This is a genomic window from Mycolicibacterium wolinskyi str. Jessa 2025, assembly GCF_049241375.1.
Taxonomy (GTDB): domain Bacteria; phylum Actinomycetota; class Actinomycetes; order Mycobacteriales; family Mycobacteriaceae; genus Mycobacterium; species Mycobacterium wolinskyi.
The window spans coordinates 4,422,934-4,477,429 of record NZ_CP185960.1 but is presented as its reverse complement, the minus strand read 5'-3'; the positions used below and the strand labels follow the sequence as shown (position 1 = coordinate 4,477,429).

General features: G+C 67.5%; 59 protein-coding genes and 1 pseudogene (2 of these 60 running past the window's edge). 34 read left to right on the top strand and 26 right to left on the bottom strand.

The window, feature by feature from the left end:
- The 4 genes in view from infB to ACOI2T_RS22010 are tightly spaced (at most 2 nt apart) and all read left to right on the top strand, a layout consistent with a single transcriptional unit that may run on beyond the window.
- A protein-coding gene (infB, locus tag ACOI2T_RS22025) for a translation initiation factor IF-2 (RefSeq protein WP_085148120.1) crosses the window boundary here: on the top strand, positions 1–2,726 show its 3' portion. The gene continues 73 nt to the left of window position 1, outside the view; only the last 2,726 of its 2,799 coding nucleotides appear in the window; the start codon falls outside the window, past its left edge; its stop codon occupies positions 2,724–2,726.
- Between the two features lie 2 nt (positions 2,727–2,728).
- Positions 2,729–3,229: a 30S ribosome-binding factor RbfA gene (rbfA, locus tag ACOI2T_RS22020; protein ID WP_409503545.1), complete on the top strand. Its 501-nt coding sequence runs from the start codon at positions 2,729–2,731 to the stop codon at positions 3,227–3,229.
- The gene (locus tag ACOI2T_RS22015; protein ID WP_409503544.1) at positions 3,198–4,199 is read left to right on the top strand and encodes a DHH family phosphoesterase; all 1,002 of its coding nucleotides are present in this window, start codon (positions 3,198–3,200) and stop codon (positions 4,197–4,199) included. Before rbfA ends, ACOI2T_RS22015 begins: the two co-directional genes overlap by 32 nt.
- Positions 4,192–5,526, top strand: coding sequence for an MATE family efflux transporter (locus ACOI2T_RS22010; RefSeq protein WP_409503543.1), 1,335 nt, complete (start codon positions 4,192–4,194; stop codon positions 5,524–5,526). The genes ACOI2T_RS22015 and ACOI2T_RS22010 overlap by 8 nt, the downstream gene beginning before the upstream one ends.
- 80 nt (positions 5,527–5,606) lie before the next feature.
- Here ACOI2T_RS22010 and ACOI2T_RS22005 read toward each other — a convergent pair whose 3' ends face one another.
- Positions 5,607–6,215 carry a class I SAM-dependent methyltransferase gene (locus tag ACOI2T_RS22005; protein ID WP_421874312.1) on the bottom strand — a complete coding sequence of 203 codons (609 nt, stop codon included), beginning with the start codon at positions 6,213–6,215 and terminating at the stop codon, positions 5,607–5,609.
- A gap of 45 nt (positions 6,216–6,260) precedes the next feature.
- Between ACOI2T_RS22005 and ACOI2T_RS22000 the strand changes: the two genes are divergently transcribed.
- The gene (locus tag ACOI2T_RS22000; protein WP_085148128.1) at positions 6,261–6,704 is read left to right on the top strand and encodes a MerR family transcriptional regulator; all 444 of its coding nucleotides are present in this window, start codon (positions 6,261–6,263) and stop codon (positions 6,702–6,704) included.
- An 84-nt stretch (positions 6,705–6,788) separates the two neighbouring features.
- Here ACOI2T_RS22000 and ACOI2T_RS21995 read toward each other — a convergent pair whose 3' ends face one another.
- The 4 genes from ACOI2T_RS21995 to ACOI2T_RS21980 form a co-directional block, all read right to left on the bottom strand.
- Positions 6,789–7,610 (bottom strand): ABC transporter ATP-binding protein, encoded by an 822-nt coding sequence (locus ACOI2T_RS21995; protein WP_409503541.1) that lies wholly within the window; start codon positions 7,608–7,610, stop codon positions 6,789–6,791.
- 15 nt (positions 7,611–7,625) lie between these two features.
- On the bottom strand, positions 7,626–8,657 hold the full coding sequence (locus tag ACOI2T_RS21990) for an ABC transporter substrate-binding protein (protein WP_067852505.1): 1,032 nt from the start codon (positions 8,655–8,657) through the stop codon (positions 7,626–7,628).
- A 20-nt stretch (positions 8,658–8,677) separates the two neighbouring features.
- Positions 8,678–9,559, bottom strand: coding sequence for an ABC transporter permease (locus ACOI2T_RS21985; RefSeq protein WP_409503540.1), 882 nt, complete (start codon positions 9,557–9,559; stop codon positions 8,678–8,680).
- A gap of 134 nt (positions 9,560–9,693) precedes the next feature.
- Positions 9,694–10,725: a LacI family DNA-binding transcriptional regulator gene (locus tag ACOI2T_RS21980; protein WP_409503539.1), complete on the bottom strand. Its 1,032-nt coding sequence runs from the start codon at positions 10,723–10,725 to the stop codon at positions 9,694–9,696.
- 168 nt (positions 10,726–10,893) lie between these two features.
- On the opposite strand from ACOI2T_RS21980, the gene ACOI2T_RS21975 reads away from it, so the two are divergent.
- From ACOI2T_RS21975 to ACOI2T_RS21965, 3 genes are read left to right on the top strand one after another with little or no spacing between them, the layout of a single operon-like run.
- Entirely contained in the window at positions 10,894–12,054 is a 1,161-nt protein-coding gene (locus tag ACOI2T_RS21975) for a Gfo/Idh/MocA family protein (protein WP_067852511.1), read from the top strand.
- Positions 12,051–13,241, top strand: coding sequence for a dihydrodipicolinate synthase family protein (locus ACOI2T_RS21970; RefSeq protein ID WP_409503538.1), 1,191 nt, complete (start codon positions 12,051–12,053; stop codon positions 13,239–13,241). Before ACOI2T_RS21975 ends, ACOI2T_RS21970 begins: the two co-directional genes overlap by 4 nt.
- A complete protein-coding gene (locus tag ACOI2T_RS21965; RefSeq protein ID WP_409503537.1) occupies positions 13,238–14,077 on the top strand; it encodes a sugar phosphate isomerase/epimerase family protein in 840 nt (279 codons plus the stop codon). The genes ACOI2T_RS21970 and ACOI2T_RS21965 overlap by 4 nt, the downstream gene beginning before the upstream one ends.
- On the opposite strand, the gene ACOI2T_RS21960 is transcribed toward ACOI2T_RS21965, so the two are convergent.
- The 3 genes from ACOI2T_RS21960 to ACOI2T_RS21950 all read right to left on the bottom strand — a co-directional run bounded on the left by ACOI2T_RS21960 (position 14,064) and on the right by ACOI2T_RS21950 (position 16,824).
- A complete protein-coding gene (locus tag ACOI2T_RS21960; protein ID WP_409503536.1) occupies positions 14,064–14,903 on the bottom strand; it encodes an EamA family transporter in 840 nt (279 codons plus the stop codon). The two genes, ACOI2T_RS21965 and ACOI2T_RS21960, sit on opposite strands and share 14 nt — an antisense overlap.
- A 187-nt stretch (positions 14,904–15,090) precedes the next feature.
- Positions 15,091–16,008 (bottom strand): GNAT family N-acetyltransferase, encoded by a 918-nt coding sequence (locus ACOI2T_RS21955; RefSeq protein ID WP_409503535.1) that lies wholly within the window; start codon positions 16,006–16,008, stop codon positions 15,091–15,093.
- Between the two features lie 63 nt (positions 16,009–16,071).
- Positions 16,072–16,824, bottom strand: a complete 753-nt coding sequence (locus ACOI2T_RS21950) for an enoyl-CoA hydratase (protein WP_409503534.1) — start codon at positions 16,822–16,824, stop codon at positions 16,072–16,074.
- Positions 16,825–16,846: 22 nt separating this feature from the next.
- On the opposite strand from ACOI2T_RS21950, the gene ACOI2T_RS21945 reads away from it, so the two are divergent.
- Together ACOI2T_RS21945 and ACOI2T_RS21940 are read left to right on the top strand one after the other, a co-directional pair.
- Positions 16,847–17,113, top strand: coding sequence for a DUF2277 domain-containing protein (locus tag ACOI2T_RS21945; RefSeq protein WP_409503694.1), 267 nt, complete (start codon positions 16,847–16,849; stop codon positions 17,111–17,113).
- Positions 17,110–17,673, top strand: a complete 564-nt coding sequence (locus tag ACOI2T_RS21940; RefSeq protein WP_409503533.1) for a DUF1802 family protein — start codon at positions 17,110–17,112, stop codon at positions 17,671–17,673. The genes ACOI2T_RS21945 and ACOI2T_RS21940 overlap by 4 nt, the downstream gene beginning before the upstream one ends.
- Here ACOI2T_RS21940 and ACOI2T_RS21935 read toward each other — a convergent pair.
- Both ACOI2T_RS21935 and ACOI2T_RS21930 read right to left on the bottom strand, forming a co-directional pair.
- Positions 17,662–19,305 (bottom strand): CocE/NonD family hydrolase, encoded by a 1,644-nt coding sequence (locus ACOI2T_RS21935; protein ID WP_409503532.1) that lies wholly within the window; start codon positions 19,303–19,305, stop codon positions 17,662–17,664. The genes ACOI2T_RS21940 and ACOI2T_RS21935 overlap by 12 nt on opposite strands.
- A gap of 16 nt (positions 19,306–19,321) precedes the next feature.
- Positions 19,322–19,906: a DUF3558 domain-containing protein gene (locus ACOI2T_RS21930; RefSeq protein ID WP_067852527.1), complete on the bottom strand. Its 585-nt coding sequence runs from the start codon at positions 19,904–19,906 to the stop codon at positions 19,322–19,324.
- 158 nt (positions 19,907–20,064) lie between these two features.
- On the opposite strand from ACOI2T_RS21930, the gene ACOI2T_RS21925 reads away from it, so the two are divergent.
- The 3 genes from ACOI2T_RS21925 to truB are packed head-to-tail and all read left to right on the top strand — an operon-like array spanning position 20,065 to position 22,585.
- Positions 20,065–21,027 (top strand): ACP phosphodiesterase PptH, encoded by a 963-nt coding sequence (locus ACOI2T_RS21925; protein WP_067852529.1) that lies wholly within the window; start codon positions 20,065–20,067, stop codon positions 21,025–21,027.
- On the top strand, positions 21,024–21,698 hold the full coding sequence (pptT, locus tag ACOI2T_RS21920) for a 4'-phosphopantetheinyl transferase PptT (RefSeq protein ID WP_409503531.1): 675 nt from the start codon (positions 21,024–21,026) through the stop codon (positions 21,696–21,698). The genes ACOI2T_RS21925 and pptT overlap by 4 nt, the downstream gene beginning before the upstream one ends.
- Before the next feature lie 47 nt (positions 21,699–21,745).
- Positions 21,746–22,585 carry a tRNA pseudouridine(55) synthase TruB gene (gene truB / locus ACOI2T_RS21915; protein WP_421877368.1) on the top strand — a complete coding sequence of 280 codons (840 nt, stop codon included), beginning with the start codon at positions 21,746–21,748 and terminating at the stop codon, positions 22,583–22,585.
- Positions 22,586–22,606: 21 nt separating this feature from the next.
- Here truB and ACOI2T_RS21910 read toward each other — a convergent pair whose 3' ends face one another.
- The 3 genes from ACOI2T_RS21910 to mntR all read right to left on the bottom strand — a co-directional run bounded on the left by ACOI2T_RS21910 (position 22,607) and on the right by mntR (position 25,768).
- Positions 22,607–23,824, bottom strand: coding sequence for an SfnB family sulfur acquisition oxidoreductase (locus ACOI2T_RS21910; RefSeq protein ID WP_409503529.1), 1,218 nt, complete (start codon positions 23,822–23,824; stop codon positions 22,607–22,609).
- Positions 23,821–24,990, bottom strand: coding sequence for an LLM class flavin-dependent oxidoreductase (locus tag ACOI2T_RS21905; RefSeq protein ID WP_067852553.1), 1,170 nt, complete (start codon positions 24,988–24,990; stop codon positions 23,821–23,823). Before ACOI2T_RS21905 ends, ACOI2T_RS21910 begins: the two co-directional genes overlap by 4 nt.
- A 73-nt stretch (positions 24,991–25,063) precedes the next feature.
- Positions 25,064–25,768, bottom strand: a complete 705-nt coding sequence (mntR, locus tag ACOI2T_RS21900; RefSeq protein ID WP_409503528.1) for a manganese-binding transcriptional regulator MntR — start codon at positions 25,766–25,768, stop codon at positions 25,064–25,066.
- A gap of 81 nt (positions 25,769–25,849) precedes the next feature.
- Between mntR and ACOI2T_RS21895 the strand changes: the two genes are divergently transcribed.
- From ACOI2T_RS21895 to bla, 6 genes are all read left to right on the top strand, one after another.
- Entirely contained in the window at positions 25,850–26,824 is a 975-nt protein-coding gene (locus ACOI2T_RS21895; protein ID WP_067852556.1) for a bifunctional riboflavin kinase/FAD synthetase, read from the top strand.
- A 119-nt stretch (positions 26,825–26,943) separates the two neighbouring features.
- Positions 26,944–27,213, top strand: a complete 270-nt coding sequence (gene rpsO / locus ACOI2T_RS21890) for a 30S ribosomal protein S15 (RefSeq protein WP_036437013.1) — start codon at positions 26,944–26,946, stop codon at positions 27,211–27,213.
- Between the two features lie 11 nt (positions 27,214–27,224).
- Positions 27,225–27,722: an LppU family putative lipoprotein gene (gene lppU, locus ACOI2T_RS21885; RefSeq protein ID WP_234790937.1), complete on the top strand. Its 498-nt coding sequence runs from the start codon at positions 27,225–27,227 to the stop codon at positions 27,720–27,722.
- Positions 27,723–28,053: 331 nt separating this feature from the next.
- Positions 28,054–30,327 (top strand): polyribonucleotide nucleotidyltransferase, encoded by a 2,274-nt coding sequence (locus ACOI2T_RS21880; RefSeq protein WP_067852560.1) that lies wholly within the window; start codon positions 28,054–28,056, stop codon positions 30,325–30,327.
- A complete protein-coding gene (locus ACOI2T_RS21875) occupies positions 30,305–31,624 on the top strand; it encodes a M16 family metallopeptidase (RefSeq protein WP_409503527.1) in 1,320 nt (439 codons plus the stop codon). The genes ACOI2T_RS21880 and ACOI2T_RS21875 overlap by 23 nt, the downstream gene beginning before the upstream one ends.
- An 18-nt stretch (positions 31,625–31,642) precedes the next feature.
- The gene (gene bla / locus ACOI2T_RS21870) at positions 31,643–32,518 is read left to right on the top strand and encodes a class A beta-lactamase (RefSeq protein ID WP_409503526.1); all 876 of its coding nucleotides are present in this window, start codon (positions 31,643–31,645) and stop codon (positions 32,516–32,518) included.
- A 15-nt stretch (positions 32,519–32,533) separates the two neighbouring features.
- Here the strand turns inward: bla and ACOI2T_RS21865 are convergent, their stop codons facing one another.
- The 3 genes from ACOI2T_RS21865 to ald all read right to left on the bottom strand — a co-directional run bounded on the left by ACOI2T_RS21865 (position 32,534) and on the right by ald (position 34,914).
- Positions 32,534–33,025 carry an Hsp20/alpha crystallin family protein gene (locus tag ACOI2T_RS21865; protein WP_067852566.1) on the bottom strand — a complete coding sequence of 164 codons (492 nt, stop codon included), beginning with the start codon at positions 33,023–33,025 and terminating at the stop codon, positions 32,534–32,536.
- A 123-nt stretch (positions 33,026–33,148) separates the two neighbouring features.
- Complete coding sequence (locus ACOI2T_RS21860) at positions 33,149–33,700, bottom strand: DUF4334 domain-containing protein (protein ID WP_085148189.1); 552 nt, start codon at positions 33,698–33,700, stop codon at positions 33,149–33,151.
- Positions 33,701–33,798: 98 nt separating this feature from the next.
- A complete protein-coding gene (gene ald, locus ACOI2T_RS21855; protein ID WP_067852570.1) occupies positions 33,799–34,914 on the bottom strand; it encodes an alanine dehydrogenase in 1,116 nt (371 codons plus the stop codon).
- Between the two features lie 93 nt (positions 34,915–35,007).
- On the opposite strand from ald, the gene aldR reads away from it, so the two are divergent.
- Entirely contained in the window at positions 35,008–35,523 is a 516-nt protein-coding gene (aldR, locus tag ACOI2T_RS21850) for an HTH-type transcriptional regulator AldR (RefSeq protein ID WP_067852572.1), read from the top strand.
- Between the two features lie 10 nt (positions 35,524–35,533).
- Here aldR and ACOI2T_RS21845 read toward each other — a convergent pair whose 3' ends face one another.
- Positions 35,534–36,295, bottom strand: coding sequence for an META domain-containing protein (locus tag ACOI2T_RS21845; protein ID WP_409503525.1), 762 nt, complete (start codon positions 36,293–36,295; stop codon positions 35,534–35,536).
- A 128-nt stretch (positions 36,296–36,423) separates the two neighbouring features.
- On the opposite strand from ACOI2T_RS21845, the gene ACOI2T_RS21840 reads away from it, so the two are divergent.
- Entirely contained in the window at positions 36,424–36,714 is a 291-nt protein-coding gene (locus tag ACOI2T_RS21840; protein ID WP_421874296.1) for a hypothetical protein, read from the top strand.
- A gap of 8 nt (positions 36,715–36,722) precedes the next feature.
- Here ACOI2T_RS21840 and ACOI2T_RS21835 read toward each other — a convergent pair whose 3' ends face one another.
- Positions 36,723–38,093, bottom strand: a complete 1,371-nt coding sequence (locus ACOI2T_RS21835) for an HNH endonuclease signature motif containing protein (protein WP_409503523.1) — start codon at positions 38,091–38,093, stop codon at positions 36,723–36,725.
- A gap of 125 nt (positions 38,094–38,218) precedes the next feature.
- Here ACOI2T_RS21835 and dapB point away from each other — a divergent pair, with 125 nt between their 5' ends.
- From dapB to ACOI2T_RS21810, 5 genes are all read left to right on the top strand, one after another.
- Complete coding sequence (dapB, locus tag ACOI2T_RS21830; RefSeq protein ID WP_409503522.1) at positions 38,219–38,956, top strand: 4-hydroxy-tetrahydrodipicolinate reductase; 738 nt, start codon at positions 38,219–38,221, stop codon at positions 38,954–38,956.
- Positions 38,953–39,420 (top strand): hypothetical protein, encoded by a 468-nt coding sequence (locus ACOI2T_RS21825; RefSeq protein ID WP_067851039.1) that lies wholly within the window; start codon positions 38,953–38,955, stop codon positions 39,418–39,420. Before dapB ends, ACOI2T_RS21825 begins: the two co-directional genes overlap by 4 nt.
- 50 nt (positions 39,421–39,470) lie before the next feature.
- Positions 39,471–39,872: a flavodoxin family protein gene (locus tag ACOI2T_RS21820; RefSeq protein WP_409503693.1), complete on the top strand. Its 402-nt coding sequence runs from the start codon at positions 39,471–39,473 to the stop codon at positions 39,870–39,872.
- A 301-nt stretch (positions 39,873–40,173) separates the two neighbouring features.
- Positions 40,174–40,722: a hypothetical protein gene (locus ACOI2T_RS21815; protein ID WP_409503521.1), complete on the top strand. Its 549-nt coding sequence runs from the start codon at positions 40,174–40,176 to the stop codon at positions 40,720–40,722.
- Between the two features lie 140 nt (positions 40,723–40,862).
- Complete coding sequence (locus tag ACOI2T_RS21810) at positions 40,863–41,318, top strand: hypothetical protein (protein ID WP_409503520.1); 456 nt, start codon at positions 40,863–40,865, stop codon at positions 41,316–41,318.
- On the opposite strand, the gene ACOI2T_RS21805 is transcribed toward ACOI2T_RS21810, so the two are convergent.
- Both ACOI2T_RS21805 and ACOI2T_RS21800 read right to left on the bottom strand, forming a co-directional pair.
- Positions 41,312–42,232, bottom strand: coding sequence for an HpcH/HpaI aldolase/citrate lyase family protein (locus tag ACOI2T_RS21805; RefSeq protein WP_085148216.1), 921 nt, complete (start codon positions 42,230–42,232; stop codon positions 41,312–41,314). The genes ACOI2T_RS21810 and ACOI2T_RS21805 overlap by 7 nt on opposite strands.
- 45 nt (positions 42,233–42,277) lie before the next feature.
- The gene (locus ACOI2T_RS21800; protein WP_409503519.1) at positions 42,278–43,015 is read right to left on the bottom strand and encodes an alpha/beta fold hydrolase; all 738 of its coding nucleotides are present in this window, start codon (positions 43,013–43,015) and stop codon (positions 42,278–42,280) included.
- A gap of 42 nt (positions 43,016–43,057) precedes the next feature.
- Here ACOI2T_RS21800 and ACOI2T_RS21795 point away from each other — a divergent pair, with 42 nt between their 5' ends.
- The 5 genes from ACOI2T_RS21795 to ACOI2T_RS21775 all read left to right on the top strand — a co-directional run bounded on the left by ACOI2T_RS21795 (position 43,058) and on the right by ACOI2T_RS21775 (position 46,966).
- Positions 43,058–43,858, top strand: a complete 801-nt coding sequence (locus tag ACOI2T_RS21795; protein WP_409503518.1) for a thymidylate synthase — start codon at positions 43,058–43,060, stop codon at positions 43,856–43,858.
- Positions 43,855–44,331 (top strand): dihydrofolate reductase, encoded by a 477-nt coding sequence (locus tag ACOI2T_RS21790; protein WP_409503517.1) that lies wholly within the window; start codon positions 43,855–43,857, stop codon positions 44,329–44,331. Before ACOI2T_RS21795 ends, ACOI2T_RS21790 begins: the two co-directional genes overlap by 4 nt.
- Before the next feature lie 90 nt (positions 44,332–44,421).
- Positions 44,422–45,144, top strand: coding sequence for a hypothetical protein (locus ACOI2T_RS21785; protein ID WP_409503516.1), 723 nt, complete (start codon positions 44,422–44,424; stop codon positions 45,142–45,144).
- A gap of 8 nt (positions 45,145–45,152) precedes the next feature.
- The gene (locus tag ACOI2T_RS21780) at positions 45,153–45,752 is read left to right on the top strand and encodes a TetR family transcriptional regulator C-terminal domain-containing protein (RefSeq protein WP_067851056.1); all 600 of its coding nucleotides are present in this window, start codon (positions 45,153–45,155) and stop codon (positions 45,750–45,752) included.
- Between the two features lie 14 nt (positions 45,753–45,766).
- A complete protein-coding gene (locus ACOI2T_RS21775; protein ID WP_409503515.1) occupies positions 45,767–46,966 on the top strand; it encodes a winged helix-turn-helix domain-containing protein in 1,200 nt (399 codons plus the stop codon).
- Here the strand turns inward: ACOI2T_RS21775 and ACOI2T_RS21770 are convergent.
- Both ACOI2T_RS21770 and ACOI2T_RS21765 read right to left on the bottom strand, forming a co-directional pair.
- Positions 46,946–48,355 carry an APC family permease gene (locus tag ACOI2T_RS21770; RefSeq protein WP_409503514.1) on the bottom strand — a complete coding sequence of 470 codons (1,410 nt, stop codon included), beginning with the start codon at positions 48,353–48,355 and terminating at the stop codon, positions 46,946–46,948. The genes ACOI2T_RS21775 and ACOI2T_RS21770 overlap by 21 nt on opposite strands.
- A 32-nt stretch (positions 48,356–48,387) precedes the next feature.
- Positions 48,388–49,314, bottom strand: a complete 927-nt coding sequence (locus tag ACOI2T_RS21765; RefSeq protein ID WP_409503692.1) for a proline iminopeptidase-family hydrolase — start codon at positions 49,312–49,314, stop codon at positions 48,388–48,390.
- Between the two features lie 128 nt (positions 49,315–49,442).
- On the opposite strand from ACOI2T_RS21765, the gene ACOI2T_RS21760 reads away from it, so the two are divergent.
- Positions 49,443–50,171 carry a FadR/GntR family transcriptional regulator gene (locus ACOI2T_RS21760; protein ID WP_421874288.1) on the top strand — a complete coding sequence of 243 codons (729 nt, stop codon included), beginning with the start codon at positions 49,443–49,445 and terminating at the stop codon, positions 50,169–50,171.
- A gap of 27 nt (positions 50,172–50,198) precedes the next feature.
- Here the strand turns inward: ACOI2T_RS21760 and ACOI2T_RS21755 are convergent, their stop codons facing one another.
- Positions 50,199–50,693 (bottom strand): nitroreductase/quinone reductase family protein, encoded by a 495-nt coding sequence (locus ACOI2T_RS21755; protein ID WP_085148236.1) that lies wholly within the window; start codon positions 50,691–50,693, stop codon positions 50,199–50,201.
- A gap of 119 nt (positions 50,694–50,812) precedes the next feature.
- Here ACOI2T_RS21755 and ACOI2T_RS21750 point away from each other — a divergent pair, with 119 nt between their 5' ends.
- The gene (locus tag ACOI2T_RS21750) at positions 50,813–51,637 is read left to right on the top strand and encodes a helix-turn-helix transcriptional regulator (protein ID WP_409503512.1); all 825 of its coding nucleotides are present in this window, start codon (positions 50,813–50,815) and stop codon (positions 51,635–51,637) included.
- A 9-nt stretch (positions 51,638–51,646) separates the two neighbouring features.
- Here ACOI2T_RS21750 and ACOI2T_RS21745 read toward each other — a convergent pair whose 3' ends face one another.
- From ACOI2T_RS21745 to ACOI2T_RS21735, 3 genes and pseudogenes are all read right to left on the bottom strand, one after another.
- Entirely contained in the window at positions 51,647–52,222 is a 576-nt protein-coding gene (locus ACOI2T_RS21745) for an acyl-CoA-like ligand-binding transcription factor (RefSeq protein WP_409503511.1), read from the bottom strand.
- Complete coding sequence (locus ACOI2T_RS21740; RefSeq protein ID WP_421874284.1) at positions 52,219–53,013, bottom strand: FAD-dependent monooxygenase; 795 nt, start codon at positions 53,011–53,013, stop codon at positions 52,219–52,221. The genes ACOI2T_RS21745 and ACOI2T_RS21740 overlap by 4 nt, the downstream gene beginning before the upstream one ends.
- A gap of 172 nt (positions 53,014–53,185) precedes the next feature.
- Positions 53,186–53,686 (bottom strand): annotated as a pseudogene (locus ACOI2T_RS21735) (FAD-dependent oxidoreductase); the annotation flags it as partial.
- 89 nt (positions 53,687–53,775) lie between these two features.
- On the opposite strand from ACOI2T_RS21735, the gene thyX reads away from it, so the two are divergent.
- Positions 53,776–54,496, top strand: the 5' portion of a protein-coding gene (thyX, locus tag ACOI2T_RS21730; RefSeq protein ID WP_409503509.1) for an FAD-dependent thymidylate synthase. The gene runs 32 nt beyond the window's last position; the window shows 721 of its 753 coding nt (coding positions 1–721); it begins with the start codon at positions 53,776–53,778; the stop codon falls past the right edge of the window.

Sequence of the window (54,496 nt, the reverse complement as noted above, 5' to 3'; positions counted from 1 at the left end):
TCAAAGAGCAGGGCGAGTTCGTCAAGTCGGCGTCCTCCACGGTGGAGGCGCCGGTCGCGCGTCGGCTGCGCGAAACGTTCGGCACGAAATCTGATTCGAAGGCCGGCAAGAAAGCCGATGACAAACCCCGTAGCCAGCCGGCCGCCGGTAACGGTGCTGCCGCGGCTCCCAAGCCGTCCGGCCCGACGCCGTCCACGGCAGCGCGGCCGGGCCCGCCGGCCAAGCCCGCACCCGCGGCCGCCGCACCGACGCCGTCCGCGCCGGTGAAGCCGTCGGCACCCAAGCCCGCTGCGCCGCAGCCCCCGGCCGCGCCGAGCGCGCCTGCGCCTGCCGCGCCCGCGCCCGCCGCGAGCGCTCCGGCCGCGACGCCCACCCCGGCGCCGCGCCCGACTCCGGGTGCCACGCCCGGCCCGAGGCCAGGTCCGGCGCCCAAGCCCGCGCCGCGTGCCCCGCGTGTCGGTAACAACCCGTTCTCCACGCAGCAGCCCGCGGAGCGTCCGATCCCGCGGCCGCAGCCCCGTCCCGGCGCTCCGCGTCCGGGCGGCGGCCCGCGGCCGTCTCCCGGCAACATGCCGCCGCGTCCCGCAGGTGCGGGTGCGCCCGGTCGTGGCGGACCCCGTCCCGGACCGCGTCCCGGCGGCGGACCCCGCCCCGGTGCAGGTCAAGGCGGTCGTCCCGGTGGCGGTGGCGGCGGTAACTACCGCGGCGGCGGTGCCGGTGGCGGCGGTGGCGCAGCTGCCGGTGGCGGCGGTTTCCGTGGTCGTCCCGGTGGCGGTGGCGGCGGTGGCCGTCCCGGCCAGCGCGGCGGTGCCGCCGGTGCGTTCGGTCGTCCCGGCGGTGCGCCGAAGCGTGGCCGCAAGTCGAAGCGGGCGAAGAGGGCCGAATACGAGAACATGCAGGCGCCGGTCGTCGGTGGCGTGCGGTTGCCGCACGGCAACGGCGAGACCATCCGGCTGGCCCGCGGTGCGTCGCTGTCCGACTTCGCCGACAAGATCAACGCCAACCCGGCGTCGCTCGTGCAGGCGCTGTTCAACCTCGGTGAGATGGTCACCGCGACGCAGTCGGTCGGTGACGAGACGCTCGAGCTGCTCGGCAGTGAGATGAACTACGTCGTGCAGGTCGTCTCGCCCGAGGACGAGGACCGTGAGCTGCTGGAATCCTTCGACCTCACCTATGGCGAGGACGAAGGCGGCGAGGAGGACCTGGAGGTCCGCCCGCCGGTGGTCACCGTCATGGGCCACGTCGACCACGGCAAGACCCGACTGCTGGACACCATCCGGAACGCCAGTGTCCGCGAGGGCGAGGCCGGCGGCATCACCCAGCACATCGGTGCCTACCAGGTCGAGGTCGACCTCGACGGCACCGTCCGGCCGATCACCTTCATCGACACCCCGGGTCACGAGGCGTTCACCGCCATGCGTGCCCGCGGTGCGAAGGCCACCGACATCGCGATCCTCGTGGTCGCGGCCGACGACGGTGTCATGCCGCAGACGGTGGAAGCCATCAACCACGCGCAGGCCGCCGACGTGCCGATCGTGGTCGCGGTCAACAAGATCGACAAGGAAGGTGCCGACCCGCAGAAGATCCGCGGTCAGCTCACCGAATACGGGTTGATCCCCGAGGATTACGGCGGCGACACCATGTTCGTCGACATCTCGGCCAAGCAGGGCACCAACATCGAGGCCTTGCTGGAAGCGGTCGTGCTGACCGCCGACGCCGCACTGGACCTGCGGGCCAACCCCGACATGGAGGCCCAGGGCGTGGCGATCGAGGCGCACCTCGACCGTGGCCGCGGACCGGTCGCGACCGTGCTCATCCAGCGCGGCACGCTGCGGGTCGGCGACTCGGTGGTGGCAGGCGATGCCTACGGCCGCGTCCGCCGCATGGTCGACGAGCACGGCGAGGACGTCGAAGAGGCACTGCCGTCGCGTCCCGTCCAGGTCGTCGGCTTCACGTCGGTGCCCGGCGCCGGTGACAACTTCCTGGTCGTCGACGAGGACCGCATCGCCCGCCAGATCGCCGACCGGCGCAGCGCGCGCAAGCGCAACGCGCTGGCCGCACGCAGCCGCAAGCGCATCAGCCTCGAGGACCTGGATTCGGCGCTGAAGGAAACCAGCCAGCTGAACCTCATCCTCAAGGGCGACAACGCCGGTACGGTCGAGGCGCTCGAGGAGGCCCTGCTGGGCATCCAGGTCGACGACGAGGTCGAGCTGCGGGTCATCGACCGTGGCGTCGGTGGCGTCACCGAGACCAACGTCAACCTGGCGTCGGCCTCGGACGCGATCATCATCGGCTTCAACGTCCGTGCCGAGGGCAAGGCGACTGAACTGGCCAACCGCGAAGGTGTGGAGATCCGGTACTACTCGGTGATCTACCAGGCCATCGACGAGATCGAGAGCGCGCTCAAGGGCATGCTCAAGCCGGTCTACGAGGAGAAGGAGCTCGGCCGCGCCGAGATCCGCGCCATCTTCCGGTCGTCGAAGGTCGGCAACATCGCCGGCTGCCTGGTCACCTCGGGCATCATGCGGCGTAACGCCAAGGCGCGTTTGCTCCGCGACAACGTGGTGGTCGCCCAGAACCTCACGGTGTCCTCGCTGCGCCGCGAGAAGGACGACGTCACCGAGGTGCGCGACGGTTACGAATGCGGTCTCACGCTGACGTACTCGGACATCAAGGAAGGCGATGTCATCGAGACGTACGAGCTCGTCGAGAAAGCACGTACCTAGAAGTGGCTGATCCTGCACGTGCGAAACGACTCGCCAAGCGGATCTCCACGATCGTGGCCTCGGCCATCGAGTACGAGATCAAGGATCCTCGTCTCGCCGGGGTCACGATCACCGATGCGAAGGTATCGGGGGATCTGCACGACGCCACGCTGTACTACACGGTGATGGGTGCGACGCTCGACGACGCCCCGGACTACGAGGGTGCCGCGGCGGCGCTGGAGAAGGCCAAGGGCGTACTGCGCTCGAAGGCCGGGGCCAGCCTCGGTGTCCGGTTCACCCCGACTCTGGCGTTCGTCCGCGACACCGTGCCCGACGCGGCCCACCGGATGGAGGAGCTGCTGGCCCGGGCGCGGGCCGCCGACGAGGAAGTCGCCAGAGTTCGGGAGGGTGCCACGCACGCCGGCGACGCCGACCCGTACCGTGTGAACGGGGCGGAGGATAACGGGCCAGCAGACGGGGCAAACGCTGAGGATGCCGGTGACGACGACCGATCGGACGACTGACATAGTTCCTGGCGTGCGCGTCAACGCACACCAGGCCGCCGACCTGCTGTCGGAAGCGTCGAGCGTCAGTGTGGTCTGTCACGTCTATCCCGACGCCGACACGATCGGCGCCGGGCTGGCCCTCGCCCAGGTCCTGGAGGGTGCCGGCAAGCAGGTCGAAGTCGCGTTCGCGGCTCCCGCCGAGCTTCCCGAGTCACTGCAGACGCTGCCGGGCGGTCATCTGCTGGTCGCACCCGAGACGATGCGCGACAACGCCGAACTGGTTGTCACGGTGGACATTCCGAGTGTCAACCGGCTCGGCGCGCTGCGTGATCTCGCCGAGGACGGTCGCCGGGTGCTCGTGATCGACCATCACGCGTCCAACCAATTGTTCGGCAGCGCCAACTACGTCGATCCGACCGCGGATTCCACCACGATGCTGGTGGCGGAATTGCTCGACGCCTGGGGCAAGCCGATCGACGAGCAGGTCGCCCACTGCCTCTACGCGGGGCTGACCACCGACACCGGTTCGTTCCGGTGGGCCACCGCACGTGCGCATCGGCTCGCGGCCCGGCTCGTCGAACTCGGCGTGGACAACGCCGCCATCAGTCGCACCCTGCTGGACACCCACCCGTTCGCGTGGCTGCCGATGTTGTCGCGGGTGCTGGCGTCGGCCCGGCTGCTGCCCGACGCCGTCGACGGCCGCGGTTTCGTCTACGCCGTCGTCGCGCACTCCGAGTGGGCCAGCGCCCGCCCCGAGGAAGTCGAGAGCATCGTCGACATCGTCCGCACCACACAGCAGGCCGAGGTCGCCGCGGTGTTCAAGGAGATCGAACCGATGCACTGGTCGGTGTCCATGCGGGCCAAGTCGGTCAACCTGGCCCAGATCGCCAGTTCGTTCGGCGGCGGCGGACACCCGCATGCGGCGGGGTACTCGGCCACGGGCCGGGCCGACGACGTCGTGCAGGCACTCACGCAAGCTCTTGGCTGAGCCGGAGGGCGACCTGCCCGTCGCCCCGGCCACGAGCCGTCGCATCGCGGGTCTGGCCCTGCCCGCACTCGGGGTGCTGGCCGCCGAACCCGTCTATCTGCTGTTCGACATCGCGATCATCGGGCGTCTCGGCGCGGTCAGCCTGGCCGGTTTGGCCATCGGTGGGTTGATCCTGAGCCTGGTCAGTTCACAACTGACATTCCTGTCCTACGGCACCACGGCCCGCTCCGCCCGGTTCTATGGTGCGGGCGACCGGCCCGCTGCGGTCGGTGAAGGCGTGCAGGCCACCTGGCTCGCGCTGGCCCTCGGCTTGGCGATCGTGATCGTCGTGCAGGCGGTGGCCGGGCCGCTCGTCTCGGCGCTCGCGGCCGGTGGCGACATCGCCGAAGCGGCGCTGCCGTGGTTGCGCATCGCGATCCTGGCCGCCCCGGCCATTCTGGTGTCGCTGGCAGGAAACGGGTGGATGCGCGGCGTGCAGGACACCGTACGCCCGCTGCGCTACGTGGTGTTCGGCTTCGCGGTGTCGGCGGTGTTGTGCCCGCTGCTGGTCTACGGCTGGCTCGGCCTGCCCCGGATGGGCTTGCCCGGGTCCGCGGTGGCCAACCTCGTCGGCCAGTGGCTGGCCGCGGTGCTCTTCATGTGGGCACTGCTCGCCGAGAAGGTGAACCTGCGAATCCAGCCCGCAGTGCTACGGGCTCAGCTCGTGATGGGCCGCGATCTGCTGTTGCGCACCATGGCCTTTCAGGCGTGTTTCGTGTCCGCGGGTGCGGTGGCGGCCCGGTTCGGCGCGGCCGCGGTGGCCGCGCACCAGGTGGTCCTGCAGCTGTGGAGTTTCCTTGCCCTGGTCCTGGATTCGTTGGCCATCGCCGCGCAGTCGCTGGTGGGGGCGGCGCTGGGCGCGGGCCAGCTCGCCCACGCCAAGTCGGTGGCCTGGCGCGTCACGGTGTTCTCGGCGTTGGCCGGTGTCGTGCTCGCGGTGGTGTTCGCGGTCGGTGCGTCGATCCTGCCGCCGGTGTTCACGAACGACGAATCGGTGCTCGCGGCGATCGGCGTGCCATGGTGGTTCCTCGTCGCGCAACTGCCCGTCGCCGGAATCGTTTTCGCACTCGACGGGGTTCTGCTGGGCGCCGGTGACGCGAAGTTCATGCGCAATGCCACGCTGATCAGTGCACTGATCGGCTTTCTACCGTTGATCTGGCTGTCACTCGCGTTCGGGTGGGGTCTGCTCGGCATCTGGTCGGGCTTGAGCACTTTCATGGTCCTGCGACTGGTCTTCGTCGGCTGGCGCGCATTCTCCGGCCGCTGGCTCGTGCCGGGCACTGCATAGTTCCCACCGCGAGCGACCGTGTTTGTACGCAACACGCCGTGGCTTTCCGTACAGCAGTGGTCGCTCGCGCGGTGGATTCGTCAGCGCCGCGTCCCACTGACAATCCACACGGCGCCTCGGCCGCTTCCATGCGTGCCCACACACACGTTGTCGAAACCGGTGTCGCGGCACAGCGCGGCGAAAGACTCGGCCTGTTGCTGCGTCCAGCCGTGACTGGCCAGGCCCGTCGCGCCCACCGGTGACTGCCGCTCGATCGCGATCAGCCGTCCGCCGGGGGACAGCACCCGATGTGCCTCGCCGACCGCCTTGTCGACGTCCTGCCAGTGATGCACGGTGGCCAGCGCCCAGACAACGGTCGCGGTGCCGTCCTCGACGGGCACGTCCTCTGCCGTGCCCTCCCTCCACGCGATGTCGCCCTTTCGGGTGACGAAGCCCGCTACGCGCAGCATCGCGGCGGACGGGTCGACGCCTGTCACGCGCGCACCGCTGCGAGCCGCGACGCGGGCCGCGGTGCCCGGCCCGCATCCCACGTCGACGACGTGATCGGCGGGGGAGACGTCGGCGACGCGGGCGGCAAGCTTGGCTTTGGCGCGGCCGACGAGCATGAACATGACCCCGAACAGCACGCCGGTCACCCCGGAGAAGCCGGGATGGTCGGCGTGGTGGTTGATCGCAAGCGCGGCATTCATGCTTCGACCTTGCCGGTTCAAGCTGGGTTGAAGTCAAATGGCGGGATGGACGTGATTTCGATCGGCGAGGCGGCGGCGCGGTTGCAGATGAGCGCGTCGGCGTTGCGGTATTACGACGAGCGCGGGCTCGTGTGCCCGCGGATGCGTCGGGGCGGCAAGCGGATGTATGGCCCCGACGAACTGCGCCGGCTCGCGTTTCTCAAGATCGTGCACCGGTTGGGGCTGCCGCTCGACACCGCGGCCGCGGTACTCGACGCGCCGAGCGAACAGTGGCGACAGACCGTACGTGAGCAGATCGCCGAACTGGACCGGGTGATCGCCCAAGCGCAAGGCGCACAACAGTTCCTGACGCACGCCTTGCATTGCCCGACCGATCACCCCGCCCGCGACTGCACCACCATGACCGGTGCCTTGGACCGGCTGGTCGACGGCATGAGCGTCGAGGACCTCGCCGCTGAACAGACCGGGACGCGGTGGACCGCCGACTGACCCGTTGCCCCCCGCGAGCGACCGCATTTGTACGCAGAAGTGCGGCGTGTCGCGTACAAACACGGTCGCTCGCGGTGTGAAGGATCAGTCGGCGGCGCTGGAACTGCCCAGCAGATCACGCACGCGGTTGGCGACGCGGATGAACTCCGGGCGTTCCATGGTCTCGGCGTAGTCCCGCTCGGCGGGCAGGTTGACGTCGAGCATCTCGACGATCCGGCCGGGCCGCGGGCTCATGACCACGACCCGGTTGGCCAGGTACACGGCCTCGGCGACCGAGTGCGTCACCAGCACCACGGTCGTGCCGGTTTCGCGCCAGATGCGGTGCAGTTCGACGTTCATCTTCTCGCGGGTCAGTGCGTCCAACGCGCCGAACGGCTCGTCCATCAGGAGCACGTCAGGTTCGTGGAGCAAGGCCCGGCACAGCGAAACTCGTTGCTGCATACCGCCGGACAGCTCGTGCGGCAGTGCGTTCTCGAAGCCGGTGAGGCCGGTCATCTCGATGAGATAGTCGCAGCGCCGCGCGGCGGCCTGGCGTGGCATCCCGCGCATCTCGGCCTGCAGGAGGATGTTTCGGCGCACCGAGCGCCACTCCAGCAGTGCCGCCCGCTGGAACACGTAGCCGATCTCGCGTTGCGGACCGCGGACGCGGTTGCCGCGCAGCCGGACCTCGCCGGAGGTGGCGTCGGTCAGCCCGGCGATCACCTTGAGCAACGTGGACTTGCCGCAGCCCGACGGGCCGGCGATGGAGACGAATTCACCGTCGGCCACCCGCAGGTCGATGTCTTCGAGTGCAGTCACCGTGGCTCGCTTGGAAGCGAACCGGACGGACAGGTTGTCGACTGTGATGGCTTCAGCGGCTTCGGCGGTCACCGTGGTCCCAGGTGCGGTGATGGTGGCAGTGGTCATGTCGATCGGCTCCTACTACTGTGCCGGCTTCGGGGCGAACGACGATTCCCAGTATTCCGCAGGAGCTTTCGCGGTCTTGAGCAATCCGGCGTCGGTCAGCGTGGTGATCGTGGTGGTCCAGTCTTCCTCGGCGTTGGTGCCCGGCGGCTGGTTGGTGGTCGCCGCGGTGCTCAACAGCGGGATGGTCTGCTGCCACTGGTTGAGCAGCACTTCCTGGGGCGGCATCTGCGGGTCCTTACCGGCCATCGCCTGCACGGCGGCCTCTGGATTGGCGGCGGCCGCGGTGAACGCCTCACTGGTGGCGTCGACCATCGACTGCACGAGATCGGCCTTGTCGCCGATGGTTTCGGTGTTGGCGATCAGGCCGTTGCTGTAGAAGTTCAGCCCGGCGTCGGAGTACTTCAGGTAGCGCACCTCGCGACCGCTCTTGTTCGCGATGGTGGGCCCCTGATCGTGGGCGAACCCGATCAGGCCGTCGACGCGGCCGGACAGCATCGCCGACATCTTGCCCGCCGCATCGAGGCTCTGCTGCGTGACCTGATCGGCGGGTACCCCGACCTTGTCCAGGTAGATAGGGAACGTCGTGGTGGGCGCGTCTCCGGCCGAGACCGCGATGGTGCGGCCCGCCAGATCCTTGGGCTCGTTGATGCCCGAGTCGGCGAACACCTGCACCGCCGACGGCGTGGTCTGCAGGAACACGCCGGTGCTCTTGACCTTGACGCCCTTGTCGATGTTGGTGAGCACGGCGGGCGTATCGGCCCAACCGAAGTCGGCCTGCTGCGAGCCGACCGCTTGGACCGTCTTGGTGGAGCCCTGGCCCGCATCGATCGTGAGGTCGATGCCGTGCTTGGCGAAGATACCCTCTTGCACACCGTAATAGAAGGGGGCGTGCTCGCCGTACGGATACCAGTTCAGCATCAGGGTCGCCGGTGTGGCCGAACCCTCTGCGGCGGGGGCGTTTTCGGCGTCGCCGCCGCCGCATCCGGCGAGGACGAGGGCTGCGGTGCAGGCCAGCGCGGCGGTGGCGCGGCGTCGGGAAAAGATCATGACTCTAACTCCTGGGTCGGTCAGGCGGAGGTTGCGGACTTGGTGGTGCGGCGGGACGAATGCCATGGGATGAGCAGCTTTTCGGCGACCTCGATGATCGCGAACAACACGATGCCCAGGATGGACATGATGATCAGTGCGGCGAACAGCATTGCGGTGTCGACGTTGCCGTTGGCCTGCAGGATCACATAACCCAAACCTTCGTTGGCACCGACGAATTCACCCACCACGGCACCGGTCACCGCGAGCGTGGCCGCGACCTTGAGACCCGACATCAGCTGCGGCAGAGATGCCGGGAAGCGGATCTTGAGGAAGGTCTTGAAGCGGCTGGCGCCCATGGTCGAGGTCAGTTCGAGAATCTCGGGGTCCACTGAGCGCAGGCCGGCCAGGCCCGAGATGACGATCGGGAAGAACGCCATCAGCACGGCCACCAGGATTTTCGGTGTCGGGCCGAAGCCGAGCCACACGATGAACAGCGGGGCGATCGCGATCTTCGGGATCACCTGGGCGAACAAGATCAGCGGGTAGACGGTTTTCTCAAGGCTGGCCGAGTAGATCATCACGACGGCCACGAACTCGCCGACGATTGCGGCGATGAGGAACCCGAGCACGGTCTCCCAGCTGGTCACCCAGGTGTGCTGGGCGAGGTATGCCGCGTTCTCCTGGGCGGTGCGCCAGGTGTCGCTCGGCGAGGGGAGGATGTAGGGCGCGACGAGTTCCGCCTCGGTGACTGCCCACCAGCCGGCGAGCAGCGCCGCGACGAGCGCCAGCGGCCGCCACAGCGCTGAGGCGGTGCGTTGCAGGGAGAAAGCCCGGGCGGGGGAGAAGGTTCGACGCCGGGGTGCCGGCCCGGAGGCCGGGGACCCGGAGGGGCGCACACCGGCCGAAGCGGTTACCGCCATGGATGAGTCCTAAGGTCGCAGTGGCACGGGGCCTTCGCCCCGATCTGGGAATGCGCTTTCCGAAGCGCCTCGACCATAACGTGACCCAGCGCACACTGTCAACGGCGTTGTGCTCTGCGGCCCGTTCCGGCGGGTCAGGGCAGCCGCGTGCTGTCGCGCAGGATCACCCGCCCGGGTATCCGTTCGCGCAGGTCATCGCAATCGGTGTCGGTGCGCAGCGCGAGTTCGACGGCGCGCCTGCCGATCTCCTCGAGCGGCAGGACGACGGTCGTCAGGCTCGGCGTGTAATCCCGCAGTGTCGGGATGTCGTCGAACCCGGCGATGCCGATGTCGTCGGGCACCGACAGCCCGAGATCGCGCCACGCCGCGATCGCGCCGATCGCCATCACGTCGGTGACGGCGAATACGCACACCGGCTCCGCCTGGGCGCCGGGGCTGATCTGCAACGCCCCGGCCAGCCGGCGGGCCGCCGAGTAGCCGCCGTCGCGGGTAAACTCGCCCGATACCTCCACGAGCGGCGTCAGGCCGCGACGGCCGAGTGCCTCGACGAATCCGTTGCGGCGGTCGACGCCGGTGCGGATGCTGCCTGGGCCGCCGATCACCGCGAACTGGGTGTGGCCCTCCGCGATCAGGGCGTCGGCCAATTCCGCTGAGGCGAAGTAGTTTTCGGGTTCGACGGCACCGCCGAACGCCAGCGGCTGACCGATCACGACAACGCGACCGCCGTTGGCGCGGTAGCGCCCGAACTCGGCCTCCAGGTCGCGGTCGAGATCGCCGCTCTGGCGGGAACCGGCCAGCACGATCGCGTCGGCGCGGTGGGCGATGAACGTGCTCACCGATTCGCGTTCGATGTCGAAGTCGCGGTCGGTGCTCGCCAGCAACACTTGCTTGCGAGCCGTTCGGGCCGCGGTTTGGACGCCACGGGCGATCGATGAGAAATACGGGTCGGCGATGTCGTGCACGATCAATCCGAGCAGGCCGGTCGACGCCCGCGCCAAAGCCTGGGCCTGCGCATTCGGCACATATCCGAGTTCGCGGGCGGCCGCGCGCACGCGATCGGCGACGCCGACACCCGGTACCCGGCTCGAACCGTTGAGCACGCGCGACGCGGTCGCCTGCGATACGCCCGCACGGGCGGCCACGTCCTGCAGTGTCACTGCTGCCATCTGTGCTCCCGCTTCGTTGGGGTTGACCGGATCGTCGCATGAGCTTACCGTGGAAAGCGCATTCCGAAGTGCTGACATCGCTGACTTCCGATCGGAGTCGCAGCGCGATGCAGGTCAATCGACCGCGCTTGCCGGTGCTCGCCGGCGTATCAGATAAGGCATCACTCGATGAGTACAACCACAGCACGCCGCACTCTGCGCATCGCCATGAACGGCGTCACCGGCCGCATGGGTTACCGCCAGCACCTGGTCCGGTCCATCCTGCCGTTGCGCGATTCCGGACTGACCCTCGACGACGGCAGCCGCGTAGCGGTCGAGCCGATTCTGGTCGGGCGCAATGCCGACAAGCTCGCCGACATGGCGGCCGAACACGGCATCGAGCACTGGACCACCGACTTCGGCTCGGTGATCGCCGATCCGACGGTCGACGTGTACTTCGACGCGCAGGTGACCTCGCGGCGCGTGGAGGCGCTGACCGCCGCCATCAAGGCCGGCAAGCACGTATACACCGAGAAGCCCACCGCCGAAACGCTCACCGAGGCGGTCGAGCTGGCCCGGATGGCCGAGAACGCCGGGATCACCGCCGGGGTGGTGCACGACAAGCTGTACCTGCCGGGACTCGTCAAACTCCGTCGCCTCGTCGACGAAGGATTCTTCGGCCGCATCCTGTCGATGCGCGGTGAGTTCGGCTACTGGGTGTTCGAGGGCGACGGCCAGCCCGCGCAACGCCCGAGCTGGAACTATCGCGCCGAGGACGGCGGCGGCATCACCGTCGACATGTTCTGCCACTGGAACTACGTGATGGAGGGCATCCTCGGCAAGGTCGAGGCGGTGACGGCCAAAGCCGTGACCCACATCCCGACCCGGTGGGACGAAGCCCATCAGCCGTACCAGGCCACCGCCGACGACGCCGCGTACGGCATCTTCGAGCTGGCGGGCGGCATTGTCGCGCAGATCAATTCGTCCTGGGCGGTGCGAGTGCACCGCGACGAGTTGGTCGAGTTCCAGGTCGACGGCACCCACGGATCGGCCGTCGCGGGCCTGCGCCGCTGCGTCGCCCAGCATCGGTCCCACACCCCGAAACCGGTGTGGAATCCCGACCTTCCCGCCACCGAGCCGTTCCGGGACCAGTGGCTGGACGTACCGGCCAACGCCGACCTCGACAACGGTTTCAAGTTGCAGTGGGAAGAGTATCTGCGCGACCTGCTCGCCGGCCGGCCGCACCGCTACGGTCTGCTGTCGGCGGCGCGTGGTGTGCAGCTGGCCGCATTGGGCCTGCAGAGCTCGGCCGAGGGCAGGCGCATCGAGGTGCCGGAGATCGTGCTGTGACCGCAACCCAAACGGGCATCACCGTCACGCTGCCGCTCGACGGCGAGATGCGCCGCGTCGAGCTCGGCGAGCCGGGCCGGTGGCGGCGGCCCGAACAGCCGATCATGTCGCGGATCGCCTATGCCGCAGCGCATGTGGTGCCCCGAACACTGGCCGACAACACCCCCGGCGCCCCGGCCGACCTCGACTGGGACGCCACGATGGCCTACCGCCGCGAGCTGTGGTCCTACGGTCTCGGCGTCGCCGACGCGATGGACACCGCCCAGCGTGGGATGGGTTTGGACTGGGCCGCCACGCGGGAGCTGATTCGTCGCAGCGGCCGGGAAGCGGCCGCGGTGGGTGGTCGGCTCGCATGCGGGGCGGGAACCGATCAGCTTGTGCTCGACGACATTCCGTCGGGTTCGAGCGGGCTCGCGACGATCATCGACGCCTATCGCGAGCAAGTCGAGGTTGTGCGGGATGCGGGAGCTCAGGTCATCCTGATGGCGTCACGCGCATTGGCCCGCGTCGCGCAGTCACCCGCCGACTACCTGACGGTGTACAACGAGGTGTTGTCGGCTGCAGATCAGCCGGTGATCCTGCATTGGCTCGGCGACATGTTCGATCCTGCGCTGCGCGGATACTGGGGGTCGAACGAGATCTCCACCGCTACAAAAACGTTCCTCGATCTCATCGCGTCCAACGCCGACAAGGTGGACGGCGTCAAGGTCTCGCTCTTGGACGCCGATCACGAGATCGCCCTGCGCCGTGCCCTGCCGCCCGGGGTGCGCCTCTACACCGGTGACGACTTCAACTACCCGGAGTTGATCGTCGGCGACGAACAAGGGCATTCCGACGCGCTCTTGGGCATCTTCGCCGCGATCTACCCGGCCGCCTCGACCGCACTGCAGGAACTCGACGCGGGCAACGTCGAAGGCGCAGGCGAGATGCTGGAGTCTACCCGCGCGCTGGGACGCCACATCTTCGCCGCGCCCACCTACTACTACAAGACCGGGATCGCATTCCTGTCCTGGCTCAACGGTCATCAGCCCGGATTCGCGATGGTCGGCGGCTTGGCGAGCGGACGATCGGTCGGGCACCTGGCCCGACTCTTCGCGTTGGCAGACCGGGCGGGTCTGCTCACCGACCCGGCGCTGGCTGTGCACCGGATGCAGACCTTCCTGGAACTGAACGGAGTGCGGGCATGAGTCCCGATGCCAACGGCAGGCTGTCGCTGAACACCATGACCACCAAGGCGTTCACGCTGCGCGAGGCGGTCGAGGCCAGTGCCGCAGCAGGTGTGGAAGCCATTGGACTGTGGCGGGACCGGGTGGCCGAGGCCGGCCTGGACACCGCTGCGAAACTGGTGCGTGACAACGGGCTTCGGGTATCCAGCCTGTGCCGCGGCGGCTTCCTGACCGGTGTGGACGGGGCGGCCGCGCTCGACGACAACCGTCGAGCGATCGAAGAGGCGGCCACCCTCGGGACCCGCGAGCTGGTGCTCGTGGTGGGTGGCATCCCCGACCGTGACCTGGTTGCGGCGAGGCAGCGGGTGGCCGACCGGCTCGACGAATTGGTGCCCTACGCCGTCGAACACGACGTCCGGCTCGCACTGGAACCCCTGCACCCGGTGTTCTGTGCGGACCGTGCGGTGATCTCCACGCTCGGTCAAGCGCTCGCGATGGCGGCGCCGTATCCGCCCGCCGCGGTCGGAGTCGTCGTCGACACGTTCCACGTGTGGTGGGATCCCGAGTTGGCGGCCGGAATCGCGGCCGCCGGTGCGCAGGACCGGATCAGCTCCTACCAGGTGTGTGACTGGCTCGTGCCGATGATGCCCGATCCGCTGGTGTCACGCGGGATGATGGGCGACGGCGTGATCGATTTCGCGGCGATCACCGCGCTCGTCCGCGATGCCGGCTACCAGGGTGATGTCGAGGTCGAGATCTTCAACGAAAAGATCTGGGCGACAGCAGGTTCGGCTGTCATCGAAACCATGAAGCAGCGGTTTCGCGAGCTCGTGGCGCCCGCGCTCACGGCAGGCTGATCAGCAGGACTCCGGCAAGCACCACACCGGCCGCGATGGCCCGCCGCGCGCCGAGCTTCTCACCGAGGAAGACCGAGCCGATCAACGCACCGAACACGATGCTGGTCTCGCGCAGGGCGGCGATCGGCGCGAGTGCGCCGCTGGTCTGCGCGGCCAGCACGATCGTGTACGCGGCGAGCGAGATGGCCCCGCCGGCCAATCCGGGCACCGCGCACTCCCGTACGGCGCCGGCGAGCCGTGGGCCGCGACGTACCGCGGCAAGGATCGCCAGCGGCGGGCCCTGCAGCAGAAACATCCAGCCGGCGTACGCGAACAGTGGTGAATGCTGCACGCCCACACCGTCGATCACGGTGTAGCCGGCGATCGTCACGCCGGTGAGCAACGCGGCCCCCAGCGCGGGTAGGTCCTTGCGATTCGGCCGGCCACCGAGGAATACCAGGCCGATCAGGCCGGCCGAGATGGTCAGCACGCCGATCAACTCGGTGACGGGCATCTCGCGTCCCAGAAACACCATGGCGATCACCGCCACCAGCCAGGGTGAGGTTCCGCGTGCCAGCGGATACATCTGGCTGAACTCGCCGAGCTGATAGCTCGCCAGCAACAGCAGGTTGTAGATCACGTGTGCGAGCGCCGAGGCGATGATGAAGGGCCAGGCCCCGGCCGGCGGAAGGCCGCCGATGGCGGCGAGTACCGCACCGCCCACCGCGTCGACCAGCCCGATCAGTGCGAATCCGACGAGGCGGTCGGGTATCGCGTGGGCCAGTGAGTTCCACACCGCGTGCATGAGGGCGGACGCGAGCACTGCAAGCATGATCGGTGCGGACACCAACGGCTCCCTTGGGTCGGCCCCATGGCGGGGCGCGGGTTAAGGAAGCCTCCAGGCTTTTATCCCGTCAGCTGAGGACCGATGTCCTGGCGCCGCTCGGTCCAGTCCCGAACCGTCCTGATTGTCGATACCGGGCGGACGGCCGGCGGAACCCTAGGCGCAATCGAATTCAACATACCCGCATGCGTCAGCGGGCTCGTACCCGGCCCTGCAGAGCGACGAAGACGTCGTCGAGCACGCGTGGCCGCCCGGCCCGCTCGGCGGTTTTGCGCGAGGCCGGATTGTGGCGGTCGATGGTTCCGACGAGCATCTGGCTGCGATCGGTGGCAACGTATGTGGCCCAAGCCGTTTGGGCCGACACCGCGTACCCGTGGCCGCAGTGTTCCGCGCTGATGACTTCTTCGTTGACCTCGTCGCCGCCCAGCCAGCCGACCGCGCCGGGCACGATGGCGATGGCTCCGACGATCTCGTCGCGCACTTCGATGGCACGCAGCCGTCCGTCGTCGTGCCATTGCCGTATGTCGGCCGGATCGGCGGGGGTGATGTTGTGCGCCAACGCAGGCTGGGTGGCCGCGAGGTGCTCGTAGCGGCGGCTGACGAGGTCGACGGCCTGCTGCGCGTCGGTGAACGGATGCAACCGGACCCGGCCGTCGCACGCCGTCATGTCACGGTGGCGGGCGGCGTGGATGCTGACGTCGAGCACCACACCCTGCCCGGTGATACGGCCCGACCGAGCCCGTAACCGCAGATAGCCGGGCGTGAACGCCGACCATTCCGCTCGTACGCAATCAGCCAGTGCCGCAACGTCATCGAAGCTGTGCGCCACCACTTCGACGAATGGCCGCGCGAGATCGCGGCAGTAGAACCGGATGCCGCCGATCAGATCGCCGCGGGCCGTCCGGAGATGGCGATGCGCATAATCGGCAGGGCGGATCCCCGGCAACGTGATGTGGTCGGAGAACGTGCGGGCGAACTCGAGGTCGTCGATCCGCGCCGTCTGTTCGGCGAGCCAGGCACCGACCATTCGGACGCCGCGCTCGCCGAACAGCGATGTGGCGATGTCGATCTGATCGGCCAGCGAAGGCCATGCGACGGGATCGTCCACGTGCCACAGGATTCCCGCCGCAGCACGCCGCGTCCACTGATTTCTGCGGTCGTCAGTCCACCGTCAGCGCACCTGCGCGCGGCCTCGGTCGATCACGGCCGCGCGATTGGCCGCGATGTCGTCACCGGTCGCCGTCGCCATCCACTCGCGGGCCGAGGCGGCCTCGATCCACAGGCCCTGGTTCGTCTGGGATTCGTCGATGCGGTGATAGGACGCCAGCAGGGCACGGACCGCGGCCTGGTTGTTGCCGACGATCGCCGCCGCGACGCGGCGTGCGGCGGGCAGCAGCTCGTCGTGCGCGACGACCTCGGTGACGAGACCGGCGCGCAGCGCGTCCGTGGCCGAGAGGTAGTCGCCGGTCAGGCTCATCCGCCGGGCCAGGCCGACGCCGACCTTCTGCGGCAGCCGCACGCTCAGGCCCCAGGTCGGCAGCAGCCCCACGCGGGCATGGGTGTCGGCGAACCGCGCCTGCTCCGAGGCGATCAGGATGTCGCAGTACAGGGCGAGCTCGAGGCCTCCGGTGACCGCGGCGCCGTTGATGGCGCCGATCACGGGTTTGGTCATCGCCGGCCACTTCGGGGAGATGTCGGGCAGCTCGGTGGTGTCGCCGAGTTCCTTGAGATCCAGCCCCGCGCAGAACACCGGGTCGGCGCCGGTGACGATGACGACGTCGACGTCATCGTCGGCCTGCGCGTCGTGCAGCGCGCCGTAGAAGGCGGTGCGCAGCTCCGCCGAAAGCGCGTTGCGGGACTGCGGCCGGTTGAGCGTCAGGGTGCGGACGCGGTCGGTGGTGTCGATGAGCAGCGTGTCGGTCATGAGGTCAACCTATCGTGGGGGTATGTGCCGGAACATCACCGAGCTACGCGGGCTCGAACCCGCCGCCACCGCTGAAGAGATCGAAGCCGCCGCCCGTCAGTACGTCCGCAAGGTCAGCGGCATCACGCGGCCGACCGGAGCGAACGTCGAGGCGTTCGAAGCCGCCGTCGCCGAGGTCACCGCGACCACGACGCGTCTGCTGGACGGTCTGGCGCCGCGGCGTCAACCGCCCAAGACCGTCCCGCCGCTGCGCCGCCCGGAGGTCCGGGCCCGGCTCGCGGCGAAGTGACCGCACTCGCGGACACGCAGACCGCGCTCAAGGAGTGGAGCGCGGCCGTACACGCGCTGCTCGACGGGCGCCAGACCGTGCTGTTGCGCAAGGGCGGCATCCACGAGAAGCGATTCGAGGTCAACGCGTCCCGGTTCGTGTTCTTTCCGACGATCGCGCACAGCCATGCCGAGCGGGTGAGGCCGGAACACGCCGATCTGCTCGCCGCCGCGGCCTGCGACAGCACCGAGGATGCGGTGACCATTCGGGCCGGCGCGAAAGTGGTTGGCGCCGTTGAGGTCAACCGGCCGGATGCGGTCGACGAACTGGCCGGTCTGCATATCTGGACGGCGGAATCGGTGCGGGCCGACCGGCTGGATTTCCGCCCCAAGCACCGGCTCACGGTGCTCGTGGTGCAGGTGAGCCCGCTCGTCGCGCCGGTCCGGCTGATGCGCACCCCCGACTACGCGGGATGCAAGAGCTGGGTCGAGCTTCCGGTTAAGGCCGAGTGGGGGACACCCGTGCACGACGACGCGATGCTGGCGGACATCGCCGAGCGCGTGCGCAAGTCAGTCGGCTGACGGCGGCTGCGGACCGGCGGGCAACAGCAGACGCGAGACCCCGCCGTCCCCGTGATGCACGGTGTGGCGGGCCCGGGCCAGTCGTGAGCCCGAGATCTGGGGTTCACCCGTGCCGAGATTGCGGGCGAACCGGGGGTGCGAGCCACCCGCCACCAGGAGGCGGATCCGCGAGCCCGCCGCGAAACGGTGTGCCACGGCGTCGAGTTCGAGCCGTATCGTCCCGGACTGCTCGGTGCGCCTGCGGAACGCGTCGGTGACGTTGCGGGAGCGGCCCTTGGCGTCGACCTCGCTGACCCGGACGAACACGTCGTTGTTCGGGTTGTCGCAGCTGTGGGCGAGTTCGACGACCGGCGTGCCCACGACATACAGATCGGCCGGTAGCGGGTCCCCGGTGAACGTCACCACATCGCTGCGCTGTGCCAGGGACGTGTCGTCCCGGTAGCCGCCCTGCCGGGCCAGTTGGCGGCCGCCGACGGCCGGAGTCGGGCGCGCCGGGTGATAGATGAACGACGACGGCGGCGCGGTGGGTGCGGGCGGCGTGTCCGTGAGTCGCCCCGTGGGCTGCAGGAACAGTTCCCGCTCCGGCATGACGGGAGGCCACTCGGGTAGCTCGACCCAGCCGTCCCCGTTGATGTGGATCCGGACCGGGCTGCGCCGCGAACTCGGGCGCCCGGCCAGGTGCGTGCCGAGCCAGTCCAGTGACTCGGCCAGCACGGTCGGCGCGCCCTTGGTCATCAGCTGCCCGTGCGTCCACGACCCGACCGTCAGCGCGACCTGCACGCCGCGCCGGTGCAACTGGGTGTACTGCTCCAGCGTCTGGTCCAAGAACAGGTCCTGCCATCCGCTCAGCAGCAGGATCGGCACCTCGACATGCTGCAGCGCCTCGTCGAATCTCAGCAGTTTCCAGAACGGGTCGTCGCGTTCGGGATGCTCGAGCCACGATTCGAACCACGGCGCGCCGCTGCCGAGCAGCTGCCGCCCGGCCGCACCCATGGGCAGGCCACTGGCCGCACGGGCGAGTTCACGGGGCCCACGCAGTTCCCTGGCGAGGGCCGCGAGCAGGCCGGGCTCCTCCTGGCGGGCGACCATCGCGCTCCAACCGAGGAAATCGTTGAGGGTGAACGAGCCGGTGCCCCACGCCGACTGGCTGAAGTCGTGCGGGCCGACCGTGATGACGGCAGCCTTCATCTCCGGTGGGGGATCGGCCAGCAGCGCCCACTGGGTGAAGCCGAGGTAGGAGATCCCGACGGTCGCGAAGGAGCCGGTGAACCACGGCTGCACGCGCAGCCAGTCGACCGTGTCGGCGCCGTCGGCCATCTCGTGGACCATCGGCGTGAACTCGCCACCCGAGCCGAACGTCCCGCGCACGCTCTGCAACACGACGTGGTAGCCCCGCGCGGCGTACACCTCGGCGAACAGCGTCGAGAACGGGAACCGGCGGCCGTAGGGTCCGCGCACCAGCAAGGTGCCTGCCGGCCGGTCGGTATCCGGCGCGTAGTGGTCGGCGATCAGCTCGACGCCGTCACGCATCGGGACCCGCAGTCCGTGTTCGACGGTGTGGCCGGTCTCGTGGGGCGGAAGCCCCAGCAGACGGCTGATGGTCTGGCCGGTGAACCTGCGGAATCTGGTCACCGCACCAGATTACGGATCAGAACTTGTAGTACGGCGCGAGCTCGTGGGCGCGCTGCAGGTTGACCTGCAGGCAGTCGGGATCGGGCTCGGAGTAGATCGGCGAGTAGAAGAGCGACTGCTGGATGACGCCGTAGCTCGTCTTGAACGCCACCATGCAGGTGATCCACCAGCGGTCGTTCCAGTCAGTGGGCTTCATGATCCAGTACTGCGCGGCGCGGTGTCCGTCGATGTCGAGCTCGAGCGCGTCGGGCGGGATCGTCGCCTCGTACGTGCGCCACACGAACGCCTCGACGGCCATCTGGTAGTTGCCTGCGTCGTACTTGCAGCGCAAGCTGTCCTCCGGGGTCGGCGGCGTGAACGCCAGGCCGATTCGCTGGACGACGTCGAGCGGGATGTCGCGGCACGGATCGAACGGGGACGGGTCTGTGGTCTCGATCACCGGCCATTTGATGGTCGTCGACACGTTGGTCATCGGCAGGTCGGTCGACTCCAGCTGCAGGACTCCGCCCTGCGACCCCGCCGACGGCCCGGTCTGGCACACCAGGATCACCGCCGCAACCAGCGCAGACAAAGCCGACAGCAGGCGCAACCTGGCGGCCATCACACCCCCTAGCAGACTCGGTGAATATTCGTCCCCGGCTTGCGGGGAGTGTAGCGGTCAGCCACAGCGCACTCGACCATAAACGAGAACATGTTCTAGTTGCGAGGGCCTTCGCCGCGCGTTGCGCAGTTAGGCTGGTCGGTTGTGGTGGTGCAACTGTGGTGACGGACCAGGAGTCGCGGGACCGGCAGCCGGTGCTGTGGGCGATCAGCGACCTGCATACCGGGCACACCGGCAACAAGCCGGTCACGGAGTCGCTGTATCCGGCCTCGCCGGACGACTGGTTGATCGTCGCGGGCGATGTCGGTGAGCGCACCGACGAGATCCGCTGGGCGCTCGACCTGCTGCGCAAGCGGTTCGCCAAGGTCATCTGGGTGCCGGGGAACCACGAACTGTGGACCACCAACAAGGACCCGATGCAGATCTTCGGGCGCGCACGCTACGACTATCTGGTCGACATGTGCGACCAGATGGGGGTGATCACGCCCGAGCATCCGTTCCCGGTGTGGACCGAACAGGGCGGTCCGGCCACGATCGTGCCGATGTTCCTGCTCTACGACTACAGCTTCCTGCCGGAGGGTGCCTCGACCAAGGCCGAGGGGCTTGCCATCGCCAGGGAGCGCAACGTCGTCGGGACCGACGAGTTCCTGCTGTCGTGCGAGCCGTACGCCACGCGCGACGCCTGGTGCCGCGATCGGGTCGATCAGACGCGCAAGCGGCTCGAGGACCTGGACTGGATGACGCCGACCGTACTGGTCAATCATTTCCCGCTCGTGCGCGAACCATGCGACGCGATGTTCTATCCCGAGTTCTCGCTGTGGTGCGGCACGACCGCGACCGCGGACTGGCACACGCGCTACAACGCGATCTGTTCGGTGTACGGCCACCTGCACATACCGCGCACGACGTGGTACGACGACGTCCGCTTCGAAGAAGTGTCGGTCGGCTATCCGCGAGAATGGCGGCGCCGCAAGCCGTATCGGTGGCTGCGCCAGATCCTTCCCGATCCCAAGTACGCGCCCGGGTATCTGAACGAGTTCGGTGGACACTTCGAGATCACGCCCGAGATGCGGGCCAACGCCAAGGCGATGCAGGACCGGATCAAGGCGCGGCGCGCATGACGGGAACGCTGTTGGCGCAGGTGCTGCCGGACGGCTCGGACACGCTGGCGTCGGCAGAGCTGTACGACGACCCACCCGGTCTGGCCCCGCTTCCAGAGGAAGAGCCGCTCGTCGCGCGCTCAGTTGCCAAGCGGCGCAACGAATTCGTCACGGTGCGGTACTGCGCACGCCAGGCACTGGGGGAGTTGGGCATCGGTCCGGTCCCGATCCTCAAGGGCGACAAGGGCGAACCGTGCTGGCCGGACGGTGTCGTCGGCAGCCTCACGCACTGCAAGGGATTCCGCGGTGCGGTCGTCGGCCGGGCGGGTGACGTCCGGTCGATCGGAATCGACGCCGAACCACACGACGTGTTGCCCGACGGCGTGCTCGGCGCGATCACCCTGCCGGTCGAGCGGACCGAGCTGAGCACCATGCCCGGCAATCTGCATTGGGACCGAATCCTGTTCTGCGCCAAAGAGGCAACGTACAAGGCGTGGTACCCGCTCACGCACCGCTGGCTCGGGTTCGAGGATGCCCACATCACCTTTGCGGTGGACGATTCGGGCACCGCGGGCCGCTTCCGGTCGCAGATCCTGATCGATCCGGCCGCCGAGCACGGCCCGCCACTGACCGCGCTCGACGGCCGTTGGTCGGTGCGCGACGGCGTGACGCTGACGGCGATCGTGCTGTGAAGGAGGCTCCGGAACCGGGACTGGTCATCGTCGACAAACCCGCCGGCATGACGAGCCACGACGTGGTCGGGCGGTGCAGGCGGCTGTTCGGCACCCGCAAGGTCGGGCATGCCGGCACCCTGGATCCGATGGCGACCGGCGTGCTGGTGATCGGCATCGAACGGGCCACCAAGATCCTGGGATTGCTGACCGCCACCGACAAGTCCTATGCCGCGACGATCCGGTTCGGCCGCACCACCACGACTGAAGACGCCGAAGGCGAAGTGGTCGAAGATGTTTCGGCCGCCGCAGTCACCGACGCGCAGATCGAGTCCGCAGTGGCCGCGCTGCGTGGCGACATCGCGCAGGTGCCCTCGGCCGTGAGTGCGATCAAGGTCGGCGGGCAGCGCGCCTACAAGCTGGCCCGCGAAGGGCAGGCCGTCGAGCTGGCCGCGCGCCCGGTGCGCATCGACCGCTTCGAGGTGCTCGCCGTCCGGCGCGAGGGCGAGTTCGTCGATGTCGACGTCGAAGTGGACTGTTCGTCGGGCACCTACATCCGGGCGCTGGCCCGCGACGCCGGTGCGGCCCTTGGCGTCGGCGGACACCTGACCGCGCTGCGCCGCACGCGGGTGGGCCGCTACGGGTTGGACGAGGCCCGCACGCTCGACGGGCTGGCCGAGCAGGCGCGGCTCAGCTATTCGCTCGACGAGGCCTGCCTGCTCGGGTTTCCGCGCCGCGACCTAACCGCGGACGAGGCCGAGGACACTCGCCATGGCCGCGCGTTGAAACCGGCGGGCATCGACGGCGTGTACGCGGCGACGGCACCCGACGGTCAGGTCATCGCGCTGCTACAGGACGGTTCGGCCCGTACCAAGAACGTGGTGGTGTTGCGGCCGGCGACGCTGTAAGTCTGGTGCTCCAGGCGCGTTTCAGATTTGGCCGTGGCGGGGCGGTTTCGTCCCCGACAGCGTGTAGCGCCCGATGTGGCGCAGCTTCCAGCGGGTCGGATCGTGCAACGTGTGAGTGCGGGCGTCGCGCCAGTAGCGCGCCAGGTTCCCGCCGGCCGATGCGCTGCGGGTGCCGCCGAATTCGAACAGCTTGGTCGACGCGTCCAGCGACGCACGCACTGCCGACACCTTGGCGATCGCGACCGCGATCGAGGCGGCCGCCGCGGTGTCTTCGGTGAGATCGGCACGTGCGGCGTCGATTTGGCGCGCCGCCTCGGCCAACAGCGCCTGCGCACCCCGCACCGTGACCGTCAGTTCGCCGGCCACCTGAACCAAGGTCGGGTCATCGGCGGCATCGGACACCTTCGCCTCGAAATGCGGCCGGGCCTTGACGGCTTGACGAACCCCTTCGTCGAGGGCAGCGGTCGCGATACCGACGTCGATCGCGGCGTGCAGCAACTGCGCCCGCGCGCCGTAGACCGTGGGCCGCGCGAAGATCGGCGTGAAATCCACGACGTGCTCGGCGGGAACCCGCACACCGTCCAGCGTGACGCTGCCGGACGCCGTCGTACGCTGTCCCATCCCGTCCCAGTCGTCGATCACAGTCAGGCCCACCGCATCCCGCGGCACGAACACGATGGCCTTGGGCGTCGAAGCCGTCGGGATCGCGCCCGAGCCGTCGGACAGCGATGCGCGGACGATCAGCCAGTCGGCGAACAGCGCACCCGTCGAATAGAACTTGCGGCCGTTGAGGACGTACCCGTCGCCGGACGCCACCAGGGTCGTGGTGTCGACATCGGTCGGGTGCGGACCGCGTTCGGACTGTGCGTTCGCGAACAGTGCGCCGTCGAGCACCAGCCCGTAGAAGAACGCCTGTTGCGCATCGGTGCCCTGCAGGCGCAAAGCCTCGAGGAACGTGAAATGCGAATGCGGGATCTGCCCGAGCGACGGATCACCGTGGGCAAACAGCCTGATGACTTCCGCGAGGACGGTGGCCCCGACGTCGGGCCCGCCGTATTCGGCGGGCACCGTCAATGCCAGGAGCCCGGATTCCTTCAGCGCGTGCACCTGCTCGTGGGGCAGCACCCGGTCGGCGTCACGTGCGCTCGCACCGTCCGCGAAGGCCGCCGACAACCGCGCGGCGGTCGCCAGAGCGTCATCGGCGGAGGTGATTCGGGCGGCGCTCGCGAGCTCGGTCATCGCGCCGCGCCGACGAACGGAATCGACGCGGGCGCCGCACTGCGCGCCCCGTTGTCGAACAGGCCGCGCTTGCGCAGGATAGGGACGACGCCTTCGCCGAACCAGAACAATTCCTCCAGGTGGGGATAGCCCGAGAAGATGAACTCGTCGATCCCGATCGCGGCGTACTCGGCGATCCGGTCGGCCACCTCGGTGTGACTACCTACCAGTGCGGTTCCGGCGCCGCCGCGTACCAGGCCCACGCCGGACCACAGGTTGGGCGCGATCTCCAGACTCCGGGCGTCGCTCCAGGTGCCGTTGCGCCGGTTGGCCTCGTGCAGCGCCAGCATGCGCCGCTGGCCCTCGGACTGGCTGCGTGCCAGACCCTGCTGGGCGGTGCGCACGGTGTCCTCGTCGAGGGCCGCCACGAGCCGGTCGGCCTGAGCCCACGCCTCCTCGGAGGTGTCGCGGGAGATGGTGTGCAACCGGATGCCGAACCGCAGCTTGCGCCCCTGCTCCTCGCCGAGTGCCCGGATCCAGTCGATCTTCTCGCGCACGGCCTCCGGTGGCTCGCCCCACGTCAGGTATACGTCGGAATGCCGGGCCGCAACGGGCCCGGCCGCCGTGGAGCTGCCACCGAAGTACAAGGGCGGCACCGGGTTCGGCGGCAAGGCGAGCGATGCCTCTTCGACGTCGATGTACTGACCGCGGTGGGTCACGGTCTCACCCGCCCACAGTCGCCGCACCACGTCGAGGAATTCATCGCAGCGCGCGTAGCGGGCGTCCTTGTCGAGGTGGTCGCCGAAAGCGCGCTGCTCGTGTGCCTCGCCGCCGACCACGACATTGAGCAGGATCCGGCCGGGAGCGTGCCGCGCGAACGTCGCGGCCATCTGCGCCGAAAGCGTCGGGCTGACCAGGCCGGGCCGGAACGCCACCAGGAAAGCCAGCGACGTGGTCTCGCGGGCCAGCAGCGATGCGGTGATGAACGCGTCCTCGCACCACGCGCCGGTCGGAATGAGTGCGCCGGTGAAGCCGAACGTCTCGGCAGCGCGGACGATCGAGGCCAGGTAGTCGATGCTGGCATCGCGGTCGCTGTGGGCGGCTCCGGCCGGCGTGCCGTGGCCGCCGCCGACGATGAACCGGCTGTCGCCGTAGGTGGGCAGAAACCAGTGCAATGTGACAGTCACAAAGAGGTCATCATTGTCGGCGAACGCGATCAGGGCACGACTAAGAATCGCCGTGATCGCAGACTTGCGAAACCTAGCTGGCGACGACCCAGATGGCTTCTGCGGCGGGGCTGCCCAGGTCGACCGTGGTGTCGGGATCGCCCGAACCCACCGGGGATTCGACCGCGACCGAGATCATGCCGGCGAAATCGCGCCGGGCCAGCACCCGAAGCCGCGAATCGAGGCTGATGCCCACGCTGTCGAAGTAGCGCAGCATTTCCGGGTCGGCGTCGGAGATGCGGGCCACCGTCCCGGCCTCGCCGTCCTGGCACACCGAAAGCTGGCGGGCCGGCGGTGTCGGCACCTGCCCGTCGGCGGCCGGGATGGGGTCACCGTGCGGGTCGCGCGTGGGGTGACCCAGTTTCGCGTCGATCCGGTCGAGCATGCGGTCGGACACCGCGTGTTCGAGGATCTCGGCCTCGTCGTGCACCTCGTCCCAGCCGTAGCCCAGCTCCTGGACGAGGAAGGTCTCCATCAAGCGGTGGCGACGCACCATTGCCAACGCGGCCCGCCTGCCCTCGTCGGTCAGGGTCACCGCACCGTATTTCTCGTGGTGCACCAGCCCCTGGTCGGCGAGCTTGCGGATGGACTCCGACGCGGTCGAAGCCGACACGCCGATCCGCTCGGCCAGCAGTTTGGTGCTGACTTTCTCGCGCGACCATTCCTGGGCTGTCCAGATGACTTTCAGATAGTCCTGGGCAACCGTCGAGAGGTCGCGATGGTTACCGTCCGGACTCACAGTAAGGAAGTTTAGGCAATCGTCACCTGACTTGGTGATCTGGAGCAGACCACGGCGCGGCCGGGCCGTAGGCTAGCTGCTGTGCAGCGCTGGCGTGGGCAGGACGAGATCCCCACGGACTGGGGCAGGTGTGTTGTCACCATTGGGGTGTTCGACGGTGTTCACCGCGGACACGCCGAGCTGATCAGTCACGCGGTGAAGGCGGGCCGATCGCGCGGGGTACCCGTGGTTCTGATGACCTTCGACCCCCATCCGATGGAAGTGGTGTTCCCGGGCAGTCACCCGGCTCAGTTGACCACCCTGACCCGCAGGGCCGAGTTGGTCGAGGAGCTGGGCGTCGACGTGTTCCTCGTGATGCCGTTCACCTCGGACTTCATGAAGCTCACCCCCGAGCGCTACATCCATGAGCTGCTCGTGGAGAACCTGCATGTGGTCGAGGTCGTGGTGGGGGAGAACTTCACGTTCGGCAAGAAGGCGGCCGGCAACGTCACGATGCTGCGCAAGGCGGGTGAGCGGTTCGGATTCGCCGTCGAGGGCATGAGCCTGGTCGCCGAACACCACCGCGACGAGACGGTCACCTTCTCGTCGACCTACATCCGGTCGTGCGTGGATGCCGGCGACGTGGTCGCGGCCGCCGAGGCGCTGGGCCGTCCGCATCGTGTCGAGGGCGTCGTCGTGCGCGGCGACGGCCGGGGCCGGGTGCTCGGATTCCCGACGGCCAACGTGGCGCCACCCATGTATTCGGCGATCCCGGCCGACGGTGTGTATGCGGCCTGGTTCACCGTGCTCGGACACGGTCCGGTGATGGGCACGGTGATTCCCGGTGAGCGGTATCAGGCGGCGGTGTCGGTGGGTACCAACCCGACGTTCTCGGGCCGTACCCGCACGGTCGAGGCGTTCGTCCTCGACACGAACGCCGACCTGTACGGCCAGCACGTCGCGGTCGATTTCGTCGCGCGCATCCGGGGGCAGGAGAAGTTCGACGCGGTCAAGGATCTGGTCGTGGCGATGGAGGCCGACACGGACCGGGCCCGCACGATTCTCGCTGCGCACTGAGCACGATTCTCGGCTCGCCGCGGTCAACTGCTAGACTTCTCGCCGATCCGGCGCATGCTGCAGTCCGTGGTGGCTGTGTCGAGAATATGTTCACGGGACCTATTTGATGGAGTTGCTTCGTGGCGCTTACAGCCGAGCAGAAGAAAGAAATCCTGGGCAGCTACGGCCTGCACGAGACCGACACCGGGTCGCCTGAGGCGCAGGTCGCCCTGCTGACCAAGCGGATCTCGGATCTCACCGAGCACCTCAAGGTGCACAAGCACGACCACCACTCGCGGCGCGGTCTGCTGCTGCTGGTCGGCCGTCGGCGCCGGCTGCTGAAGTACGTCGCTCAGGTCGACGTCGAGCGCTACCGCTCGCTCATCGAGCGCCTCGGGCTGCGTCGCTGACGCGGCTCTGAGTGGCATCCCTGCCCGCGGCCGTGATGGGGGCGGCCGCGTTACTCGCGATCGGGGTTTTGACAGGGTGTTCGTCCGCGGCTGCCGCGGACATGCAGGCGGGGGACTGCCTCAAGATCGGCGGCACGTACGACCGTCCGGAAGCTTCCGAAGCCGTGTGCGGTAGTGAGCAGTCCAACTACAAGGTGGTCTCGACGGTCACCGACAGTGACCAGTGCCCCATGGACGTCGATTCCTACTATTCGATGACGAGTCCGTTCAGCGACGAATCCGAGACGGTCTGCATGGACATCGACTGGATCGTCGGCGGGTGCATGAACATCGACCCGGAGAACGACACCGACCCGTACCGGGTGGATTGCTCGGATTCCACTGCGCCGCATCGGCAGCGGGCCACCGAGATCCTGCAAGGCGTGTCGAACGTCGATCAATGTGCCAGCGGGGTGGGCTACGCCTACGACGAACGGCAGTTCACCGTGTGCGTGGAAGATGTCCGCTGACCGGGCCTGAGCAGGGCCGGATTGGCGTTCACGGGATTGCTGCCGTGTAACATGAGGGCGTTCGATGGCCGAAATTTGTTCGAGAGCCCACTACGAATACTTTCTGGCTGGTCGGACACGAGGTGCGGTACCCGCGATCCGCGGGCGCTGCTCCTGCGAGTCACGTCAGGGCCCGTCTGATCGGGCGGTCTTCGGTAGTGGCTGCCGGGAGTTCCCATCGGGACATGTCCGGCCGCTTCGATCGACGGCCGTAGCCGAATCCAGACCCGTGGCACATCTGAGCGTGACGACGCGAAACAGTTGAATGAATTCGAAAGAGGCCACGGACTAGATGTCTGTAGTTGAACTTGATGAAGGTGTGTTCGAAGCCACCGCTGTCATCGACAACGGGAGCTACGGCACCCGCACCATCCGTTTCGAGACCGGGCGACTCGCCCAGCAGGCCGCCGGCTCCGCCGTCGCCTACCTCGACGACGAAACCATGCTGCTGAGTGCGACGTCCGCCAGCAAGAACCCCAAGGACCACTTCGACTTCTTCCCGTTGACGGTCGATGTCGAGGAGCGCATGTACGCCGCGGGCCGCATCCCCGGCTCGTTCTTCCGGCGCGAGGGCCGCCCGTCCACCGACGCGATCCTGACCTGCCGCCTCATCGACCGGCCGCTGCGTCCGTCGTTCGTCGACGGCCTGCGCAACGAGATCCAGGTCGTCGTCACCGTCCTGAGCCTGGATCCCAAGGATCTCTACGACGTGCTGGCCATCAACGCCGCGTCGGCGTCCACCCAGCTCGCCGGTCTGCCGTTCTCCGGTCCGGTCGGCGGCACCCGCGTCGCCCTGATCGACGGTCAGTGGGTCGGGTTCCCGACTGTCGAGCAGCTCGAGCGGGCCGTGTTCGACATGGTCGTGGCCGGCCGCGTGCTCGAAGACGGCGATGTCGCGATCATGATGGTCGAGGCCGAGGCCACCGAGAACGTCATCGAACTGGTGTCGGGTGGTGCCCAGGCACCGACCGAGGCCGTCGTGGCCGAGGGCCTCGAGGCCGCCAAGCCGTTCATCAAGGTGCTGTGCGCCGCGCAGCAGGAGCTCGCCGACGCGGCCGCGAAGGAGACCGGCGACTTCCCGGTGTTCCCGGACTACGCCGACGATGTCTATTACGCGGTGTCCTCGGTGGCCACCGACGCGCTGTCGCAGGCGCTGACCATCGCGGGCAAGACCGAGCGCAACGACCGCACCGACGAGATCAAGGTCGAGGTGCTCGAGCGCCTGGCCGAGCAGTACGCGGGCCGCGAGAAGGAAATCGGCGCGGCGTTCCGGTCGCTCACCAAAAAGCTTGTGCGCCAGCGTATCCTGACCGATCACTTCCGTATCGACGGGCGTGGCATCACCGACATCCGGGCGCTTTCGGCCGAGGTCGCGGTGATTCCGCGGGCACACGGCAGCGCGCTGTTCGAGCGCGGCGAGACCCAGATCCTCGGTGTCACGACGCTCGACATGATCAAGATGGCCCAGCAGATCGACTCGCTCGGGCCCGAGAACACCAAGCGCTACATGCACCACTACAACTTCCCGCCGTACTCGACCGGTGAGACCGGCCGGGTCGGTTCGCCCAAGCGCCGCGAGATCGGTCACGGCGCCCTCGCCGAGCGTGCCCTGGTCCCGGTGTTGCCGAGCGTCGAGGAGTTCCCCTACGCGATCCGCCAGGTGTCGGAGGCGCTGGGCTCCAACGGTTCGACGTCGATGGGCTCGGTGTGTGCCTCGACGCTGGCCCTGCTGAACGCCGGTGTGCCGCTCAAGGCTCCGGTGGCCGGCATCGCCATGGGCCTCGTGTCCGACGACATCGAAGTCGATGGCAAGACCGAGCGTCGCTTCGTGGCGCTGACCGACATCCTCGGCGCCGAGGACGCGTTCGGCGACATGGACTTCAAGGTCGCGGGCACCAAGGACTTCGTGACGGCCCTGCAGCTGGACACCAAGCTCGACGGCATCCCGTCGCAGGTGCTGGCCGGCGCGCTGTCGCAGGCCAAGGACGCCCGGCTGACCATCCTCGACGTGATGGCCGAGGCCATCGACCGGCCGGACGAGATGAGCCCGTACGCGCCGCGGATCACCACGATCAAGGTGCCGGTCGACAAGATCGGCGAGGTCATCGGGCCCAAGGGCAAGATGATCAACTCGATCACCGAGGAGACCGGCGCGCAGATCTCGATCGAGGACGACGGCACGGTGTTCGTCGGTGCCGCCGACGGGCTTTCGGCGCAGGCCGCGATCGACAAGATCAACGCGATCGCCAACCCGCAGCTGCCCAAGATCGGCGAGCGGTTCCTCGGAACCGTGGTCAAGACCACCGACTTCGGTGCGTTCGTGTCGCTGCTGCCGGGTCGCGACGGCCTCGTCCACATCTCGAAGTTGGGCCGCGGCAAGCGCATTGCGAAGGTCGAAGATGTGGTGAAGGTCGGCGACAAGCTTCGCGTCGAGATCGCCGACATCGACAACCGCGGCAAGATCTCGCTGGTGCTCGTCGATGAGGAGCAAGCGGAGCAGTCCGACAAAGCTGGGGATTCGGCGGACACTTCCGCGTCCACCGATGTTGCGCCCGCCGAAGCCTGATACGCCGCTGGAGACCTCGCACGTCCGCCGGACCACGTTGCCCGGCGGACTGCGAGTGGTCACCGAGTACATCCCGTCGGTGCATTCGGCATCGGTCGGAGTATGGGTCGGGGTCGGTTCCCGCGACGAAGGCCGAAGTGTCGCGGGCGCAGCGCATTTCCTCGAACACCTGTTGTTCAAGGCCACTCCGACCCGTACCGCCGTCGAAATAGCCCAAGCCGTCGACGCTGTCGGCGGTGAGCTGAACGCCTTCACCGCCAGAGAGCACACGTGCTATTACGCGCACGTGCTCGACACCGATCTGGAACTGGCCGTCGATCTGGTCGCCGACGTCGTGCTGCGGGGCCGCTGCGCAGCCGACGACGTCGAGGTCGAGCGCGACGTGGTCCTCGAAGAGATCGCCATGCGCGACGACGATCCCGAGGACACGCTGGGAGATGTGTTCCTGTCGGCCATGTTCGGCGATCACCCCGTCGGCCGGCCCGTCATCGGCAGCGTCGAGTCGATCTCGGCGATGACGCGCGCGCAGTTGCATTCGTTTCACATGCGGCGCTACACGCCCGATCGCATGGTGCTGGCGGTCGCGGGCAACATCGACCACGACGAAGTTGTCGCCTTGGCCCACGAGCACTTCGGCAAGCGACTCGTGTCGGGGCGCAACGCCATCGCACCGCGCAAGGGGTCGGGTCGCCTGTCCGGACGGCCGACGTTGGAGGTCATGGACCGCGACGGGGAACAGATGCACGTCTCGCTCGGCGTGCGAACCCCCGGCCGGCACTGGAAGCATCGATGGGCTCTATCGGTGCTCAACACCGCGCTCGGTGGTGGCCTGAGTTCGCGTCTGTTCCAACAGATTCGGGAGAGCAGGGGACTGGCGTACTCGGTGTACTCGACCGTCGACACCTTCTCCGACAGCGGCGCGCTGTCGGTCTATGCGGGTTGTCAGCCCGAGCGGTTCGACGAGGTGGTCCGCTTGACCACCGACGTGCTCGAAAGCGTTGCGCGCGACGGCATCACCGAGAACGAATGCCGGATCGCGAAGGGTTCGTTGCGCGGCGGGCTGGTGCTGGGGCTTGAGGACTCGGCTTCGCGGATGCACCGAATCGGCCGCAGCGAACTGAACTACGGCGAACACCGCAGCATCGAACGCACCCTGGCCCAGATCGAATCGGTCACCCTCGACGAGGTCAACGCGGTGGCGCGGCAGTTGCTGACCAGGGATTACGGTGCGGCGGTGCTAGGCCCGCAAAAGTCGAAACACTCGCTACCGCAACGGCTTCGAGCCATCGCGGGCTGACCGGCTACGCTGGGTCGGGTGACTGGACTCTCGCGACGCAACGTCTTGATCGGATCCCTCGCGGCAGTGGCGGCTGTCGGGGTGAGCAGCAGAACCGCATATGCGGTACCCGTGGACGACCAGATCGGGGAGCTCGAACGCCGGCACAACGCGGTGATCGGCATCCATGCCGTCAACCTCGATTCGAACCGGATCGTGAGCCACCGCGCCGACGACATGTTCGCGATGTGCTCGACGTTCAAGGCATATGCCGCCGGCCGGGTCCTGCAGATGGTGGGGCGCGACCAGCTGTCGCTGGACAACCGGGTGTTCGTGGACCCAGACGCGATCGTGATGAACTCGCCGGTCACGGAACCGCGCGCAGGTTCGGAGATGACGCTCGGCGAACTGTGTGCGGCCGCGCTGCAACGCAGCGACAACACGGCGGGCAACCTGCTGTTGAAAACCATTGACGGGCCCGCGGGTATCACCGCATTCGCGCGCAGCATCGGTGACGAGCGCACACGGCTGGACCGGTGGGAGGTCGAGCTCAACTCGGCGATACCCGGCGACCCGCGCGACACCAGCACGCCCGCGGCGCTGGCCATCGGCTACCGCGCGCTGTTGGTCGGCGATGCGCTCAGCCCGCCCCAGCGCCGGCAGCTCGAGGATTGGATGCGGGCCAATCAGACGTCGAGCATGCGGGCGGGACTTCCGGCGGGGTGGACGACCGCCGACAAGACCGGCAGTGGAGACTACGGCAGCACCAACGACGTCGGCGTCGCGTACGGCCCGTCCGGTCAGCGCCTGTTGCTGGCGATGATGACGCGGTCACAGACCGACGACCCGAAAGCCGCCAATCTGCGACCGCTCATCGGTGAGCTGACGGCATCGGTGCTGCCGTCGTTGCTCTGATCATTCGGTGCCGGATTACTCCGAGGCTTCGGCTTCGGCCGTGTGGTTCTCGACCGTCGCGTTCTCGACGCTGTGGTTCTCGGCGTTCTGAATCGCGATGTGCCGCATGCCCGACGGATTCTGCGACAGCGGGACGCGGACGGTCAGGATTCCACGCTCGTAGCTGGCGGTGATCTCTTCCTCGTTGGCCTCGGCCGGCAGCGTCACCGTGCGCAGGAACGATCCGTACGAGAACTCGGAGCGGGAGTTCACCTCGGCCCGCTCGGCGCGCTCGGCCTTCACCGTGAGCTGGCCGTCGGCGACCGTGATGTGGACGTCGGTGGCCGGGTCGATGCCGGGGATCTCGGCGCGCAACTCGTAGTGGTCGTCGGTGACCTCGTCCTCGATGCGCATGAGGTTGCGCTCGAAGATGGGCCGCAGGCTGGAGAACGGGGTGATGCCGGCGAAGAACTCGGACAGCTCGGGCAGGAACGGGCGGGGCTGGTGCGCAACGGGCAGGTTAACCACGGGTGACTCCTAGGACTCAGGTTATCGGCCGAAAAGGCCTTGCGACGCTTGCTCTTTCGATCCAAGCATCGCTTTCGATCCGTCGGTCGAATGCGCGGTGAACAGCTCGAGTACGCGTGGCTGCTAGGCCAGCCGCCGGGAGTCGTCGCGGCGCAGCACGAAGAAGTAGGGCTTGCGAGATCCCCGCAGGTCCATGGCCCCGATCACGGCGTCGTCGGACAACTTGCGAAAGACGTCGTTGATCGGAAGCTGGTCGTAGATCATGGTCGCGGTGTCGACGCCGCGGTATCGCGTGGTGCGCAGCCGCGCTTTGGCCGACCGCGTCTGCAGGACGGGCCGCAGCGCGGCGATCGGCGCCACCATGGACCGGTTCCTCAACAGCGGCAGCTTGGTCGACAGCCCGAGTCCGCCGAACGCCAGGGCCGGGTTGAGCGCCCACAGTCCAGTGCTGTCGCGGGCCGGAAACAGCAGCGGGTGGACGGTCTCGGCATCGATGAACTGCTTGCCCCACCAGCCGCTCGCGGCCAGCAGGCCGTCCATCGGGTGGCCGGTGGGCAGTTCGGCGCCGTGCCACGTCCCGATCATGAACTCGGGTTCGACGGCCTCCGCGGCGTCGAACGCCTCGAGTGCATCAGCGGTGATGGTCGGAACGGTGGAAAACAACTCCTGCAGCATGCCGACACCATAGTTGACACGTGTCAAGAACGGCTAGTGGTCCGAAAGGTAATCGCCCGGCCGGAGCGTGCTCCAGCCGGGCGATCGGTGGGGGTCCGTTAAGCCAGGAACGGCGCGGGGTCGGTGAACGGGAGATCGAGATCCTTGGCGACCTGCTCGGACAACAGACCACCTTCGTGCGTCGACAGGCCCTTGGCCAGCGCCGGGTCCGCGGCGCACGCGGCCTGCCAACCCTTGTCGGCCAGCTTGAGCACGTACGGCATGGTGGCGTTGGTCAGCGCGAAGGTAGAGGTGCGCGGCACGGCGCCGGGCATGTTCGCGACGCAGTAGAACACCGTGTCGTGGACCTTGAACGTGGGATCGTCGTGCGTCGTGGGCCGTGAATCCTCGAAGCACCCGCCCTGGTCGATCGCGATATCCACCAACACCGCACCCGACTTCATATGGGCGACAGTCGAATTGGTGACGAGCTTGGGCGCCTTGGCGCCGGGGATCAAAACCGCGCCGATCACCAGGTCGGCCTTCTTGACGGCCTCTTCGAGCTCGAGGGACGACGAGTAGCGGGTCTCGATGCTTCCGCTGTTCTCGTTGTCGATCTTGCGCAGTGTGTTGATGTTCAGGTCGAAGACCGTGACGTGGGCGCCCATGCCCTTGGCGATGCGCGCGGCGTTGTAGCCGGCCACGCCACCGCCGATGACGACGACCTCGGCCGGTGCGACGCCGGGGACGCCGCCCATCAGCACGCCGCGGCCGCCCTGTGTGCGCATCAGGTGGTAGGAGCCAACCTGCGCCGAGAGGCGGCCGGCGACCTCGCTCATCGGCGCGAGCAGCGGCAGCGCTCCGTCGGCGGTCTGCACGGTCTCGTAGGCGATCGAGGTGGTGCCCGACGCCAACAGGGCATCGGTGCAGGGCTTCGACGCCGCGAGATGCAGGTAGGTGAACAGGGTCTGGCCCTTGCGCATGCGCGAGTACTCGGCCTCGATCGGCTCTTTGACCTTGAGCAGCAGCTCGGCGTCGGCCCACACCTGGTCGGCGGAGGTGACGATCTCGGCGCCCGCGGCCTTGAAGTCGTTGTCGGCGATGGCTGATCCCTCGCCGGCGCCGGCCTGGATGATCACGTCGTGGCCACGACGGGTCAGCTCGGCCACCCCGGCGGGCGTGATGGCAACGCGGTACTCGTTGTTCTTGATCTCAGTCGGGATGCCGACGAGCATGATCGCTCCTTCAGATTCGGTGTGCTAGAACAAGTGTGAAGAACCTTCGAAGTACGAGCAATATCTCTGATAAAGATTCGTTAAGATCGCTCCGTGAGCGAAGAATCGACGAGCAACGCGGCGAGTCAGACCCGTCTACCGAAGGATGTTCGGCACGCGGAACTCGATGACATCGACCGGCGCATTCTGCTGGCACTGCACGCCGATGCACGGATGTCCAACAGCGCGCTGGCCGATTCCGTCGGAATCGCGGCCTCCACCTGTCACGGTCGGGTGCGGCGGTTGCAGGAGATCGGCGTGATCCGCGGGTTCTACACCGACATCGACCCGGCCGCGGTCGGCCTCAGCCTGCAGGCCATGATCTCGGTGAGCCTGCAGTCGAACGCGCGCGGCAAGATCCGCAGCTTCATCGCGCATATCCGCAAACGCCCGCAGGTCATGGATGTCTACTTTCTGGCCGGCGGCGACGACTTCATTCTGCATGTCGCCGCGCGGGACACCGACGATCTGCGGGCTTTTGTGGTGGAAAATCTGAACGCCGACGCCGACGTCGCGGGCACGCAAACCTCGCTGATCTTCGAGCATCTGCGAGGCGCTTCACCGCTCTGACCGGTTGCGGCTACTGGGCGCGCAGCACCAGCCCGTAACCATCCGCACCGGTGAGGGTCAGCTCGTCGCTGTCGATTGCGGTCTGTACCTTGCCGTTGAGCACCCGCATGACGGCCTGTTCCACCTCGTCGAGGCCGTTCGGGCAAGCCATCCTGGTGGTGGCCAATGGGCCGAACTCGATGATGGCCGGCGTCCCCGAAACCACTGCGTGACCGGTGATCTGGTTACAGCCGGTCGATCCGGTGACGGCACCATCGGCCGCTATCTTGACCGTGGGCTTCGCCTGCTCCAACGCCTGTGACGTCGAAACCGACTGTCCTGAAACCAGACTGGTGACTTGCCAGGTGGTGTCGGTGAGTGAGCGATCCGGATGCACCACCTTCTTGTCCCGCAACGTGACGGTCGCGGTATCGGTCTTGAGGGTCAGCGTGTCACCCGACAGTGACCAGGACGGCTGAGCCTCGAAGAACTGCGACATCCATGCGTCGGCATCGCCGAGCGGCGGCGGACACGCCATCATCGTGCTGGCCAACTCCGTGACGACTTTGCCGTTGGACAGGTCGACCGGACCCGATCCGTGATTGCAGCCCGCGAACGTGCTGATCTGCCCGCTGTCGAAAACCACGGTCAGCGGCCCACCGCCCGGAATCTGATTGCCCTCCACCTCAACCGAGACGAACGTGCGGCCGTTCGGGTTCTGATCGTCGGCGTTACCGGTATCCGAACAACCGGCGAGAGCCAGGGCAGCGAGCGCAATCGCGAGCAGACGCATGACACCACGGTAGAGCGCGCGTAACGCCGAGTGGCCGAACTCGCACTGCCGTAATACAAGCGTGGCCGGATCTGGCCACTGAACAACGGTCACTCCTAGAAAGGGAAAGACAATGAAGTCTCTCGCCGTTGCCGCTGTTTCCGGTGTCATGGCTGCCGTCGGCGTTGGGCTCGCCGGCGTTGCCCGGCGCGGCACCCACTGCGCCGACCTCACCGACCCAAGCCGTCAACGATCTCCGGGCACAGGGCTACAACGTCATCGTCAACAAGGTCGGCGCCGCACCGCTCGAACAATGTGTGGTCAACGGCATTCGGCCCGGGCAAACCTTTACGCGGATGGACTCCGGCGTGGCGGGTGCCGGTGACGACATCCGCACCACCGTCACCGCGCAGACGGTGTACGTCGACGTGTCCTGCTGAGCTCGGAGCTACCCGGCTTCATCGTCGTCGTCGTCGTTGTCGGTGAGGTAGGTCTGGGGGTGGTGATAACCGTTCGTCCGGGCTTGCCCCGTGTCGAGTAGGGGTGGTGGGGTCCATTGGCAGCGGCCGTTGCGCATGGTGGTGGTCCATTTGCCTTTGGCGACCAGGCGGTTGTCGGGTCCGCAGGACAGGGCGAGTTCATCGATGTTGGTCTGCCCACCCACGGTCCAGTCGTGTTGGGCGTGGTGGGCTTGGCAGCGGTAGCCGCCGGCTGTGCAGCCGGGCCGGGTGCAGCCCCGGTCGCGGGCGAACAACACCAACCGCTGGGCGGGGGTGGCGATGCGTTTGGTCCGCCCGAAATACAGCGGCACCAGGGTGGCATCGTCGAACACCGCCAGGTAATGCCAGGCGTGGGCCGCTAACCGGATCACGTCGGAGATCGGTAGTTTCGATCCGCCGCCGGTGACGGCGATGCCCGCGCCGGCTTCGAGTTCAGCCAGGGTGGTGGTGACGATCAACGACACCGGCAACCCGTTATGGGTACCGAGCTCCCCGGACATCAAGGCGTTACGCCCGATCGCCACGAGGGCGTCGTGGTTGCGTTGCGCGGCGGTGCGGGTATCGGCCTCGACGGCCTCCTCGGACGGCACGCCCGTCACGCACGGGGATTCGTCGGCAGGGTTGCACATGCCCGGCGCGGCGTATTTGGCCAACAACGGCTCGACCACGGCGCGACCTTCGGCGTTCAACCATCCCGACACCTTCGACGTGCCATCGGGCTGCTGCGGATGCACCGTGACACCACGCTTACGCTCCGCGGCGTCGACCGGTTCGTCACCATCCTGATTCAAGAGGTAGAGGGCTTCGGCGACGGTTTGACGCAACGTCTCCGGCGTCTCCTGCGCCGCCACCGCCACGAGTTTGCGCTCAAAGGCGTCGCGGCGTGCCGCGTCGACCCAGTCCGCGCACTTCTTGAAGAACGTCTCCAACTCGTCAACGTGATCGGCGGTCAACCAGCCACCGGACTGCGCGGCCGCCGTCGCCGCCCGCACCGGCGCCAACGCCTCGCCGGTCACCGATCGACGTGGCCCGAAGTTCATCGCATCCCGGACCCGCCGCCGCGCCTCAGTTCCCGAGATGCGCAACCGGATCCGCAACACCTCCGGCCAGGATTTCGCCCCGACCGCCGCCGGGGTCGTGCATTCCGAGAGCGCACCGATCGCGGCATGCTCGACCACCGGCACCAGATTGCGGACCTCTTGGACTCCCGCGCACACCTCCAGCAGGTCGGCTTCGGACAACGCTCCCCAGGGCAGGCCGCGCACCCCGGCTAGTGCCGCGCGTAACGCCGCGAGCCGGTCCGCCACCAAGGAATCCATGTATCGAACACTAGTTCGAACCGCCGACAAGAAGACGCCGATTGTGACTGCCGAGACCAAAGTGGCCACAGATTTTCGCGACGTGCGCGAATGTCCCGTGCCGCCCGCGCAGTAGGCTCCCTGCCATGCGAGTTGGTGTTCTGGGTGCAAAGGGCAAAGTCGGCGCGACCATGGTGCAAGCGGTCGAGGCCGCCGAGGATCTGACGCTGTCGGCCGGTGTCGACGCCGGTGACGAGCTCACCTTGCTCACGGAGTCGCAAACCGAGGTGGTCATCGACTTCACGCATCCGGACGTAGTGATGGACAACCTGAAGTTCTTGATCGACAACGGAATTCACGCCGTCGTCGGCACCACCGGGTTCACCTGGGAACGCATCGAACAGGTCGAGGCCTGGCTGAAGGACAAGCCGGGGGCCGCAGTCCTGATCGCGCCGAACTTCGCGATCGGGGCCGTCCTCTCCATGCATTTCGCCAAGCAAGCCGCCCGGTATTTCGAGTCCGTCGAAGTCATCGAACTTCACCATCCGCACAAAGCCGATGCGCCGTCCGGCACCGCGGCGCGCACCGCGAAGTTGATCGCGGAAGCCCGAAAAGGGTTGCCGCCCAATCCGGATGCGACGAGCACCGGCCTGGAGGGTGCCCGCGGGGCCGATGTCGACGGTATTCCGGTGCATTCAGTGCGGCTCGCCGGTTTGGTGGCCCACCAGGAGGTGCTGTTCGGAACTCAGGGGGAGACTCTGACGATCCGCCACGACAGTCTGGACCGATCGTCGTTCGTGCCGGGCGTTCTCCTGGCCGTGCGGAAGGTCGGCGAACGGCCGGGTCTCACCATCGGTATTGAGCCCCTGCTCGACCTCTCGTGAGCGAGAGCGCGCGGTCGCTGCGCATCCAGCTGCTGATCGGCTTCATGTGTCTGGCGCTGGTCGTCTACTTCCTCATGCTGGGCCGCACCGCGCTGGCGTTCATCACCTCGGGAGAGCCCGCGGCGATCGGGCTCGGGTTGGCGTTGCTGGTCTTTCCGTTGATCGGCGTCTGGGTGCTGTTCTCGACGTTGCGGGCCGGTTTCGCTCATCAACGCCTGGCCCGCCTCGCGCGGGAACGGGGGATGGAACTCGACGTCAGTGCGTTGCCGCGCAGGCCATCTGGTCGTATCGAGCGCGACGCGGCCGACGAGCTGTTCGTCACCGTCAAGACCGAACTGGAAGCCGATCCCGACAATTGGGTGCGGTGGTACCGCCTGGCACGCGCGTACGACTACGCGGGTGACCGTACCCGGGCCCGCGAAACAATGCGCACGGCCGTGCGGATGCAGGAACAGCAGTCGTGACTAAGACCCTGCTCGTCGTTCACCACACGCCGTCCCCGGCCACGCAGGAGATGTTCGAGGCTGTCGTGGCCGGTGCGACCGATCCCGAGATCGAGGGCGTGGAGGTCGTGCGGCGGCCGGCGTTGACGGTTTCGCCGGTCGACATGCTCGAGGCCGACGGCTACCTGCTGGGCACGCCGGCGAATCTCGGTTACATGAGTGGTGCCCTCAAGCACGCCTTCGATGTTTGCTACTACCCGTGCTTGGACGCGACCCGCGGCCGGCCGTTCGGTGTCTACCTCCACGGCAACGAAGGCACCGAAGGTGCGGAGCGGGCCATCGATTCGATCACCGCGGGTCTGGGTTGGGCGCGCATCGCTCCAAATGTCGTGGTGTCGGGCAAGCCGACCAAGAGCGACATGGAGTCGTGTTGGGAACTCGGCGCCACGGTGGCCGCACATTTGATGGGATGACCCCGGCCGGCATCAGCAAATAGCGGGTTCGGCTACCAGGAAATGATGCCGCTGGCGAGCATGCGCGTCAGACAGCGTGTTTACGATGTAGTTAATTAAATGCCCTCACCATCTGTTGTCGCTCGCAAATTTGCGTTGGGTTCTGGGTTTAGCGTTCCGTGCGCGGTGGAAGACCGGCGTGGGGAGCAGTGGCGTACATCACGTTCGGCAGGGCCGACTCTGCCGCCGAGGGTCACTGACAAGGGGCTACGTCGGGGGTCGGTTACTGCTGCCTTCAATTGGAGAAGAACGGAGCGGACCCATGACGTCACGCCTGCTGCGGCTGCTCACCCTCGTGGTGGCCGTCGCAACTATCGGCCTCGTTGGAGGTGTCTCGCCGAGCACCGTATCGGCCGAACCCCCTGACCGGGGAAATGAGGAAACCGTCCAGGTGAGAGGCACCGGCCCGAACGGGGAGAGGTTCAACGGTCGGTTCACGGCGCAGAGCGCCAAGGAGGGGCCGGGCGGCGAGCGACCGTTGGCCGTCACCGGCCAGCTGACCGGAAAGCTCGTGAGCCCCGGCCAGGGGCAGGAGACAGCCCAGGATGTGAATCAGACCGTCGACATGCCCGCGCTCATCCAGCAGGCGACGTGTGAGGTGCTAACCCTGGTGCTCGGGCCGTTGGACCTCAACCTGCTCGGTTTGATGGTCCATCTGGATCAGGTCGTACTGGAGATCACGGCCGACCCCAGTGGTGGTCTTCTCGGGCAGCTCTTGTGCAGCCTCGCCGGTGGATTGCCCGCACCCCCGAATCCATTGCAGCCGATCATCGATCTGCTCAACCAGATCCTCGGCCTGCTGGGAGGGTAGGTATCTGAAGTAGTCCGAGTGTCACCGCCCGTATCCCGACCAGGGGTACGGGCGGTGCAATTACGCTCGGCGGCTTGACCGTGTCGCCGCACCGCCGTATGGATTGTGGTGCAACTCAGTCAGCGGACTTAGGGAGAGCCATGCCGGGGATAGCCGAACTCGCACTTGGCGCCGCGCCGATCGCCGGCGGTGCGATGCTCGGGGTGATCGCGGGCAATCTCAAGCCGCCGGATGTGCGAGGCATGATCGCCAAGGACATGGATCTGCTGGAACGGCTTCCTGCCGAAGACGTCGAATTGCGTGCCCGGCTCAAAGCCAACATCGACGAGCGGATCAGCGATCTGATCGCGGCCGGTGAGCGCAGCCGCGAACTACGCGAGGCCGCGATGTCCTACCGGGGCAACTGGCGCGACATCGTCGTGTTCATCTGTGCGTTGCTGTTCACGTTCATCTGGTGGAACGTCAGCCACAGCAGGGCCAACTGGCTCGTGATGTTCATCGCCATGATCATCGTGTCGGTGGCGGCGGGCATCTATGCCGGCAGAGGCGTGTTACGGGCAGTGCGGACGTTCCTGCACCGCAACGACGCTCAGTAGTGATACGTGTCGGACGGGGCCGGTACGTGATCCGGGTCGTCGGTGTACTCGGGCTCGTGAATGCCGTACGCCTTGGCCAGATCGAGGATCTTGTTCGCGCGGGCGATGCGCGGCAGGTCTGAGCCGTTGCGGATTTCGCCGCCGTCGCGCTGAAACTCGGCGAAAAACTCCTTGGCCCAGCTGATTTCGTCCTGTGACGGCGAAAGGCCTTCGTTGACGGTTGGGCATTGGTCCGGGGTCAGGCAGATCTTTCCAGTCATGCCGAACTCAGCCGACACCGCGGTGGCCTCGGACAGTTTGAGTGCACTGGACCCCACCGTGGGTCCGTCGATCGCACTGGGTAGATGTGCGGCCTTGGCGGCGATGGTGAACCGCGAGCGGGCATATGCCAGGGTGGCGGGGTTGTCGCCGAATCCGGTGTCCCGGCGGAAGTCTCCGATGCCGAACGCGAGCCGGAAGGTGCCTTTCGCCGCTGCGATCTCGGTGATCCGCTCGAGCCCGCGCGCGGTCTCGACGAGCGCGACGATCGGAATGTTCGGCAGCCGTTTGGCGGTTTCGGTGACGTGGTCGACGGATTCGACCATGGCCAGCATGATCCCGCCGACGGACGTGCCGGTGAGCATCTCCAGATCGTCGGCCCACCACGGGGTGCCGAAACCGTTGACCCGCACCCAGTCGCTGTTGCCGTCGGCCAGCCAGCGGGTGACGTTGTCGCGGGCCGCCACCTTGTCCTTGGGGGCGACGGCGTCCTCGATGTCGAGCACGACGATGTCGGCGCGCGACCGGGCGGCCGGGGCGAACCGCTCGTACTGCGCACCGTTGACCAGCAGCCAACTGCGGGCGAGTACCGGGTCGATACGGAACCCCGGATCCGCTCCGGCGTCTGGGTCATTGGTGACGGGCTGGTCGTACACGGGGTCAATCGTCGCCTACGGCCCGGCCGCCGGGCAAAGCAGGGTTCAGCCCAGGCGGGCCCCGAAGAAGCTCTCCATCGCTTCCCAATGCTGCTTGGCGGCTGCCGCGTCGTACGGCGCGTTGTCGGGCACCGCGAAACCGTGTGCGGCGTCGTACATTTCGATGGTGTGCTCGACGCCCGCGGCGGACAGTGCCGATTCCAGTGTCTTGGCGTGCTCGGGGGTGAACGACGCGTCGTCCTTGGCGCCGCCCACATAGACCGCGGCCTGGATCTTGTCGGCCAGCAGATGCGGGCTGCCCGGATCGTCCGAAGCCAGCCCACCGCCGTGGAATGACATGGCCGCCGCGACGCGCTCGGGCACACGACCGGCGACCACCAGAGACGTACGACCACCCATGCAGTAGCCCGTGGTGCCGAACTTGCCGTCGACGACATCGGGACGTTGCTCCAGGTAGTCGAAGAACGCCGCGGCGTCGGCGGCCATTATGTCGGGGGTGACCTTCGAGATCATCGAGAACAGCCGGGCCCGCTCGTCCTGGTCTTTGAACACGGTCGCCATCTCGAACGGCGCCCAGCCGGCATCGCGGTAGTACACGTCGGGTACCAGCACCGCATAGCCTTCGCTCGCGAGCTGGGTCGCCATCTCGTCGAACGTGGCGCGAGCACCGCCGGCGTCGGGGTACATGACCACACCGGGCCACGGCCCACTGCCGTCGGGGGTCGCGAACGTGACGGCGCAGGTGCCGTCGGGCGTGCTGATGGAGTCCTTGATGGTCGGCATGGCTTCCGTTCTACTCCTAGGCGCTGCACGTAAGCTGAGCGAGTGCCGATCCCGACGCCCTACGAGGACCTGCTGCGCCTGGTGATGGAGCGCGGGACGCCCAAATCCGATCGCACCGGCACCGGCACCCGCAGCCTGTTCGGTCACCAGATGCGATACGACCTCGCCGCCGGCTTCCCCTTGATCACCACCAAGAAGGTGCACACCAAGTCGGTCGTCTATGAGCTGCTGTGGTTCCTGCGCGGCGACTCGAACGTTCGATGGCTCCAGGAGCACGGAGTCACGATCTGGGACGAATGGGCAAGTGAGACCGGCGATCTGGGCCCGGTCTACGGCGTCCAATGGCGGTCGTGGCCGACTCCGTCGGGTGAGCACATCGACCAGATCAGCAATGCGCTGGAGCTGCTCAGACGCGATCCGGATTCGCGCCGCAACATCGTCTCGGCGTGGAATGTCGGTGAGATCCCGCAAATGGCGCTGCCGCCGTGCCACGCGTTCTTCCAGTTCTATGTGGCCGACGGCAAGCTGTCCTGCCAGCTCTACCAGCGCAGCGCCGACCTGTTTCTCGGGGTGCCGTTCAACATCGCCAGCTATGCGTTACTGACGCACATGATGGCCGCGCAAGCCGGCCTTGGCGTCGGCGAGTTCGTCTGGACCGGTGGTGACTGCCACATCTACGACAACCACGTCGAGCAGGTGAACCTGCAACTCACCCGGGATCCCAGGCCCTACCCGGAACTCGTTCTGGCGCCGCGTGATTCGATCTTCGAGTACACGTACGAGGATGTGGCGATCGTCAATTACGATCCGCATCCCGCGATCAAGGCCCCAGTCGCCGTATGACCGTCGGTCTCATCTGGGCGCAGTCGGGCACCGGCATCATCGGCCGTGACAACGGCATCCCGTGGCGGCTTCCCGAAGACCAGGCGCGGTTCAAGGAACTCACGCTCGGCCACACCGTGGTGATGGGCAGGCTCACGTGGGAATCGCTGCCGGCCAAGGTTCGCCCGTTGCCGGGGCGGCGCAATATCGTCGTCACCCGCGACGCCGCGTACCGCGCCGACGGGGCGGAGGTCGTCACCGGCCTGCCCGACGACCTGGACGGCTGGGTGATCGGCGGCGCGCAGATCTACGCCATGGCACTGCCGATCGCCGACCGATGCGAGGTCACCGAGATCGACATCGATCTGCCGCGCGACGATCATGACGCGCTCGCCCCCGTCCTCGACGAAACCTGGGTGGGCACCACGGGCGAATGGCAGACCAGCAGCTCCGGCCTGCGATACCGGTTCTGCACTTATCGGCGCGAGCTGTAGTCAGTGAGGTCTTCGGATTTTTCTCGCGCCGCACGGAATAAGACGACCGGTCACTTTGTCTGAATGTGCACCACGACGAAAGGGTGCGACATGAAACTTCTGGACGAGGTGCTCGGCGCCTACGGCGGTGCCGATCGGTGGCGCGAGGCTACGTCGATCACGATCCACCAGCAGGTCGGCGGTGTGCTGTGGCCGTTGAAGGGTGTGGACGGCATCATCAACCACTCCACGGTGCGCATCGAACTCCATGAGCAACGTGCCTGGCATCGACCGCTGCCTCGCCCGGGATTCCGGTCGTCGTTTCGCCCGGCGGCCGTAGCCATCGAAACGGATGCGGACCACCCCGAGGTCGTCGAAACCTTGGCGGCCCCACGTGACTCGTTCGCCGGTCACACCCTCGAGACGCCATGGTCACATCTGCAGTTGGCGTACTTCGCCGGTTATGCGATGTGGACCTACTTGTCGGAACCCTTCTCGCTGACCCTGCCGGGCGTCGAGACCGACGAACTGGGCACCTGGGCCGAGGACGGGCAGAAGTGGCGTCGGCTGGGCGTCCGTTACCCCGACACCATCGCCACCCACAGCCGAGACCAGGTGCTGTATGTGGATTCCGACGGACTGCTGCGCCGCCGTGACTATCAAGTCGACATCGCCGGCGGTTCGCCGGCCGCACACTACGCCGATGACCATCGCGAGTTCAGTGGGCTCGTGTTACCTGTGAAGCGGGTGGTCTACGGACGCGACGCGAACGGGCATCGGATCCCGGAGCCGATCACTGTCACCATCGACATTGACGATGTGACCATCGAGTGAGGAGTACCGTGCCCAAGCCGAGTTTGCGCGACGCGCTCCTGGATGCCGCGTTCGACCAATTGCATGCCGGTGGCTACTCCGCAACCGGTGTGGCGGCGATAGCCGCGGCCGCCCACGCCCCGAAAGGCTCGTTCTACAACCACTTTCGGAGTAAAGAAGCGCTCACGATCGAGGTTCTCGAACGGTACGGACGGACCCGTCGGCTGGATCTACTGGCCGACGATGCGGTGACGCCGACGCAGCGTATCCGCAACCACCTCGCGCATCTGAGGCAGGATCTGGCCGCCCACGATTACCGTCGCGGATGCATGTTCGGAAACTTCGCCGCAGAGAATCCGGCAGTGGCGCCCACCGTCACCGCCACGGTTGCCGCGTCCTTCGATACTTGGCGCGGCGCCTTGGCCGAGGCAATCCGCGCCGGCCAGGTCGCCGGCGAGTTCGATTCCGGGATCGACCCGGTGAATGCGGCGGAGTTGATCGTCGACGCCTGGGAGGGTGCGGCTCTACGCGCCAAGGGCCTCGGCGACGGTGCACCTGTCGACAATGTGATCGAGTTCGTGTTCGGCCGCGTCCTCGTACCGCCTTCCGACAACTTGTCGGTGGGTTGAGGAACGATGACGGGGTGGCCACTCTCACCACCGCACAGGCCCGTCGCGTCGCCGTCGCTGCGCAGGGGTTCCACGAGCCCCGGCCGCGTGGCCCGGTCACTCGCGCCCATCTGCGCCGACTGATCTCGCGCATCCAAGTGCTGCAGCTGGATTCCGTTTCGGTTGCCGTGCGTGCGCATTACGCGCCGGTCTTCAGCCGGCTCGGGCCGTATGACCGTGACGTGCTCGATCGCGCGGCCTGGGCGCACAGTGCCCGGTCGCCCCGGTTGTTGGTGGAGTACTGGGCACACGAGGCCGCGTTGATGGCGGTCGAGGATTGGCCGCTGTTGCGCTGGCGCATGCGCGAGTACACGCATGGCAGGTGGGGTACCGAGATCGTCAAGAAGAATCCGAAGCTTGCCGAGGATATCGTCGCGGCCGTCGCCGAGCTGGGGCCGTCCACGGCCGGTCAGATCGAGGCGCACCTGGAGGCCGAGCCGCGTGGCCGCAAGGGCCCGTGGTGGGACCGTAGTGAGACCAAGTGGGTGGCCGAAGCGCTGTTCGCCGCCGGGGTGTTGACGACGGCGACGCGTGTGGGCTTCGCCCGTCACTACGACCTCGCCGAGAACGTGCTGCCGCCCGAGGTGCTGGCGCGCGAAGTCGATGACGACGAGGCCATCCGTGAGCTGACCCTGCGCGCCGCCACCGCGCTCGGAGTCGGCACGGAAGCCGACATCCGTGACTATTTCCGGCTCGGCGCCAAACAGGTCAAGCCCGCGATCGCCAAACTCGTCGCCGACGGCGAACTGGAGCCCGTCGACATCGACGGCACCCCGGCGTACCTGCGGGCCGGCCAGATCGTGCCGCGCCGCGACCGCGGCACCGCGCTGCTGTGCCCGTTCGATCCGTTGATCTTCTTCCGTCCGCGCGTCGAGCGGTTGTTCGGATTCCACTACCGCATCGAGATCTACACGCCGGCCCCGAAACGCCAATTCGGTTACTACGTATGGCCGTTCCTGCTCGACGGTGAGTTGGTGGGCCGGGTGGATCTCAAACGTACCGACGCCGCATTGCAGGTGCTGGGCGCATACACCGAAGACGGCCAGGACCGGTCGCGCGTGGCGACGGCCCTGGCCGCTGAGCTGGCGTCGATGGCCGGCTGGTTGGGGGTCGACGCGGTCGATGTGGGCAGCCGCGGTGACCTCGCCGGTCCGTTAGGCTCGGTCCTCGGCTAGCTCGGGCACCCCGCGGCCGCGAACCATGTTGGCGCCGAACACGATCGCGCCGATGATCAACCACACGATGCCGCCGATCTTGGCCAGTGCGTCGGCGTTGATCAGCACGTAGGCGATGATAATGAAACCGACCGCCGGTACCACGAGATGCAGCAGGTAATTCTTCGACTTCTTGCGCACGATGTAGAACCAGATGACCGACGCGTGCAGCATGCAGAACCCGAACAGCGCGCCGAAGTTAACCAGTGAGGAGATCAGGCCGATCTGGCCGACGAAGAACAGCACCAGCACGAGGCTCAGCGCGCTGACGACGAGGATCGCGGCGAACGGCACCTTGCGCGCGCTGATCGTGGACAGGATCGCGGGCAGCTGGCGATCGCGGCTCATCGAGAACAACAACCGGCTGGTCGCGGCCTGGGCGGCCATCGCGTTCGCGAAACCGACCGCCAAGACGTTGACGACGAAGAACGCGTTCATCCACCCGGTGCTCGACGCGGCCTGCACCAGCAGGAAGAAGGCGTTGCCCACCTCGTCGTCGCCGAACGACGCCCGGCCGCCGGCGAGCAGGCTGGCCAGCCACGTCTGGGTGATGAACAGGAAGGCCACGACGAACAGCGCGATGATCATGGCGCGGCCGGCCGGGTTCTTCTTGCCCGTCGACTCCTCGGCGAGTGTCGAGATACCGTCGAAGCCAAGGAAACTCAGCACCGCGATGGACAGTGCGGCCGCGATGAGCGGGGCGTTGACCACCTCGGAATTCCAGATCGGCAGCGTGCTCCAGCCGACGTCGGGGAGTGATTGGCCGTTGATGGCCCGCACCGCGATGATGACGAACAGCACCACGAACACGAGCTCGACCGCGAGGAACACCCGGTTGACGATTTTCAGTGACCCGACCCCGAGCAGGTTGATCACGGTGTTGACGACGACGAAGACGATCGCCCACACCCAGCGTGGTGTCTCGGGGAACAGGCCCACCATGGATTCGGCGGCGAAGACGTAGAGCAGAGTCGGGATCAGCAGGTAATCGAGAAGGATCGCCCAGCCGGCGAAGAAGCCGAGCCCGGGGTGTATGCCGCGGCCCACATAGGCGAACACCGACCCGGCGAGCGGGAAGGACTTGGCCATCTGGGCGTACGCCAGCGCGGTGAACACCATCGCGATCAGGCCGATGAGATAGACCAGCGGCACCATGCCCGATGCACTGTTGTAGACGGTGCCGAAGATGGTCCACGGGGCGATCGGCACCATGAAGACCAAGCCGTACACGACGAGGTCGACGGTCGAAACCGATCGGCTCAATTCCTGTTTGTAGCCGAAGGATTCGAGACTGCGCTGGCCTTCACCGGTGGTGAGCGGGCCGGTGGCCGGGCCTGTTTCAGTTGCCATGGCGATCCTGTCGGGTCGAGGGGAGGTGGGTGTCAGACCCGGGCGGCGGCCAGATCGTGCTGCTGCAGGAATTCCGCGATCACGGCACGGAACTCCTCGGGCTTTTCGAGATGGGTGCAGTGGCTGGTGTCGGGGAAGACGTGACTGCGGACGTCGGGAATGAGCTCGACGTAGGGTTGCCAGGTGGCCGGCGTGGCCTCGTCGAACTCGCCGGCGACGACGAGCACCGGTGCGGTGATGGACGGCAACCGGTCGACGATGCTCCAATCGCGCAACGTGCCGATGACGTGAAATTCGTTGGGGCCGTTCATCGTGTGGTACACCGTCGGCTCTGCCTCCATTTGTGCCTCGCTGTCGGCGAAGTCCTGGGGCATCGGGTCGGTGCGGCAGACGTGGCGCCGGTAGAACTCCTGCGTCGCGGCGAGATACTCCGGATCGGTGACGGTGCCGTCGGTCTCGTGGCGTTGCAGTGCCGACTGGATCTCCGGCGGCAGCTGAGCCCGGAGCTCGGCGGCGCCCTCGACCCAGAGCTGCATCGAGGCGGGGGAGTTGCAGATCGCCAAGGACACCAAACCCTCGGGCGCGGCCACGGCGATCTCGGCGCCGAGCATGCCACCCCATGATTGCCCCAGCACGTGGTAGCGGTCGATGCCCAGGGCCGTGCGCACCGTGTGGAATTCCTCGACGAACAGCTCCGGAGTCCAGAACTCTGCGGGCGCGTCGGGGAGGTGGGCGCTGTTGCCGCAGCCGAGTTGGTCGTAGTGGATGACGGTGCGCCCGGTTTCGTCGGCGATGGCCGCGATGTTGGCGACGTAGTTGTGGGCCATGCCGGGCCCGCCGTGCAGGACGAAGAGGGGTAGCGCGCCGGGCTTGGCGTTTTCGGGCGTCGTGACCTGAACCCAGGTCTCGTACTCACGGAAAGGCACCATGCGGGTCGATCGAGGCATGCGGGACAGCATGAAGCGGTAATGGTCTCGCCGCAAGACCATTAATCAGTTTTTAACAATTGGCTTCGATACTGTGTGCACCATGGGGGAACCGGACCGGCAGATAGCCCAACCCGCCGGCGCGCGGGGCCTGCTCGAGCGTGAACTCGAAGATCCCCTCGCGCGTCGACGAGATCACCGACCGGCTCGTCACGGCCATCGCCGTCGGCGAATATCTGCCCGGCGCGCGGCTCCCTGCCGAACGCGAACTCGCCGCGTCGCTGCGCGTGGGGCGGATGACGGTACGCGCGGCACTCGCCCGGCTCGTCGAGCAGGGCCTGGTGGAGACCCGTCGCAGCGGCCGCAGCGGTGGGACCTACGTGCTGCAGCAATGGCCGGAGTCGTCGACAGCGGCGGTCGGCCGGACGCTGACCATGCGGGCCCACGAACTGCGGGACCGATGCGATGCGATCTGCCGCATCCACGGCGCGGTGTGCCGGGCCGCGGCGGAGGCCCGGACCGACCGCGACATCGCCGTGCTGCGCGAGCGCCTCGAGGCCTATCGGGACGCGGCGAGTGGTCTGGCGTCTCAGCAGGCCGACAGTGCACTGCACCTGGCGATCATGGATGCCGCCCGCAACCCGGTGCTCAAGCAGGTGCTGCTGGACTTGGAGGCCTCGGTGAGCATCGGCGCTCCGGCCCACCTGTGGGGCGAGCCGGAAACCATGCCGGACATGGAATTACGGGCATTACGTGACCATGAGGCACTCATATCGGCGATCGCCGACGGCCGTGCTGACGACGCCGAAGCGCTGGCCCGCACCCACGTCGCGATCGACTACGAGCACATCTCGGCGGCGATGCGGCGCGCCGGGGTGCTCGCGGACTAAGGCTCCGGTCGCGGAGAGGCACGCAATCTAGGTTCGGTGAAGCTCGAAGAGTGGGATCACCCGGTCGGGCTTCGGATAGCCGGCTACGCGGGGGCAGAGTTCAGCGATCCTCGCGTAGAGGACATCCCGCTCTTTGCCCGTAATCTCGCGCGCTACGACGTTGTACGACGATGTGCCGATCTCGACGTGCCCGGCCGGATTGGCGCGAAGATTGTGCACCCATGCCGGATTCTGTGGAGCTCCTCCTCGGGTGCCCAGGATGAGCATCCGTCCGTCAACGGTGAAGTATTCCAGTGGGGTCTGACGACGCAGGCCAGATTTGGCGCCCGTCATTGTCAAAAGCACCACGTTGGAGTCCGCGAACGGACCACCCACTCTTCCGCGATTGGCGCGAAACTCTTCGACGACCGCAGCGTTGAAGGCCCGCAGGATGTCGGGATCCGCCTGCGTTTCGGCATAGGTGGGTATCCGCGGCACCTTCGATTCGGAGTGCTCGTTGGGCGTCCGGTCGTCGTTCGTCATGGCTCCACTGTCGGCGCGTCTGCCTTGCCCGGTCCAGGCCTGACCGCACCCCGGTGACCCTCAACCGGGGTACCGCGAGACCTATGGTCGGCTCGGCCCTGTCACGCAATGATGAAGGAATGAGCAGGTCCGAACTGGGCGAGTTCCTGAAGGCGCGCAGGGCAGCGGTATCGCCGAGCTCAGCCGGAATACCGGACACCGGCTCGCGTCGGCGGGTTCCCGGGCTCCGGCGTGAGGAAGTCGCCGCCTTGGTCGGGTTGTCCACCGACTACTACGTCCGGCTTGAGCAGGGCCGAGGTGGCCGACCGTCGGAGTCCGTTCTCGAAGCGATTGCGGCGGTGCTTCTGCTCGACGACACCGAGCGCGAGCACCTCCGCCACCTCGCCCATCCGCGCCGCCGCGCACAGTGGGTGGCGCAGGAACGCCTTGACTCGGCGACGCGCGCGTTCATCGACACGCTGACGGTGCCGGCACTCGTCATGACGGCCAGCACACAGGTCGTCGGATGGAACGACCTCGCCCGCCGCGTGTTCGGGGATTTTGCCGAACACCCACCCCACGAGCGGAATACGGCATGGCTCCTGTTCTGTGACGATGACGTCGCGGCCAGACACCGCGACTGGGAAGCATCCGCCCGCGACACGGTCGGAATGCTCCGCATGGCCGCCGGACGCAACCCCCACGATCCCGCGGTGACGGCCCTCGTGGACGAGTTGTCGGTGCACAGCCCGACATTTCGGAAATACTGGGGCGAGCACCACGTCTACGAGAAGTCGACCGGACTCACGCAATTGCGACATCCCGAGATCGGCGACATCGACCTGACCTTCATCGCCTGGGCAACTCCGGCGACACCCAACCAGATCCTCGTCACCTACACACCCGAGCCGGGATCTGCGTCGGCCGACGCCGTCGACCGGTTAGCTGTGAAGATCACCTGTTGACACCAGGGCTCAGCGGACGGCGTCGCGCAATGCCGCGAACGCCTCGTCGATCAACGCGACGAGGTCCCGGCCGTCGGCGCCGGCCCATGCGGTGATCGCCGGGGCGACCGTGGCGAGCGCAGCCGAGGCTTGCACGACGCAGCGCAAGTCCGGCGCCTGCAGACCCGCGCGGCGGGCGAGTGCCCGGGCGAACAGATCCCGGGTTTCGTCCTGCGCCAGGGTGTTTCGGGCCCGCAGTGTCGGATTCGCCATGATCAGGCGAGTGCGCTGCAGCAGCGCGCCGTGATCGGTGGGCAAGATGGCTTGCAGCCCGGCCCGGATCGCACGATGAATCGCGGTCAGGGGCGGTTCGTCGGCGGGCCTGGCCGCGATCAGATCCTCGATCAGGGGGTCGTACTCGTCGTATTCGACGACTTCCTCCTTGCGGGGAAAGTACCGGAAGAAGGTCATGTGCGAGACACCGGACGCTGCGGCGATATCTTCGACTGTCGTTGCGTCGTAGCCCTTTTCGGCGAACAGCCGTAACGCATGGTCCTGAATGGACTGACGCGTCGCGGCCTTCTTGGCGGCCCGCCAGTCCGTCATGGCCGGCCCAACGCGGTGTCGAGCCAAGCCCGCAGTGCGGCCGGATCCGAGCCGCGCCAGGCCAGGTGTCCGTCGGGCCGGATCAGATGTGCGTGCGAACTGTCGGAGCCGTTGTCGTGCAGCGCGGCCACGGCTCCGAGTCGGTCGCGAGCCACGTCGGCGTATGCGGGCGCGCCGAGCACCGCCCATGACGGGCCGAGTGCGTCGTAGAGCCGCACAGCCGGCCCGTCGGCGGACACGCAGTCCCGGTCGGGAACGCGGTCTCCGGGGCGTATACCGGGCAACCACCGAGCCGCACCCCACGGGCCACGGCGGTACGAAACTTGAAGCTGTGAAGCCTTTTCGGCGATCAGCCGCCGCATCCACGTCCGGTTCAGCAGGGGTATCGCGACGTGGTCGCGGATCAGCCGGGCGGCTCGGCCCTGCCCGGCCACGATCTCGGTCAGACTGCTCGTCGTTTTCAACACATCGCCGGCGATGGGGCGTCGTTCGGCCTCGTAGGTGTCAAGCAGCCGCGCATCGGCGCGGCCGGTGACGACGAGCGCGAGCTTGAACGCCAGATTCTCGGCGTCGCCGATGCCGGTGTTCATCCCTTGACCGCCGAACGGGCTGTGGATGTGCGCGGCGTCGCCGGCGAGCAGCACGCGACCGCGCCGGTAGGTGTCGGCGAGTCGGCGCTGGATACGGAAAGACGACGTCCAGACGACCGAGTCGATGGCGGCGTCGGCCTCCTCGGCGAGCCGCGATCCGAGGTAGCCCGCGATGTCGTCGGGCGCCGGATTGTCGGGCATGTCCGGGGAAAGCCGGCGTCATCAGCCGCCAGAGATCGTCACCGGGCAGCGGGAATGCGGCGAGCAGCTTGCGGCCGCGAGCCCACGCGGTGGCGCCGTCCCGGGGCTGATCGATTGCGGCGTGAACATCGGCCAGCAGAAAGCGTTCGATGATCGGCACCCCGGGAAACCCGATACCGGCCGCCTTGCGGACGACGCTGTGGGCGCCGTCGGCTCCGACGACCCAGCCGCAGCGCACGTCGGAATCCCCGGCCCGCACCGCCACACCGTCGGCCTCGGGAGCCAGCCCGGTCACCGGCATGCCCCACTCGACGGTGCCACCGAGTGCGGTCAGTCGGTCCCGCAGCGCGCCCTCGATGTCGGCCTGCGACATCAGCAGGGCGGCGGGCCCGTGCAGGCGGGCGGGCCGCCCGATCGGCAGGCTCGCCAACGGCCGGCCGTCCACGTGGACGGTCACCCGCTCGACGGGCAACCCGTGTTCCGGAAGATGGCCCAGCGCGCTCAGCCGATCGAGCACCTCGACTCCGCGGGGCTGCAAGCCGAGCGCGCGCGATGTCACGGCGGGTCCGTCGGCCTTGTCGAAGACGCGTACCGCGACGCCGGCTTCCTGCAGGGCGCAGGCCGCCGCCAGGCCGGTCGGCCCGGCTCCCACTACGACGACATCCGGTGTCATATCAGCTCCTCATGTTAGTTGCTAACATGTTAGGCGACTAACATTGCATGGACAAGGCGCGGGGAGGCCGGCCCGTTAAGGTGAGGCCTGTGGCCGAGATCGCGCCCCTGCGCGTGCAACTGATCGCCAGGACCGAGTTCCAGGCGCCGCCAGACGTCCCGTGGGAGACCGACGCCGACGGTGGATCCGCGCTCGTGGAATTCGCCGGCCGGGCCTGCTATCAGAGCTGGTCGAAGCCGAATCCGAAGACCGCGACCAACGACGGCTACATCCGCCACATCATCGATGTCGGGCACTTCTCGGTGCTCGAGCACGCGTCGGTGTCGTTCTACATCACGGGGATCTCCCGGTCTGCCACCCACGAGTTGATCCGGCACCGGCACTTCTCCTACTCGCAGCTCTCGCAGCGGTACGTGCCCGAAAACGATGCCGAGGTGGTGGTGCCACCGGGGTTCGAGGACGACCCGGAGCTGGTCGAGCTCTTCTCGGCGGCCGCCGACGCGAGCCGCGCGGCCTACACGGAGTTGCTGTCGCGGCTGGAAGCGAGGTTCGAGGACCAGCCCAACGCTGTATTGCGCCGTAAGCAGGCCCGGCAGGCGGCCCGAGCGGTCCTGCCGAACGCGACCGAGACGCGCATCGTCGTCACCGGCAACTACCGGGCGTGGCGGCATTTCATCGCCATGCGGGCCAGTGAGCACGCCGATGTCGAGATCCGCCGGCTCGCCATCGCGTGCCTGCGTGAACTGGTCGCCGTCGCACCTGCGGTGTTCTCGGATTTCGACATCTACACGCTGGCGGATGGCACGGAGG

What these genes read in the sequence shown, in the direction of transcription:
- truB (WP_421877368.1), top strand. Translation starts at nt 21,746, where the DNA reads ATGACGAGCCACGACGTGGTCGGGCGGTGCAGGCGGCTGTTCGGCACC.
- ACOI2T_RS21860 (WP_085148189.1), bottom strand. Translation starts at nt 33,700, where the DNA reads ATGCTGCAGGAGTTGTTTTCCACCGTTCCGACCATCACCGCTGATGCA.
- ACOI2T_RS21810 (WP_409503520.1), top strand. Translation starts at nt 40,863, where the DNA reads ATGCCGGGGATAGCCGAACTCGCACTTGGCGCCGCGCCGATCGCCGGC.
- ACOI2T_RS21765 (WP_409503692.1), bottom strand. Translation starts at nt 49,314, where the DNA reads ATGCTGTCCCGCATGCCTCGATCGACCCGCATGGTGCCTTTCCGTGAG.
- ACOI2T_RS21800 (WP_409503519.1), bottom strand. Translation starts at nt 43,015, where the DNA reads ATGCCGACCATCAAGGACTCCATCAGCACGCCCGACGGCACCTGCGCC.
- ACOI2T_RS21815 (WP_409503521.1), top strand. Translation starts at nt 40,174, where the DNA reads ATGACGTCACGCCTGCTGCGGCTGCTCACCCTCGTGGTGGCCGTCGCA.
- ACOI2T_RS22000 (WP_085148128.1), top strand. Translation starts at nt 6,261, where the DNA reads ATGGACGTGATTTCGATCGGCGAGGCGGCGGCGCGGTTGCAGATGAGC.
- ACOI2T_RS21980 (WP_409503539.1), bottom strand. Translation starts at nt 10,725, where the DNA reads ATGGCAGCAGTGACACTGCAGGACGTGGCCGCCCGTGCGGGCGTATCG.
- ACOI2T_RS21835 (WP_409503523.1), bottom strand. Translation starts at nt 38,093, where the DNA reads ATGGATTCCTTGGTGGCGGACCGGCTCGCGGCGTTACGCGCGGCACTA.
- ald (WP_067852570.1), bottom strand. Translation starts at nt 34,914, where the DNA reads ATGCTCGTCGGCATCCCGACTGAGATCAAGAACAACGAGTACCGCGTT.
- ACOI2T_RS21745 (WP_409503511.1), bottom strand. Translation starts at nt 52,222, where the DNA reads ATGACGGACTGGCGGGCCGCCAAGAAGGCCGCGACGCGTCAGTCCATT.
- ACOI2T_RS21845 (WP_409503525.1), bottom strand. Translation starts at nt 36,295, where the DNA reads ATGCGTCTGCTCGCGATTGCGCTCGCTGCCCTGGCTCTCGCCGGTTGT.
- dapB (WP_409503522.1), top strand. Translation starts at nt 38,219, where the DNA reads ATGCGAGTTGGTGTTCTGGGTGCAAAGGGCAAAGTCGGCGCGACCATG.
- ACOI2T_RS21820 (WP_409503693.1), top strand. Translation starts at nt 39,471, where the DNA reads ATGTTCGAGGCTGTCGTGGCCGGTGCGACCGATCCCGAGATCGAGGGC.
- ACOI2T_RS21875 (WP_409503527.1), top strand. Translation starts at nt 30,305, where the DNA reads ATGTTGCGCCCGCCGAAGCCTGATACGCCGCTGGAGACCTCGCACGTC.
- ACOI2T_RS21950 (WP_409503534.1), bottom strand. Translation starts at nt 16,824, where the DNA reads ATGACCGACACGCTGCTCATCGACACCACCGACCGCGTCCGCACCCTG.
- ACOI2T_RS21755 (WP_085148236.1), bottom strand. Translation starts at nt 50,693, where the DNA reads ATGACGAACGACGACCGGACGCCCAACGAGCACTCCGAATCGAAGGTG.
- ACOI2T_RS22015 (WP_409503544.1), top strand. Translation starts at nt 3,198, where the DNA reads ATGCCGGTGACGACGACCGATCGGACGACTGACATAGTTCCTGGCGTG.
- ACOI2T_RS21910 (WP_409503529.1), bottom strand. Translation starts at nt 23,824, where the DNA reads ATGACCGAGCTCGCGAGCGCCGCCCGAATCACCTCCGCCGATGACGCT.
- ACOI2T_RS22005 (WP_421874312.1), bottom strand. Translation starts at nt 6,215, where the DNA reads ATGAATGCCGCGCTTGCGATCAACCACCACGCCGACCATCCCGGCTTC.
- ACOI2T_RS21990 (WP_067852505.1), bottom strand. Translation starts at nt 8,657, where the DNA reads ATGATCTTTTCCCGACGCCGCGCCACCGCCGCGCTGGCCTGCACCGCA.
- ACOI2T_RS21880 (WP_067852560.1), top strand. Translation starts at nt 28,054, where the DNA reads ATGTCTGTAGTTGAACTTGATGAAGGTGTGTTCGAAGCCACCGCTGTC.
- pptT (WP_409503531.1), top strand. Translation starts at nt 21,024, where the DNA reads ATGACGGGAACGCTGTTGGCGCAGGTGCTGCCGGACGGCTCGGACACG.
- ACOI2T_RS21985 (WP_409503540.1), bottom strand. Translation starts at nt 9,559, where the DNA reads ATGGCGGTAACCGCTTCGGCCGGTGTGCGCCCCTCCGGGTCCCCGGCC.
- ACOI2T_RS21975 (WP_067852511.1), top strand. Translation starts at nt 10,894, where the DNA reads ATGAGTACAACCACAGCACGCCGCACTCTGCGCATCGCCATGAACGGC.
- ACOI2T_RS21750 (WP_409503512.1), top strand. Translation starts at nt 50,813, where the DNA reads ATGAGCAGGTCCGAACTGGGCGAGTTCCTGAAGGCGCGCAGGGCAGCG.
- ACOI2T_RS21740 (WP_421874284.1), bottom strand. Translation starts at nt 53,013, where the DNA reads ATGCCCGACAATCCGGCGCCCGACGACATCGCGGGCTACCTCGGATCG.
- ACOI2T_RS21770 (WP_409503514.1), bottom strand. Translation starts at nt 48,355, where the DNA reads ATGGCAACTGAAACAGGCCCGGCCACCGGCCCGCTCACCACCGGTGAA.
- ACOI2T_RS21790 (WP_409503517.1), top strand. Translation starts at nt 43,855, where the DNA reads ATGACCGTCGGTCTCATCTGGGCGCAGTCGGGCACCGGCATCATCGGC.
- ACOI2T_RS21930 (WP_067852527.1), bottom strand. Translation starts at nt 19,906, where the DNA reads ATGGCCGCCAGGTTGCGCCTGCTGTCGGCTTTGTCTGCGCTGGTTGCG.
- ACOI2T_RS21785 (WP_409503516.1), top strand. Translation starts at nt 44,422, where the DNA reads ATGAAACTTCTGGACGAGGTGCTCGGCGCCTACGGCGGTGCCGATCGG.
- ACOI2T_RS21945 (WP_409503694.1), top strand. Translation starts at nt 16,847, where the DNA reads ATGTGCCGGAACATCACCGAGCTACGCGGGCTCGAACCCGCCGCCACC.
- ACOI2T_RS21965 (WP_409503537.1), top strand. Translation starts at nt 13,238, where the DNA reads ATGAGTCCCGATGCCAACGGCAGGCTGTCGCTGAACACCATGACCACC.
- ACOI2T_RS21995 (WP_409503541.1), bottom strand. Translation starts at nt 7,610, where the DNA reads ATGACCACTGCCACCATCACCGCACCTGGGACCACGGTGACCGCCGAA.